The 57,671-nt window shown below is 41.0% G+C and carries 64 protein-coding genes and 2 pseudogenes (2 of these 66 cut by a window edge); 17 read left to right on the plus strand and 49 right to left on the minus strand.

What is annotated here, in order from left to right:
* The 13 genes from BN6465_RS18615 to BN6465_RS21750 form a co-directional block, all read right to left on the minus strand.
* On the minus strand, positions 1-496 hold the 5' portion of the coding sequence (locus BN6465_RS18615; RefSeq protein WP_066738018.1) for an ABC transporter ATP-binding protein. It extends 476 nt beyond the left edge of the window; only the first 496 of its 972 coding nucleotides appear in the window; its start codon is at positions 494-496; its stop codon lies beyond the left edge, outside the window.
* Positions 497-1,489 (minus strand): ABC transporter ATP-binding protein, encoded by a 993-nt coding sequence (locus BN6465_RS18620; RefSeq protein ID WP_066738021.1) that lies wholly within the window; start codon positions 1,487-1,489, stop codon positions 497-499.
* Between the two features lie 14 nt (positions 1,490-1,503).
* Positions 1,504-2,661, minus strand: coding sequence for an amidohydrolase family protein (locus BN6465_RS18625; RefSeq protein WP_066738023.1), 1,158 nt, complete (start codon positions 2,659-2,661; stop codon positions 1,504-1,506).
* Positions 2,661-3,758 (minus strand): amidohydrolase family protein, encoded by a 1,098-nt coding sequence (locus tag BN6465_RS18630; protein ID WP_227183820.1) that lies wholly within the window; start codon positions 3,756-3,758, stop codon positions 2,661-2,663. The genes BN6465_RS18625 and BN6465_RS18630 overlap by 1 nt, the downstream gene beginning before the upstream one ends.
* Before the next feature lie 104 nt (positions 3,759-3,862).
* Positions 3,863-5,395 (minus strand): ABC transporter substrate-binding protein, encoded by a 1,533-nt coding sequence (locus BN6465_RS18635; RefSeq protein ID WP_066738026.1) that lies wholly within the window; start codon positions 5,393-5,395, stop codon positions 3,863-3,865.
* A 69-nt stretch (positions 5,396-5,464) separates the two neighbouring features.
* Entirely contained in the window at positions 5,465-6,355 is an 891-nt protein-coding gene (locus tag BN6465_RS18640; RefSeq protein ID WP_066738028.1) for an ABC transporter permease, read from the minus strand.
* Between the two features lie 12 nt (positions 6,356-6,367).
* A complete protein-coding gene (locus BN6465_RS18645; protein ID WP_066738031.1) occupies positions 6,368-7,294 on the minus strand; it encodes an ABC transporter permease in 927 nt (308 codons plus the stop codon).
* Positions 7,287-9,284: a prolyl oligopeptidase family serine peptidase gene (locus tag BN6465_RS18650; protein WP_066738033.1), complete on the minus strand. Its 1,998-nt coding sequence runs from the start codon at positions 9,282-9,284 to the stop codon at positions 7,287-7,289. The genes BN6465_RS18645 and BN6465_RS18650 overlap by 8 nt, the downstream gene beginning before the upstream one ends.
* A complete protein-coding gene (locus tag BN6465_RS18655; RefSeq protein ID WP_066738035.1) occupies positions 9,277-9,948 on the minus strand; it encodes a GntR family transcriptional regulator in 672 nt (223 codons plus the stop codon). The genes BN6465_RS18650 and BN6465_RS18655 overlap by 8 nt, the downstream gene beginning before the upstream one ends.
* 263 nt (positions 9,949-10,211) lie before the next feature.
* Positions 10,212-11,018, minus strand: a complete 807-nt coding sequence (locus BN6465_RS18660; protein WP_066738037.1) for an NERD domain-containing protein — start codon at positions 11,016-11,018, stop codon at positions 10,212-10,214.
* A 139-nt stretch (positions 11,019-11,157) separates the two neighbouring features.
* Entirely contained in the window at positions 11,158-11,676 is a 519-nt protein-coding gene (locus BN6465_RS18665) for a hypothetical protein (RefSeq protein WP_066738039.1), read from the minus strand.
* A gap of 310 nt (positions 11,677-11,986) precedes the next feature.
* Complete coding sequence (locus tag BN6465_RS18670; protein ID WP_066738041.1) at positions 11,987-12,463, minus strand: MGMT family protein; 477 nt, start codon at positions 12,461-12,463, stop codon at positions 11,987-11,989.
* Between the two features lie 92 nt (positions 12,464-12,555).
* Positions 12,556-12,663: a cysteine-rich KTR domain-containing protein gene (locus tag BN6465_RS21750; protein WP_154670315.1), complete on the minus strand. Its 108-nt coding sequence runs from the start codon at positions 12,661-12,663 to the stop codon at positions 12,556-12,558.
* Positions 12,664-12,905: 242 nt separating this feature from the next.
* Between BN6465_RS21750 and BN6465_RS18675 the strand changes: the two genes are divergently transcribed.
* A complete protein-coding gene (locus BN6465_RS18675) occupies positions 12,906-13,418 on the plus strand; it encodes a hypothetical protein (RefSeq protein WP_066738043.1) in 513 nt (170 codons plus the stop codon).
* A 369-nt stretch (positions 13,419-13,787) separates the two neighbouring features.
* Here BN6465_RS18675 and BN6465_RS18680 read toward each other — a convergent pair whose 3' ends face one another.
* The 7 genes and pseudogenes from BN6465_RS18680 to BN6465_RS18705 all read right to left on the minus strand — a co-directional run bounded on the left by BN6465_RS18680 (position 13,788) and on the right by BN6465_RS18705 (position 17,770).
* Positions 13,788-15,155, minus strand: a complete 1,368-nt coding sequence (locus BN6465_RS18680; protein WP_154670293.1) for a hypothetical protein — start codon at positions 15,153-15,155, stop codon at positions 13,788-13,790.
* Between the two features lie 18 nt (positions 15,156-15,173).
* A complete protein-coding gene (locus BN6465_RS18685; RefSeq protein ID WP_066738050.1) occupies positions 15,174-15,404 on the minus strand; it encodes a helix-turn-helix domain-containing protein in 231 nt (76 codons plus the stop codon).
* Between the two features lie 102 nt (positions 15,405-15,506).
* Positions 15,507-16,004 (minus strand): annotated as a pseudogene (locus BN6465_RS18690) (AAA family ATPase); the annotation flags it as partial.
* Positions 16,005-16,175: 171 nt separating this feature from the next.
* Positions 16,176-16,487 carry a hypothetical protein gene (locus BN6465_RS18695; protein WP_066738052.1) on the minus strand — a complete coding sequence of 104 codons (312 nt, stop codon included), beginning with the start codon at positions 16,485-16,487 and terminating at the stop codon, positions 16,176-16,178.
* A 74-nt stretch (positions 16,488-16,561) separates the two neighbouring features.
* A complete protein-coding gene (locus BN6465_RS21755) occupies positions 16,562-16,930 on the minus strand; it encodes a tyrosine-type recombinase/integrase (protein WP_330384856.1) in 369 nt (122 codons plus the stop codon).
* Between the two features lie 313 nt (positions 16,931-17,243).
* The gene (locus BN6465_RS21760) at positions 17,244-17,336 is read right to left on the minus strand and encodes a tyrosine-type recombinase/integrase (RefSeq protein WP_330384842.1); all 93 of its coding nucleotides are present in this window, start codon (positions 17,334-17,336) and stop codon (positions 17,244-17,246) included.
* Between the two features lie 245 nt (positions 17,337-17,581).
* Positions 17,582-17,770 (minus strand): MarR family transcriptional regulator, encoded by a 189-nt coding sequence (locus BN6465_RS18705; protein ID WP_066738054.1) that lies wholly within the window; start codon positions 17,768-17,770, stop codon positions 17,582-17,584.
* A 345-nt stretch (positions 17,771-18,115) separates the two neighbouring features.
* On the opposite strand from BN6465_RS18705, the gene BN6465_RS18710 reads away from it, so the two are divergent.
* Complete coding sequence (locus BN6465_RS18710) at positions 18,116-18,658, plus strand: helix-turn-helix domain-containing protein (RefSeq protein WP_066738058.1); 543 nt, start codon at positions 18,116-18,118, stop codon at positions 18,656-18,658.
* A gap of 24 nt (positions 18,659-18,682) precedes the next feature.
* Positions 18,683-21,025, plus strand: a complete 2,343-nt coding sequence (locus tag BN6465_RS18715) for an SIR2 family protein (protein ID WP_066738060.1) — start codon at positions 18,683-18,685, stop codon at positions 21,023-21,025.
* 273 nt (positions 21,026-21,298) lie between these two features.
* Here BN6465_RS18715 and BN6465_RS18720 read toward each other — a convergent pair whose 3' ends face one another.
* The 4 genes from BN6465_RS18720 to BN6465_RS18735 form a co-directional block, all read right to left on the minus strand.
* The gene (locus BN6465_RS18720; RefSeq protein WP_154670294.1) at positions 21,299-21,958 is read right to left on the minus strand and encodes a hypothetical protein; all 660 of its coding nucleotides are present in this window, start codon (positions 21,956-21,958) and stop codon (positions 21,299-21,301) included.
* Positions 21,959-22,247: 289 nt separating this feature from the next.
* Positions 22,248-23,441, minus strand: coding sequence for a tyrosine-type recombinase/integrase (locus BN6465_RS18725; RefSeq protein ID WP_066734727.1), 1,194 nt, complete (start codon positions 23,439-23,441; stop codon positions 22,248-22,250).
* Positions 23,442-23,519: 78 nt separating this feature from the next.
* Positions 23,520-23,723, minus strand: a complete 204-nt coding sequence (locus BN6465_RS18730) for an excisionase (RefSeq protein ID WP_002610247.1) — start codon at positions 23,721-23,723, stop codon at positions 23,520-23,522.
* Entirely contained in the window at positions 23,723-24,784 is a 1,062-nt protein-coding gene (locus tag BN6465_RS18735) for a replication initiation factor domain-containing protein (protein ID WP_278276535.1), read from the minus strand. Before BN6465_RS18735 ends, BN6465_RS18730 begins: the two co-directional genes overlap by 1 nt.
* 496 nt (positions 24,785-25,280) lie before the next feature.
* Here BN6465_RS18735 and BN6465_RS18740 point away from each other — a divergent pair, with 496 nt between their 5' ends.
* The 4 genes and pseudogenes from BN6465_RS18740 to BN6465_RS18750 all read left to right on the plus strand — a co-directional run bounded on the left by BN6465_RS18740 (position 25,281) and on the right by BN6465_RS18750 (position 26,945).
* Positions 25,281-25,952 carry a helix-turn-helix domain-containing protein gene (locus tag BN6465_RS18740; protein WP_066734723.1) on the plus strand — a complete coding sequence of 224 codons (672 nt, stop codon included), beginning with the start codon at positions 25,281-25,283 and terminating at the stop codon, positions 25,950-25,952.
* A gap of 138 nt (positions 25,953-26,090) precedes the next feature.
* Positions 26,091-26,177, plus strand: a pseudogene (locus tag BN6465_RS20390) (conjugal transfer protein); the annotation flags it as partial.
* Positions 26,178-26,364: 187 nt separating this feature from the next.
* Positions 26,365-26,661, plus strand: coding sequence for a DUF2089 family protein (locus tag BN6465_RS18745; protein ID WP_066734721.1), 297 nt, complete (start codon positions 26,365-26,367; stop codon positions 26,659-26,661).
* 2 nt (positions 26,662-26,663) lie between these two features.
* Positions 26,664-26,945, plus strand: coding sequence for a hypothetical protein (locus BN6465_RS18750; protein WP_066734718.1), 282 nt, complete (start codon positions 26,664-26,666; stop codon positions 26,943-26,945).
* Positions 26,946-27,243: 298 nt separating this feature from the next.
* On the opposite strand, the gene BN6465_RS18755 is transcribed toward BN6465_RS18750, so the two are convergent.
* From BN6465_RS18755 to BN6465_RS21670, 3 genes are all read right to left on the minus strand, one after another.
* The gene (locus BN6465_RS18755) at positions 27,244-30,108 is read right to left on the minus strand and encodes an HsdM family class I SAM-dependent methyltransferase (protein ID WP_066738065.1); all 2,865 of its coding nucleotides are present in this window, start codon (positions 30,106-30,108) and stop codon (positions 27,244-27,246) included.
* Positions 30,109-30,413: 305 nt separating this feature from the next.
* Positions 30,414-30,782 carry a hypothetical protein gene (locus BN6465_RS18760; protein ID WP_227183776.1) on the minus strand — a complete coding sequence of 123 codons (369 nt, stop codon included), beginning with the start codon at positions 30,780-30,782 and terminating at the stop codon, positions 30,414-30,416.
* A 46-nt stretch (positions 30,783-30,828) separates the two neighbouring features.
* Complete coding sequence (locus BN6465_RS21670; RefSeq protein ID WP_082891791.1) at positions 30,829-31,062, minus strand: XRE family transcriptional regulator; 234 nt, start codon at positions 31,060-31,062, stop codon at positions 30,829-30,831.
* Between the two features lie 569 nt (positions 31,063-31,631).
* Here BN6465_RS21670 and BN6465_RS21675 point away from each other — a divergent pair.
* On the plus strand, positions 31,632-31,832 hold the full coding sequence (locus BN6465_RS21675; RefSeq protein WP_334292663.1) for a helix-turn-helix domain-containing protein: 201 nt from the start codon (positions 31,632-31,634) through the stop codon (positions 31,830-31,832).
* A gap of 414 nt (positions 31,833-32,246) precedes the next feature.
* Here BN6465_RS21675 and BN6465_RS18770 read toward each other — a convergent pair whose 3' ends face one another.
* The 11 genes from BN6465_RS18770 to BN6465_RS18820 form a co-directional block, all read right to left on the minus strand.
* The gene (locus tag BN6465_RS18770; protein WP_066738067.1) at positions 32,247-32,723 is read right to left on the minus strand and encodes an MGMT family protein; all 477 of its coding nucleotides are present in this window, start codon (positions 32,721-32,723) and stop codon (positions 32,247-32,249) included.
* A gap of 96 nt (positions 32,724-32,819) precedes the next feature.
* Positions 32,820-33,410: a hypothetical protein gene (locus BN6465_RS18775; RefSeq protein WP_066738068.1), complete on the minus strand. Its 591-nt coding sequence runs from the start codon at positions 33,408-33,410 to the stop codon at positions 32,820-32,822.
* Positions 33,403-33,642, minus strand: coding sequence for a cysteine-rich KTR domain-containing protein (locus BN6465_RS18780; protein WP_066738069.1), 240 nt, complete (start codon positions 33,640-33,642; stop codon positions 33,403-33,405). Before BN6465_RS18780 ends, BN6465_RS18775 begins: the two co-directional genes overlap by 8 nt.
* Positions 33,643-33,654: 12 nt before the next feature.
* On the minus strand, positions 33,655-34,371 hold the full coding sequence (locus BN6465_RS18785) for a flavodoxin family protein (RefSeq protein WP_066738070.1): 717 nt from the start codon (positions 34,369-34,371) through the stop codon (positions 33,655-33,657).
* A gap of 3 nt (positions 34,372-34,374) precedes the next feature.
* On the minus strand, positions 34,375-34,947 hold the full coding sequence (locus tag BN6465_RS18790; protein WP_066738072.1) for a TetR/AcrR family transcriptional regulator: 573 nt from the start codon (positions 34,945-34,947) through the stop codon (positions 34,375-34,377).
* Between the two features lie 202 nt (positions 34,948-35,149).
* Entirely contained in the window at positions 35,150-35,527 is a 378-nt protein-coding gene (locus BN6465_RS18795) for a TnpV protein (RefSeq protein ID WP_066738075.1), read from the minus strand.
* A 9-nt stretch (positions 35,528-35,536) separates the two neighbouring features.
* Positions 35,537-36,706, minus strand: coding sequence for a plasmid recombination protein (locus tag BN6465_RS18800; protein WP_242868073.1), 1,170 nt, complete (start codon positions 36,704-36,706; stop codon positions 35,537-35,539).
* A gap of 267 nt (positions 36,707-36,973) precedes the next feature.
* The gene (locus BN6465_RS18805) at positions 36,974-38,116 is read right to left on the minus strand and encodes an AAA family ATPase (protein WP_066738077.1); all 1,143 of its coding nucleotides are present in this window, start codon (positions 38,114-38,116) and stop codon (positions 36,974-36,976) included.
* A complete protein-coding gene (locus BN6465_RS18810; RefSeq protein ID WP_066738079.1) occupies positions 38,106-38,441 on the minus strand; it encodes a plasmid mobilization protein in 336 nt (111 codons plus the stop codon). Before BN6465_RS18810 ends, BN6465_RS18805 begins: the two co-directional genes overlap by 11 nt.
* A complete protein-coding gene (locus BN6465_RS18815) occupies positions 38,431-39,522 on the minus strand; it encodes a site-specific integrase (protein WP_066738081.1) in 1,092 nt (363 codons plus the stop codon). The genes BN6465_RS18810 and BN6465_RS18815 overlap by 11 nt, the downstream gene beginning before the upstream one ends.
* Entirely contained in the window at positions 39,522-39,710 is a 189-nt protein-coding gene (locus tag BN6465_RS18820) for a transcriptional regulator (protein ID WP_066738082.1), read from the minus strand. Before BN6465_RS18820 ends, BN6465_RS18815 begins: the two co-directional genes overlap by 1 nt.
* A gap of 308 nt (positions 39,711-40,018) precedes the next feature.
* Here BN6465_RS18820 and BN6465_RS18825 point away from each other — a divergent pair, with 308 nt between their 5' ends.
* Entirely contained in the window at positions 40,019-40,549 is a 531-nt protein-coding gene (locus tag BN6465_RS18825) for a helix-turn-helix domain-containing protein (protein WP_066738084.1), read from the plus strand.
* 21 nt (positions 40,550-40,570) lie between these two features.
* Positions 40,571-41,149 (plus strand): methyltransferase family protein, encoded by a 579-nt coding sequence (locus tag BN6465_RS18830; RefSeq protein ID WP_066738086.1) that lies wholly within the window; start codon positions 40,571-40,573, stop codon positions 41,147-41,149.
* Between the two features lie 225 nt (positions 41,150-41,374).
* On the opposite strand, the gene guaA is transcribed toward BN6465_RS18830, so the two are convergent.
* From guaA to spoIIID, 4 genes are all read right to left on the minus strand, one after another.
* On the minus strand, positions 41,375-42,916 hold the full coding sequence (gene guaA / locus BN6465_RS18835) for a glutamine-hydrolyzing GMP synthase (RefSeq protein ID WP_066738088.1): 1,542 nt from the start codon (positions 42,914-42,916) through the stop codon (positions 41,375-41,377).
* Between the two features lie 242 nt (positions 42,917-43,158).
* Positions 43,159-44,514, minus strand: coding sequence for an MATE family efflux transporter (locus BN6465_RS18840; RefSeq protein WP_066738089.1), 1,356 nt, complete (start codon positions 44,512-44,514; stop codon positions 43,159-43,161).
* 110 nt (positions 44,515-44,624) lie between these two features.
* A complete protein-coding gene (locus BN6465_RS18845) occupies positions 44,625-45,317 on the minus strand; it encodes an MIP family channel protein (protein ID WP_066738091.1) in 693 nt (230 codons plus the stop codon).
* 120 nt (positions 45,318-45,437) lie between these two features.
* A complete protein-coding gene (spoIIID, locus tag BN6465_RS18850) occupies positions 45,438-45,689 on the minus strand; it encodes a sporulation transcriptional regulator SpoIIID (protein WP_066738093.1) in 252 nt (83 codons plus the stop codon).
* A 161-nt stretch (positions 45,690-45,850) separates the two neighbouring features.
* Here spoIIID and BN6465_RS18855 point away from each other — a divergent pair, with 161 nt between their 5' ends.
* Together BN6465_RS18855 and BN6465_RS18860 are read left to right on the plus strand one after the other, a co-directional pair.
* The gene (locus BN6465_RS18855; protein ID WP_066738095.1) at positions 45,851-46,300 is read left to right on the plus strand and encodes a helix-turn-helix transcriptional regulator; all 450 of its coding nucleotides are present in this window, start codon (positions 45,851-45,853) and stop codon (positions 46,298-46,300) included.
* A gap of 10 nt (positions 46,301-46,310) precedes the next feature.
* Complete coding sequence (locus tag BN6465_RS18860; protein WP_066738097.1) at positions 46,311-47,567, plus strand: MvaI/BcnI family restriction endonuclease; 1,257 nt, start codon at positions 46,311-46,313, stop codon at positions 47,565-47,567.
* A gap of 33 nt (positions 47,568-47,600) precedes the next feature.
* Here BN6465_RS18860 and BN6465_RS18865 read toward each other — a convergent pair whose 3' ends face one another.
* Together BN6465_RS18865 and BN6465_RS18870 are read right to left on the minus strand one after the other, a co-directional pair.
* Complete coding sequence (locus BN6465_RS18865; RefSeq protein ID WP_066738099.1) at positions 47,601-49,172, minus strand: DNA cytosine methyltransferase; 1,572 nt, start codon at positions 49,170-49,172, stop codon at positions 47,601-47,603.
* 166 nt (positions 49,173-49,338) lie between these two features.
* Complete coding sequence (locus tag BN6465_RS18870) at positions 49,339-49,575, minus strand: HPr family phosphocarrier protein (protein WP_066738101.1); 237 nt, start codon at positions 49,573-49,575, stop codon at positions 49,339-49,341.
* Positions 49,576-49,863: 288 nt separating this feature from the next.
* On the opposite strand from BN6465_RS18870, the gene BN6465_RS18875 reads away from it, so the two are divergent.
* The 4 genes from BN6465_RS18875 to BN6465_RS18890 all read left to right on the plus strand — a co-directional run bounded on the left by BN6465_RS18875 (position 49,864) and on the right by BN6465_RS18890 (position 52,160).
* Complete coding sequence (locus BN6465_RS18875) at positions 49,864-50,847, plus strand: AraC family transcriptional regulator (protein ID WP_066738103.1); 984 nt, start codon at positions 49,864-49,866, stop codon at positions 50,845-50,847.
* Positions 50,848-50,926: 79 nt separating this feature from the next.
* Positions 50,927-51,643, plus strand: a complete 717-nt coding sequence (locus BN6465_RS18880) for a gamma-glutamyl-gamma-aminobutyrate hydrolase family protein (protein ID WP_066738106.1) — start codon at positions 50,927-50,929, stop codon at positions 51,641-51,643.
* Positions 51,644-51,706: 63 nt separating this feature from the next.
* On the plus strand, positions 51,707-51,889 hold the full coding sequence (locus tag BN6465_RS18885; RefSeq protein WP_066738108.1) for a hypothetical protein: 183 nt from the start codon (positions 51,707-51,709) through the stop codon (positions 51,887-51,889).
* Between the two features lie 13 nt (positions 51,890-51,902).
* A complete protein-coding gene (locus BN6465_RS18890; protein ID WP_066738110.1) occupies positions 51,903-52,160 on the plus strand; it encodes a spore coat protein in 258 nt (85 codons plus the stop codon).
* A gap of 235 nt (positions 52,161-52,395) precedes the next feature.
* On the opposite strand, the gene BN6465_RS18895 is transcribed toward BN6465_RS18890, so the two are convergent.
* Genes BN6465_RS18895 through BN6465_RS18910 form a run of 4 tightly spaced genes read right to left on the minus strand, consistent with a single transcriptional unit; the run spans position 52,396 to position 55,209 of the window.
* Positions 52,396-53,163: an HD domain-containing protein gene (locus BN6465_RS18895; protein ID WP_066738112.1), complete on the minus strand. Its 768-nt coding sequence runs from the start codon at positions 53,161-53,163 to the stop codon at positions 52,396-52,398.
* A 30-nt stretch (positions 53,164-53,193) separates the two neighbouring features.
* Entirely contained in the window at positions 53,194-53,724 is a 531-nt protein-coding gene (locus tag BN6465_RS18900; RefSeq protein ID WP_066738115.1) for a hypothetical protein, read from the minus strand.
* Positions 53,715-54,374, minus strand: coding sequence for a J domain-containing protein (locus BN6465_RS18905; RefSeq protein WP_066738117.1), 660 nt, complete (start codon positions 54,372-54,374; stop codon positions 53,715-53,717). Before BN6465_RS18905 ends, BN6465_RS18900 begins: the two co-directional genes overlap by 10 nt.
* A complete protein-coding gene (locus BN6465_RS18910; RefSeq protein WP_066738119.1) occupies positions 54,355-55,209 on the minus strand; it encodes a DUF5685 family protein in 855 nt (284 codons plus the stop codon). Before BN6465_RS18910 ends, BN6465_RS18905 begins: the two co-directional genes overlap by 20 nt.
* Before the next feature lie 170 nt (positions 55,210-55,379).
* Here BN6465_RS18910 and BN6465_RS18915 point away from each other — a divergent pair, with 170 nt between their 5' ends.
* Positions 55,380-57,404: a DUF5107 domain-containing protein gene (locus tag BN6465_RS18915; protein WP_066738121.1), complete on the plus strand. Its 2,025-nt coding sequence runs from the start codon at positions 55,380-55,382 to the stop codon at positions 57,402-57,404.
* A gap of 67 nt (positions 57,405-57,471) precedes the next feature.
* On the opposite strand, the gene tig is transcribed toward BN6465_RS18915, so the two are convergent.
* On the minus strand, positions 57,472-57,671 hold the final stretch of the coding sequence (gene tig / locus BN6465_RS18920) for a trigger factor (protein WP_066738123.1). It continues 910 nt past the right edge of the window; only the last 200 of its 1,110 coding nucleotides appear in the window; the start codon falls outside the window, past its right edge — the gene reads right to left on this strand; the stop codon is at positions 57,472-57,474.

Consider the following 57,671-nt stretch of genomic DNA (forward strand, 5'->3'; position numbering starts at 1 on the left):
ATGCCCTTGCGATTCCGATTCTCTGTCTTTGGCCGCCCGAAAACTGATGTGGATATTTCTCCAAATCCTCCTGATGGATTCCTACCTTTTCTACCAGCTCTTTGATATAGTCTTCCTGCTCTTTCTTCGTCTGAAACACTTTAAAAGCCTTGAGCGGTTCCCCGATAATTCTCTTCACAGAAAAACGTGGGTCAATCGAAGAATATGGATCCTGAAATACAATCTGCATTTCTTTGCGCATCTGCTGCATTCCCTTGCTGTTCAGCGCAGTAATATTCTTTCCGTCAAAGATCACTTCCCCCGATGTGGGCTCGATCAGACGCAGCAGCAGTCTTCCAAGCGTCGATTTGCCGCAGCCGGACTCTCCCACAAGAGCCAGCGTTTCCCCTTTATATATGTCGAGGTCTACGCCGCCGACTGCCTTTACATATCCATTTTTAACTTTAAATGTTTTTGTCAAATTCTTCGCGCTTACAAGTACCTGATTTTCTTCCATCTACTCCACCGCCTTTCCCTTTTCTTCCATACGAAAACAACGGACTGTATGGCCGTTTCCGATATCGTACAACGGCGGCATTTCATTTTTACATCTCTCCACCGCATATTTACAGCGGTCACATAATCTGCAGCCCTTTGGAAGCTTATCAAGCTTCGGCACGATTCCGGGAATGCTCTTCAGTCTTTCCTTGCTGTTCACAGTAGGCAGTGAGCCCATAAGCCCTTCTGTATAGGGGTGGCACGGATTTTTGAAAATTTCATATACATCTGTATGTTCGACCACCTGCCCGGCATACATGACATAAACGGTATCACAGATTTCAGCAACCACGCCTAAATTATGAGTAATCATCATAATGGATGTATTCTTTTCGTCACGAAGCTTACGCATAAGATGTAAAATCTGGGCTTCTACGGTAACGTCCAGCGCGGTAGTCGGTTCATCGGCAATCAAAAGTTCCGGCTCACAGACCATGGCCATCGCAATCATGACACGCTGCCTGAGACCGCCTGAAAGTTCATGCGGATAGGCGTTATAACGTCTTTCCGCCTCGGGAATCCCCACACTTTTGAACATTTCTATTACCATTTTTTTCGCTTCTTCTTTGGAGACGTTTCGATGGAGAATGATTGCTTCCCGCACCTGCTTTCCTACAGTAACTACCGGATTTAGGCTTGTCATCGGCTCCTGAAAAATAATGGACATTCTATCGCCCGTAATCTTACGCATTTCTTTTTGGGAAAGTTTTGTCAGCTCTGTTCCGTTTAATTGTATACTTCCCGAAGCAATTTTAACATTTTTAGGAAGTAAGCCCATAACCGACATTGCCGTCATACTTTTTCCGCAGCCAGATTCCCCCACAATTCCAACCGTAGAATGAGGAGGGACACAAATATCCACGCCGTCTACCGGAACCAATTCTCCATTCCTAACTTTAATAACTGTTTTAAGCTTACTTATTTTCAAGAGCTCGTTATTTGTATTTGACATAACATTCTCCTTGTCTATCCTCTATAAACTACATTGCCTTCTACAATCGTATATTTTACTCCTGCCGCCACATCCAGCGCGGGCATGCCATTAAACAAGACAATATCTCCGTCTTTCCCTACCTTGATAGAGCCTACACGGTCATCCACGTGCAACGTTTTTGCCGGGTTAATCGTAATCATTTTCAGCGCGCTCTCATGGGACAGGCCTCGGCGTACCGCTTCTCCCGCTTGAATATATATCAACTCAGGCATCGTAATCGGTGAATCTGTCATGATTGATACATGGACACCTGCATCCTCCAGCATTTTCACCTCTGCAATATTCGCGTGTGTGAGTTCTCCGTAACCGGTCGGTACTCCTACCGGGCCGTAATTGATGGCCCCGCCGCCTTCCTTTAACTCGGGAAGAAAGAATTCTGCCCCCCACGCATGCTCAATGGTGTATTCACAATCGAATTCCTTTGCCAGTTCAATCGCCGTCATCATGTCAAACTGCTCACAATGTATTTTCAGCGGTATCTGACGGCTCAGCGCGAGGGAAATCGCTTCCAGCTTCGCGTCATAGTCAGGCATTTTTGTGATATCTCCTTGAGCGGCCTCTTTCTTAGCCATATAGTCCTTTGCCTTATGAAAGGCGTCCCGCATAACTTTTATAACGCCCATCCGCGTCATCGGCATCTGGTTTTTCTTTCCATACACACCGATTGGGTTCATTCCGAAGGCCAGCTTTAACGCTGACGGATTTTTTATCACAAGCTCATGTATGTCATCTTTCCCGGCTGTTTTGGCGATAAAGGCAAGGCCGCAAATTGGGTTCCCGCTTCCCGGCGTAATGCACATGGTGGTCACACCGCCTTTGCACGCATCCATGAAGCATTTGTCATGAACATTACATCCATCGATAGCACGTACATCGGCCGTTACTGGGTCTGTCATCTCATTAAAATCACACTCATCATAATTTAACATATGGAATCCGCCCAAATGAGAATGCGCATCCACAAAACCCGGGAGTGCGACAAGGCCGTCCGCGTCAATCACTTCATCGGCGCAGATGTCCAGCCCGCTTCCTATCTGTGCGATTTTTCCCTCTTCCATATAAATGTCACCTTTAAAAGGTGCATTTCCTTCCATATCATAAATCAACGCATCTTTTATAAGCATACTCATTATTCCGCCCTCCAGATTTTCCCTGCAGTGATACATACTTGAATATGTGCATCATATGTTTTTAACGGATGCCCAACCCAAATGGAAATGTCTGCATATTTTCCAACTTCTATTGAGCCGATTTTGTCTGCCACACCTAAGATGTCCGCAGTATTTATTGTAATCATGTCCAGCGCCTGCTCCGCGTCCAGCCCATTTCTCACGGCCTTCTCCGCACTCCATAAAAGGCCTTCATAACCTGAGCTATTATTGGAAAAGGCGGTCGGTACTTTCTTGGACATCTCAACGAGCGCCGGAATATCGGAATCATAATAAGTCACAAAGCTTCCGTCGATTAAATCGCCTAATATCACAGACGCCCCTGCTTCCTGTATCTTATCCTGCACGGCATCCGCCTGATAAGCGCCCATTAAGATTAACTTGAATCCAAATTCCTTCTGAATCTCAAGTATCGTTTCTATATCAAATCGTTCTCTCACATTGCAAAGCAGGGCCAGTTCTCCGCTCAGCACCCTGCACAAGACGTCTCTTCCCGGCTCATACGCAGTATCGTCCGCTTTTTTCAATGCTGCTTTTTTCAGCTCGCTTCTTAACATCGAAGCCATTCCCATCCTCGTCATGGGCCTTATGTCCCGCGCCATGAACGTTCTTTTCACACTGGGAACAAAGTTCACTTTCAATGCCACATCTTCTGAGACAGCCATCTCCTCTGCTGTTCTTCCGCTCGTATGATAGACCCCTGTTTGTCCTGCTATGAGCGCTGATTCATTTGGCACCGCGCCAAATGCCGTAATCCCGTGTCTTTCGTATCCTTGTATTTTTACCTCCACCGGATCCAGCGAATACCGTACATGTAGATCGGGATTGACTGGGGTAGATTTTTCGTCCGAATCGGTATGTGCCAAATCCGCATAATTATAAATTCCTACACTTGTTGTAGGGAGAATAAATCCGGGAAAGACTTCACATCCCGACGCGTCAATAAGCTCCCCGTCAGCCGTGAGGTTCTCTCCAACTTCAACAATTTTATCTCCATCAATCAAAATATCAACTTGTTTTGTCTCTCCTTTTGGAAAATGAACCGTCCCATGTTTCACTAAAATCAAAGCTCTTCCTCCTAACTCATACTTTTGTATAACATAGGAGGCAAAGTTTCCTATGCTATAAGTAAACAAGGGGACTGAATCCCCTTGTTTCAATATTATTTAAGTTTCACCTTATATAAATAGAGATTAAATGTAGCTGACCAAATATCCTCAATGCCATCCAGATCAGCATTGTAAACATTCGTCATTGTATCTTCATAAATCGGAACCATATTCGCAAAATCATAGGTAAGTTTCAAAGCCTCTTCACAGAGCACTCCACGTTTCTCATCATCCCATTCATTCGCCGCGTCAGCCAAGAGTGCGTCGAATTCTGGAGTGTTGTATAAAATCTTTCCGTAATAGCCATTTCCTGCATGGAATCCCATCTGTTCTTCCAAGGAAGCGTAATCGCATCCCCAGCTTGCAATGGTGATGTCACAACTTCCATCTGCGAACGCTGCCCAAAACGCGTTGGAATCCAGCTGGTTGATTTCTGTCTTCACTCCAATTGCTTTCAAATCCTCCTGAACGGACTGGGCAATATTAGCCAAATCTGAAGTAATAGTCAGTTTCAATGTTTTTCCATCGTAATCTGATTTTGCCAAATACTCTTTCGCAAGTTCCACGTCATAGCCGCCAATATCCATGAAGTTTGCATGTTCGCCCATCATACGTTCAGAGTACATATTCTTTGCCGGCTTTGAACCTTCCGGTGCGTTGTCAAATGTAATGGCGTTTTCACGGTTCACAGCATGGAAGATTGCCTTTCTAAGGTTCTGGTCATTCATAAGATTGGGCCCCTCTAAGAATACCGATTTCACACCCCAGCCTGAAGAACTGATCACATTGAACTTAGGATTGTCTTTTATAATTTCCACCTGATCCTGCGGCATCGTCAGTACCATATCGATTTCACCGTTCTGAAGCGCTACAACTGCAGTTGAAGGGTCTAACGGTGTTCTAAACACAAGGTTCTTAAAGTATGGTTCCCCACGGAAATAATCTTCATTTGCTTCCATATAGATATATCCGTCAGCGCCGATTTCTTTGAATTTATAACATCCAGAGCCGACCGGATTTTTTGCAAATCCTTCCGGATCCTTCTCGTAAGCTGTAGGTGAAACGATATACAAATATTCTGATAAGAATTCAAGAAGCTTTGTATGAGAAGCTACTTTATCAATTCTGACTGTATACTCATCGATTACTTCTGCTTCACCGATATAAGCCTGTACCCATGAAGACAATTCAAAGCTTCTGATTTTGTCTACACAAAATTTAACTGCTTCCGCATTAAAATGTGTTCCATCTGTAAAATCAACATCGTCACGTAAGTGGAAAATGTATCCTTTTCCATCATCTGTAGGTTCAAAGCTTTCCGCAAGTCCCGGTCCCATACTTCCATCTTCTTGGAATTCAATCAGAACATCAAAAAGCTGATGCCACTCAAGCTTGTAGTTTAGCGCAGTATTTAAAGGGTCAAATGCCTCTACAACCTGTGTATCCAAAATAACAAGTGTATCCTTCTCCTTTTTCCCGCCTCCATCACCTGATGATTTGTCAGAATTGTTTTTGGAACATCCCGCAAATGCGCTTACTGCCATGGCCAACACTAACATTAACGCCAACATTCTTTTCTTTCTCATTTTTCTCCTCCTTTATGGAATATAAAATTTAATATATGAAAACGCTTCTTCTGCGTCCATAATCCTCTGTTACCCACGCCTTTTTGGGTCAAACGCATCTGCCAGCCCGTCTCCTAAAAGATTAAAGCAAAGCGCTGTAATAATGATTGCCAACCCCGGAAATACTACCAGATGTGGCGCAAGCCGCATATATGGCATTGCTTCCGACAACATATATCCCCATTCCGGATTCGGAGGCTGGATTCCCATACCAATAAAGCTGAGTCCTGCCGCCGATAGAATAAGTCCTGCCACGTTCATGGTCGCATTTACAATAATCGGCCCCATCGCATTTGGCAGCACGTGCCTAAATATAATTGACACATGGCTGGTCCCGCAGCTTCTCGCCGCTTCAATATAGTCCTGCCTCACTACTGTGAGTACGATGGAGCGTATCATTCTTGTAAAACTCGGGACACTCGCAATTACCATCGCAATCGTCATACTTCTCAATCCTGAGCCAAACGCCGATACAAGTGACAGCGCAAGCAGCATAAATGGAATACACATGAACGTATCCATGATACGGCAAATGACAGAGTCTATCTTCCCGCCAAAATACGCTGCCGTAGCGCCAAATACACAGCCGCCGAACAGCGCCAAGGCTGTACACACGATACCGAATATCATAGAATATCTGGCGCCGTGTACTACCCTTGCAAAAAGGTCTCTGCCCAAATTATCGGTTCCAAACCAATGTGCCGCTGATGGCATCTCCATTCTGGCCATTACGTTCTGGGCAATCGCCTTCGATTCAAAATCCACGATCACGTCTGCAAATATAGCGACAAATATAATAATCGACAGCATAATCAACGCAAACATCGACATCTTATTTTTACAAAATCTTTCCCAAATCAACTGCCCCTGCGATGGGTTTGTATTTTTTACAAGCTTCTTATTTCTGAACAAATTAAACATAGTCGCACCCTCTTACTCATACATGTCTTTTACACGAGGATCAATGAACGCATATATCAAATCAACCGCAAGCATAATTAAAATAAATATCGTCGATAAGAATATAATGCCTCCCATTACAATCGGAATGTCTTTCGTCTTAATTGCATTTACAATTGCTGATCCAAACCCCGGGAGTCCAAATACCATTTCTGTAATCAATGCGCCTCCCAAAAGAGATGCAAAACTCATTCCCAGCTGCGTAACAACCGGCATCATCGCATTTTTTAAAGCATGCAGAAACATGACACGAGAGGTTGTCGCTCCCTTTGACTTTGCTGTCCTGATATAATCCTGATTAATCGCGTCTATCATTGTAGATCTTGTCAGCCTCGAAAGGTAGGCAGCCGACGGCAGCACTAGTGTGATGACCGGCATAATATAATGTTTCCACGTACCGATGCCACTGGAAGGCAGCCAGCCCAGTACCAGCGAAAATGCCAGCATAAACATAAGGCCCAGCCAGAAGGACGGGACACTTGCGAAAAACAATGCCACCGTTGTCAATGTACTGTCCAAAAATGAATTGGGCTTAAGGGCCGAAATAATTCCCATAGGGATTCCCAGCAATGCGGAAATCGCGACAGCCAGCAGAGCAAGCTTTAACGTCGTCGGGAATTTAGGGGCGAGGATGTCAACCACCGGCTGCTGGCTCACGTATGAAGTGCCAAAATCCCCCTGCACCGCATGTACAACATAATCAACGTATCTTACAACGACCGGCCTGTTGTATCCCAGCGCCTCGTCCAGATTATTTACCTGCTCTTCAGTCGCCGTTACGCCCAGAATAACTCGTCCCGGTGTTCCCGGTGTAAAATCCAGAATAAAAAATATCGCAAAGATAATAATTAAAACCGTCGGAATGATTGATAATACTCTTTTTAGTATGTATTTACTCATTATCTTCATCTCCTAACCCAAGTTCTATATCGATAAACGTTCTCATCTCTGCTATCGTCCGGTGGAAATACTCTCCCATTCCCCGGTCATGGCTTCCATAGGGAAGTACCCGCAGAAGCACCGGCCGTTTGCCTTGAAGTTCCTGCATTTTTGCCGTAAACTTCTTAGCGTGGTAAGCCGGAACATTATTATCCATTGCGCCAGCCTGAATATAAATTCCCGGATAGGACATGTTTTCTTTTATATTATGGTAGGGTGAATATGATTTCATATATTCAAACATATCGTCCTCCCGTGGATCTCCATACTCGGTAATATACATAGAACCACGGTCGTCATATACAAATCCCAGCAGGTCCGTCTGAGGTACAGACGCGATTACGCATCCAAACAAATCTGGTCTTCTCGTAATGAGTGCAGTCATCAACAGCCCTCCATTCGACAGACCACATACTGCAATTTTCGACACATTAGTCCAGCCGTCATTTATCACTCCTTCTACAATACTGCAGAAATCGTCAAATACATTCTTTTTGTTTTCTTTCCACCCGCTTCTGTGCCAGTCTTCCCCAAATTCTCCGCCGCCGCGTATAATACAATGCACATAGATTCCACCCGATTCAATCCAATTGGCGATGGTCATCCCACACGCTTGGGCACTCACATAATTTGTGGCATTATATCCGCCATATCCATAAAACAGCGTCTTATTATTTCCATCTTTTTGCACATTGTTCTTGCGAATAATATATGCCGGCAGGCGCGTTCCATCGTAAGAAGTATAATACACAAGTTCCTCTATTACATCTTCACAGGCCGCGCTGCTTTCGTAAACCGTACTTGCTGTATAACTTTCCAGATTCAATTCCATTACATTCGCCGGAACGGAAAAGCTTTCATAAGAGAACAGTGGCCGCTCAGAGTGAAACTCCTGCTCCGCAATCTCAATTTTGCCATATACACATGGTAACGTAATCTCGTGTCTTTCACCTTTCTGGTCGTACACACAAAGGCTCTGGGAACCGGCCTTTTCATAAATGCAAATCACTTTTCCATGATTTATGCCCGCCTGCGATATTTTTTCATCCGTTTCCTCTATATATGTTGTCTTTGTGTGAAATTCCTTCCCCTTCTCGACCGCCACAATTTTTCCAAGCACCGCGTCTTCATCCGTCATGAAAAAATGGCGCGTCTCATCGGAGCCTATGTATATACGGGCATTGCCGTCATATGGAACCTCGATGATCTGTTGCCCTTCTTCGTAAATGACCATGTCACCCGCATGATAGTCCACCGCAAAATTGACAGCCACACCACCCTCGTCCATCGGGTAGACCATGCCGTAAGCCGCATGCCCTTGGTGCGTATACAATACGGCCTCTTCTTTTGCAGCCACACAATATCTGCGCAGCGTATTCTCGATCGTACCGTCTTCGCGGTGCTCCGCCTTAGAATAATAGACATATTCACCGGATGAAGACCAGCCCACCGAAAATGTATCTTTTAGCTCAGCCAAGACTTCCCTGCTGCAAATATCGTAGACCAATCCACTGGTTCTTTCCGCTTTATCTCTAAGAACGTGTAAAATACACAAATTATTGTGCGCCGGATTCGGAGAAATACCGTGAACATGAACCCCTTCCATGAAGTCGGAATCTGTGATTACTTCTTTTACAGTAAAGTCCTCATTCAGCAAAACACTCTTCGATATCCCGTCATCGTATACTCCTAATGCCGTTATTCCGCCAGCTGTTCTGACAGTCTCATGATACATCAAATTCCGGGCCATCTCTTGCTGTTCGCTCAAATATTTTTCGAAACGAGTCTTGTAATTCTTAAAATACTCATCGGTAAACTCATTCTGCCGCTCCGTGAATGAGATGGTATCTTGAGCCGAAGCATCACGCATCCATTCATATTCATCCAGCACACTGTGTTTGCCATATTTCACTTCCTGCGTCTTACGCTCTGCAGCGGGATAATTATACATGGTCATCCTCTCCTTCTATGAATTTTTTTACAAATTCTGAAACACTAATATAATGGAGTTTTAAATTATTTGTGATAATATCTATATCTCTGGTCTTCACACATTCTAGCAGTTCCTTATGATTTCTCCCAATCCTTCCCCAGCAGAGCAGGCCTATCGAATCCAATGTGGAATACACCGCGATATTAGTGCCATCCAGTATGTGCCACAATTTCATCAGATACGGAAGATTAGGTTCCTGTACAAGTAATGCATGAATAGCTTGGTCCTCCTCGATTACCTTACCCAGATTTTTCTGCCTATCATATTCATCGATTCTTGCAACGTGTTTCTCCATCTCTTCAATCGTATCGTCCGAATACTTACCTTCACACACATTCACAGCCAAAATTTCCAAGTCAGCCCTTAACAGACTCATTTCATACATTTCTTTCACCGTGAGCTTAGTGACTGTGCAGCCCTTATTAGGCTCATATAATACAAGACCTTCCTGCTCAATCTGTCTGAGCGCTTCTCTCACCGGCCCCCTGCTGATTCCCAATTCTTCTGCCAATTCAAATTCATTGATTTTTTGCCCGGGTTTAATTTCTCCATTCACAATTCGAGACTTGATAAAGCCGTTTACTTGTTCTCGCAAAGTTACAATACGATACTTTGATTTCATTTTATCTCAGCTCTCCTTTTTATAAGCACTATTTTACTTTAACGTGTCAAAACTGTCAACAGTTAAATGTCGAATAATGCTATTTTAAGAAATTATATGTCAGAATTAGTCTTACACCAAAAAATCATGAAACATCATTTTATTAATTGAAAACAAAAAGCCAGACCATTTCCCGTTTGTTTGGGAATATAGTCTGGCAAATATTCGAAAATTTTATATGAAATAATTAATGTGGCGGTCTAGCGCAGGATTATTTTTCTCACCTACGAATTCTCTTCATCACTAAACTCTATCGTATATCTACATTTTGGATAATTAGAACATCCATAGAATTGTTTGCCGGCATTCTTGCCCTTCTTCGCTGTCCGAAGAACCAAAACCGCTCCGCACTTAGGACAAATCTTTTGTACCTCTGTCCCTTCATCCGCCGGTACTTCTTTTTTCTCCTTTTTCTTGTATTTTTCCTGTATTTTACTCACATGGGCCAGCTTCACAGCCTCATCAATTTTGGTCAAAGCCTCTAACTTTCCATATACCTCATTTAACTTCTGCTCATCCAAGCAATCTTCATTGGATTCCCACACAGCTCTTACCGTGGCATAAATCCGGTCCCGCTTTATCACATGCACATCCGGATTATCTACCTGTATCTTTTTCAGCTCACAGCGCTCCGAAAACACAATTACAGAGAACAACGGTATTTCTCCACCCAAGAACTTATCCAGCCATTTTATATGAGTTTTATTTTGCAAAATCGGATTATAGAACTTATTCTTCATTTTATTCGGCAGGGATGCCGTCCAATACGGAGACTTCTCATCTCCAAATATCCATCCCGAATAATTCTTGCTCTCAATCACAAAAATGCCCTTCTGGGTTATGAATACAACATCTATCTCCGAGGTTTCTCCATTTTCCTTTGGCACATAGAGATTACGAAGAACTTTCCCTTTTCTTCCAAACAGCTTGACCAAATTCAACTCCCGTTCCGTCAGCTTTTCCCCTCTGCGCCCCACCCAGTTACTGTCAAATATATTATCTAATATAATGTCAATAAGTCCTTTTGACATGTTTGTCCCCCTGCTTCTCCTGCCTTCTAGTTCATCATTATTTCTGACTACGTGAATTGAATTTTAACTCTTTAAGTAATTGATTGTGGTATGTTGTTGGCTGTATCACAGGCCTTCAGAATATCACTATCTCAAAAATTCACATCCTATTATACCTATATGCGTCATCATAATTACATTCTCTGGCTTTTTTATCAATTGACAGGCGCATTTGGCACTTTATGAAAATGGGCAGCATTTTATTTATATATCCTTTAAAGTACAAATATTTGTGAATGACACACTGACTCACACTATATAAATAGGCAATACTACATATACTGACACAATCGTCATATAGATACTGGTTTTTGAAAATATGGAATTTCCCCAATAATCTGTTCATTCTTTTTATAACACAACTTTCAAAAGGATAGCTCTTATATCCGGCCTCCATTTCTTCTGGAAATTCTTTGCGTGCCTTTAAAATAATACCTTCACAATATTCATATAAAAATATACGATTAAGTTCAACTGCATTAGCTAGATATCTGGCTCTGCTACGCTCCCTTGCCCTTTGTTTCCTTGCTTCACATCTTCTTTCTACTAACTTTATTCCAAACATAAGAATTGCAAAATCGCCCCGCTTTATTTCATTTAAATCCTTTGCCTTCTCCACATAGCTTTATTTTAATCTGCTCACTGGATTCATTGATGAAAAATTGGATTCTAGAGTTTCCTATTTTATCCCGCAGTTTTCTATTTATAGTAATTACCCCATCTTTCAATATATTGACACCGTACTCTCCATAACGTAATTCTAATTTTATACAACAAATGAATATCTGCTAAATATTTCGACATGAATTCAACTTCTTTTACAAATTACAGCACTACTATAGTATATCATACACTACAAAATAAGCACAGGTAATTCACCGATTAGTCCTAAGTGTAAATCAAGATATGGAAACCTCTTTCCAAAAAACCTATAACGTAAACAGAGCATTTTCATAATCTTTAACATAGTATCTGATATTCTTCCTGCCTTTTTGAATAATTGTATGTCCTTCTGCTTCCAGCTTCTCTTTCTGTGCCTCAATGCCGCCGGGATATTTTTCGTTTAATTCCCCATTTGCCTTTAATGTGCGCCAATAAGGAGTTTCATCTTCAGAACGCTGATAACTCGCCCACGCAGCAATCGAAACAAAGATTCCTGCCGTAATCGGCTCTGTAAAATCGGCCCCGTTTACATTTGCAAAATATTCTCTTATAGCACCTACAGTAAGTAGTTTCCCATATGGTACAAGCCGCATAACCTTATCGTAAGCAATCGGCGGTGCAAAATACATTTTGTCTCCACCATACTTTTCTATACTTTTTTCATCCGTAATCGTCTGAAATTTCGGCATATCCTTACTATCGTGCAGCATTGCATTAAAATCTTTTTTATCTTCATTTGCCATTGTCAGCACCTCCTGTACTCAAGTATAAGTCAAAGGAAAAACCTATGCAATGAGACGGTTTGAAAAACTTTTTTAAATTTCAACTTTATGATTTATAACAGAAAATTTATCACTTCTGTATCTTTTCGTATCATCGTCCGAGTCTTGTTGCCACAGATAAGGCAACGTACCGTACCTTTTTCATCAAAGCACCAGTAAATGTCCTAATTTTAGGAATTCCCCAAAGATAAACTGTTCTTTATATCTTTCACTACATTTTTGCTTCATTTCATCTTGGCAGTTTCTAAACATATCTGCTATACTATTTGCAGATACCTAGACAATAAGTTATCCCAAGTTCGATACCACACAAATTGGGGCGAAAGTCCCTCAAAGAAATTAAACGGCGAACTGATTGAATCCTTTCAAAACAAATAAAAAAATATGCGAAATAGGTGATTGTATGTGGCAAATCATTTCAAATATATCTTCGATCGTTACTTGCATACTGTTTCTTCTTTATGTTATTGGACACATTTGGAAAGTATTTGTAACTAAAAACACAAGGTATGAAAAATTCAAAATAATACCTTATAACTCGGATTTCAATATAGACGACAATGATAATGTAGTCATTATTGATGAGATTGGTGAAGAATTTTCCATATCCTCAACTTATGGAATCAGAAATATCAAAATATATAAAGTGAATTATGAGCTTGGTGATAACGGTTCAACTTCTTTAATTTCCAAGGAACTCAAATCCACTTATAAAGACTTAAATATCAATGATACCTTTTATGTTAGGTGCGATTTAGGTGAATGTTTTCCAACAACGCAAATAGCAATCGAAAGAATGGATTACACCAAAGTGACTTTTGAATTATCCTCCAGTGGGAAAACTGGAAACATACTTGTCAGCAATTACACATTCAAAATGACAATACGCAGCTTAATTTACTATCTATGTGTTTAATAAAACCATTTCAAAACCAATAAAACGTCCTTAGCCGTGTTTCCCACAGTTAAGGACGTTCTAATATGGATTGGTATATCTAAATGCAATTTCTTATCATTCTGTTGTCCACAGGTTACTGGATTTCTTTAATATTTCAAATTATTCAAACTCCCTGATTCATTAACTTATTTGCTAATTATACGGTGTTTTTTCAAGACTTTTCGTGCCTGTTTTATCCAAATTATAGCTTATATATCGCTTCGGGAGAAACAGGTATCATACGGGTATCTCAGAGTATCATGCCTTGAATGCTTAATTTAACATGGCTCTAGCGCCATGTGTGACAATTACCAATAATCGATTGCCTTTATTAATCATAGTAAAGAATCATAATCTTTTATATTTATCTTCCAATTTAAACAAAAAGTAAAAGTTATTATTTTTTACACATCCTTTTGAATTTCCTTTTCCGATATTAGACATTATATTAGATAAAGTAGGAATCCCTCCCATAACTCCTAAAACCGTAGCATAATCAAACGGTAATATTCCAGAAAACAAGCCAATCCCCACGCCTAGACCCGTTAGTATGACATCTCTACCAGCTGCTTTCAATAAGCTACTTCTGTTCGAACTAATTGTTCTTTCTATCGAATGCAAGTCTGGTTCAATTATATCTCTTTGAATTTCAGTAATTGCTTTCCTATCTAACTTTTTGTAATCTTTCAATATTCTATTCAAACTGTCACGATAATTTACAAATGATTGCCCATCTTTTAAACGTAATTCTACAATGTCTTCAACTCTAACATCACTTATTAAAGGAACTCTATGAAACAAATCATCCGAAATCAAATTCGCTCTATCAATCAAATCCCCGCTAATGTTTTTATTCTTAATAAATTCAATAATTTCAGCATCAAATACTCTATTGGTTATGTAAGAACTATCCAAGAATATGGTGTTTATTTGTGCTTGAAATAGGTCGTTCATCGCCGGATTAATTAAGTCTTCTATAATACCAAATTTCTTCATCATTTTAGAAGTTAACTTCACACTTGCTTTATCTAACAATAATTCACTAATACGTTGTGGTTCTTTAACAAAAAGAATATCTGTTTGTTTATGGTAACCATATTTTTCAGCACCTTGGATTGCTAAATAGGCAACACCATCTTCATCTCTTTGTAAAGTACATTGGATATTCTTATAGCAATCATCATAAATGAAAGATTGTATTTCTTCTAAACTATTTTTAATATCATCTTCTTTTTTTACTATTTTCTTCAAACACTCTTGACACAAACAAATATAAGATGAAAAAAAGCCAACAATACCATTTAGTACAAGAGGCTTTATATATAACAATATAATAATATCAGTGGCTAAACTAACCCTGTCTATATCCTTATCACTTTCTAATCTCTCATAATGAGCATCTATTGGAGATTGTATAAGTACTTTATCTGCATATAAAGAAGAAAATCTCAATAGGTTGTCTAAGTTATTAAGACGACATTCTAAGGCACTACATGGATATGCCGCACCTCCAAGTGTTGAATTTGCATAAAAATTAAAGTAAGAAGGGTTTTCAAAATAATCCATTTTGATTTCCAGAAATAACTTTTCCACAAAGGCTTCCACTTGTTCATTAGTCCACTCATTAATTATTTGATTAAAAATATCATCAATATCTAATGCTGTGAATCCGTCAAGATATTCATATAACTGTGAATATAACATAGTTTTCTCCATAATTTATTCCTTTTTCAGTTAGTCTTTAAAAAATTCGCTGTACTCCACGTCAAACAATACTTGTAATGCTTTCAAGTCACTGGCCTTGATATTCCTTCTCCCAGCTTCAATATTTGCTAATGTACTTCGTGACATCATGCTGCCAATCAGTTGTAATTGCTCCACCACTTCTATTTGTGTCATATTCTTTGACATTCGCACGGTCTGAATGTTTCTTCCTAGTGGAATGTCCTGTAATATCCACTGCATACTATACCTCCAACCTTGTGACTAATTAGTAACTTGGTTTGAGTATAGTCAATAAATTTCATAATCATGCCACCAAATAGAAACAATCATATGCCCCGTATGCTCTGCAAGCTGGCTTAATTTCTTTGTTATATCTCTTGCTTCATTCGCCCGGTTCATGTCTACACCGCCTAAGTAGGCTTGAATTGGGTCTAAAATAAGCAGCCTTGCTCCAGTAGCATTGATAGCTTTATCCAGCCGGTCATCATCCATAGTTAAAGACTTTTCCCGGGTCATCAATGACAAGAACCCGGCTGCAATCTGCCTTTGCTTCCTCAAGCCGTGGCTTAAGTGTATCAGATAAGCCATCCTCTACTGTTTGATAAATGATAGATAATGGAACGCCTGTTGTGTTCTCCTGTCCGAACCGTTCTCCTTCACAGATTCGTGCTGCCAGATTTAAAGCGAATGTAGTTTTCCCTTCACCCGGATTCCCCTGCACTATTGTTATTTTTCCAAAAGGAATGTAATGTATGGATACCAGAGCCACTCTATCTGCTGACTCTGTATCATATTCATACTGATAAGTTTTACTTCCTGTTGCTCCTGCAACTGTTCCATTTCCTGCTCCTTCCTGTGCGATTCTCGTTGAAATTCGCTGGTGCCTTTGGTACACTATATTTGCGAGATATGGTACAAAGTCTTCAGCTTTTGTTATCACAAAAATGCTCCGGTTTAATCTTTCTGGGTATTTTCTTTGCCCTGCCAAAGATATTTCGCCCCGTCTAGCATTCATATAACTGCTTTTAATAAATCAAGATAACTTTCTTTCGTTTCCTCTAATTCCTGTGCAGTAAATTCCGCCTTATTATTCGTAAAAACTTCTGCTAATTCAGTCAAATGCTTTTCCATATCCTGTAGCTTCTCAACTATTTGATATACTGTTTCTTTTTTACCTGCCACACAAACCCTGTTGCAAATGCAGGAGCAGATAAAATAGTCTTTCTTTTTCATACCGCTGGTAAATATCTCGTCTTCTATTTCCTGTCGCTCTCTAGGCGAAATATGGAAACTGATAGTAGGATATTTATGTGTTCCACTCATTTTTCTGTTCTCTCCTTAAATTCTTTCGTTAAGTTTCATAGCCATTTGACTTTGCTCGATTGGAAACATATGTGCTATCGGTAAGTTATATCAACACTTTCATGGCCTACCCGGTTCCCGATTAATACCGCTGAAAAGCCCATACTGATAAGTAATGATACATAGGAATGACGTAAATCATGTACTCTTATCCTTTTTACTCCTGTCAGACTGGCTCCACGGCTCATTTCATGGTGTAGAAAACTTTTGGTAATATGAAATATTCTGTCTGTGGGGAAGACACCGTATAATTTGCTGATATAATCTTGTAATTCCTCACATAAAAAATCCGGCATACTAATCATCCGTTTACTTTTAGGTGTATTGAAATCGCTTATAATGTTCTTACCTTGTAAGCGCTGATAGGATTTTGTAATTTCGAAAGCGTCGTTTTGAAAATCAATATCTTACGGCGTCAGGACCAGCAATTCTCCTAATCTTAAACCTAACCAGTACATTATCTGAAACGCATAATAAGAATAAGTTTTCTCTTTGACAGCTTCAGCAAACTTTAAATATTCTTCTTTCGTCTAGAATAGCATTTCTTCTGCCTTATCTTTACCCAGCGACCGGCTCTGATCACCGCATTACTTTTTAGTTCATAAAACCGTACCCTATGTTGAATAGTACGCTTGACTCTGATTGCCGCATTTTTAAATATGTTGGTGCATAGGGCTTCTCCTTTTCATCACAATAAGAAATCTTCTTATTCTGTCACTAAATAATGTCTTTCGGCTTAATATCCCGCATTTTCTTATCTTTAAAACAGGGAAGTAATTTAGAACGAACGATAGTTCCTTCATGATCCATGTATTGTATTTTAACTTCGGCTACATATCTCTGGTATAAGCAGTCACAAATTCAGAAAATGTCATATCTAAATCGAAACCTTCTTTCATCAGAAAATGCTGCTCCCACGCCCCGCCTCACGCCTTGTTTTAAAGCCCCTCTTAACCTTCCTGCAATTCTTACCAGTCTAGTCATTATAATGGAACGACACGAATCACGTTCCCCGCTTCTCGCATTAATAGACTGCCATGTTGCCACTTCCTTTCTTAATTCTCTTTTGTTATTCCATAAAACTTTTCTTCGTAATACTTCCGACTTACCCTTCCTGCGATAGTAAGAAAACCTTTTGCTTCTAGTTCTTCATTCATCGGTCGTACCAGTTTGTAGGCAAATGGTTTTGAAATGCCTAATTCTTCTGCAATTTCTCTGGCTGTTACAAATAAAGTGTTGTTCAATAATGAATCTCCTTCCTTTTTGATTTGCGGCTTCCGTTTGTATCGCCTGTTGCCAGTATTTCAACTGACCTCAACAGCTCATGCGGCTATGGGATTGCCCCTTTTCGATATTCCCACCATTTACAGAAGTGTCTTTCTTCACTCGCCCTTACGAGGCCCTGATGGAAGTTTGTTGACAGATAATACAGCTCATTCACTTTTATTAACATTGTTGTTAATGTTGTATTTATATTATGCATTCGCTTATAAATTAATTCCAAGAATTTGTTTCGCAAAAATGTTAATATTTCTATTTACTATTTTCAGATTATCCATTATAATAGAGGAAAAGGTGGTGAATAGTAGATGACAGTAGGCGAAAAAATCAAATTTATCCGTAACTTCCGGGGCATAACACAAAAAGAGTTAGGTGTTGGAATAGGCTTTGATGAAAAAGGAGCTGATAACCGAATAGCCCAATATGAAACGAATTATCGAGTACCTAAGAAAAATACTTTGTTGCAGATAGCAAAAGTTTTAGACGTGAATCCGTTGAATTTGATTAGTGAGGTTTCTGGTTCAGCGGAAGATATTATGCAGACCTTCTTCTGGCTGGATGAAGATAATCCGGCTGCAATCAACCTTTTCCAGCTTGTAAGGAATCCGGGGAAGTGTAATGCTTCGGATGATACCGCTGTGTGTTATAATGACAGTGATGATTGGCCTGCTCATCCGCCTGTGGGATTGTGGTTCAAATATGGCATTGTAGATGATTTTATGCGGGAATGGTTGGTTAGGAAAAATGAGTTGAAAGCTGGGGAGATTACTAGAGAGGAATATTTGGAATGGAAATTGAACTGGCCGGAAACTTGTAACAAAAATATCACACCTCATAAACAGCAAAAATAGTCTAATATAAATAAGGAGATACTTATGATTAATTATATAAGCCACGATGATGGTATTAAAATATTAACTCAATTAATGTTAGAAGAACGTTTAATTCCTATTTTCGGAGCTGGATATACTAAAGACTCGCCGTCTTATAGTAAAACTGTGCCGGATGGCAAATTATGTACTGATTTGATGAAAAATTTAATTAAACAATATGTACCTGGCATGAATGAAGAACATCTTTCACTATACGATTTTAATGAAACAGCCAAACGGTTAAGGAAATCTGTTCCTCATTTTGTACCAGAAAAAGAGTATACAAATTTTTTTAGAAATTACTTTACGAATGTATCTTTATCAGAAACAAAAATAAATTTTTTGAAATTACCTTGGGCATACGCTTTTACAATTAATGTAGATGATGGTATAGAAAATACTAATCTTTTTAATCCAATATTACCATACCAAAATGCTAGAAAGAATTTATTTAACACGCGTTTTTTATATAAACTACATGGAGATGCTTCCTATGAAATAAAATATAGTCAGAGTGATAATATAGTATTTGATTCAGATCAGTATACACAATCTTTAAATGCTGATAATAATCAATCTATGCGCGAAAATTTTTCTACTGCATATAAAGAATTTAACCTTCTTTTTATTGGATGTAGTCTAAAAAATGAACCTGATATAAAATTTATCTATAATGGAATTGCTAAAGAGCGACACAATACAATGGGTATAGTCTTAAGAACCGAGAAGTTATCACAATTTGATGCAGACGATCTTGAAGATTATGGAATAACTGATGTTATTTTGGTTAAGGATTATGATGTCTTTTATATGGATTTTATTAATTCTGTTTCAGAACAACAAATTCAAGAAAAAATTGCCAAATATCCTTTCTATAATCCATCAGTAACTTGTGTCGCAGATGAAAAATTAAAATATTTCTCTGGATTCAGAAATTTTGACGAAAAAGAAAATATGTTTTACAAATCGAATTTAATAATTAACCGTTCATGTTTAGCAGAAATAGACGAATCACTTAAAACATACAATTTGCTTTTTATAGAAGGACGTCGTTTTGCCGGAAAGACTTCATTACTATGTACAGTTTGTGAACGTGAAAAGCGTCGTTCAATTTACTTTTTCCCTTCAACGACGCTTGAAAGTACAGATGTTATTCTTAATATAATTGAGACCACACAAAACAGTTTGCTTATTTTTGATAGCAATTCCTTATCCGTTGAAAGTTATTATATGCTGCAAGATGTCAATGATATATTAAAAAAGAATAATAACAGCATAATTGTTGCATTAAATCAAAGTGATAACTTTGTGTCGGAAAAAACTGATTCTGATTATATAATTTTAAAGAATATTTTTGATAATAATGAATTAACCCAACTAGAACCAAAAATTAACGAACATGCACTAACAATTAGAAAAGATAAAGATACCAATTTAGATTATTTAAACATTATAAAAAATGAACAAGGTATATCTTTGACATTTCCTTTAAAATTGCCCTCTAAATATACGTTTAATGAACAAATTTTATTGTTACTATTATGTGTTAAAGATAAGGTATACAGTAGAGAAACTAATGTATTAAAAATAAAATATTCTGAAATACAATCTTTTATAAATAGAATGTCAATTCTAGTTGAATGGATTAAGACATCTAAAGGTGAAAAAAACACGTATTCAGCATATAAATTAGTTCATAATAGTAAAAATATCATCATGGACGAAATTCAAAAATTAAGCCACGAGGATATAATTCATGTAATATTAACAATTGTTAACGCTTTTAAAAATGGGGATTTAAATCAAAAACGTACATATCGAGAAGTTATGCAATTTGATACATTAAATCAACTATTCGGTAGAAAAAAAGGTGCTGGTAAACTTATTTTTATGGTTTATGAGAATTTGGAAACTTTATTAAAAAACGACTTACATTTTTGGTTACAGAGATCAAAAAGTATTTATAGATTAGTTCCTACAAATTATTGGAAGTTAAAAACTGCATACTCCTATGCCAAAAAAGTATATTTAGATAGTGATAATGAAACATTAACAACAAAGGCCGCTTTAACCGTCTCTCTTATATGTAGCTTACTGTATTCTTTAGAAAAAAATAATACTATTAGACAAGACTTTCAGAAAGAAGCTATTGAATTAGGATTTCAAGCTATTTTTTCTGAGTATTACAAACAAGAAAAGCGTCTAAAAAATGATTTAAACATTGAAAACTCCAGAAAAAACTATGTAGACCTAATACAAAATATTTGTTCTTCATATGTCTTGTCTCCAATTAGTAATGCAAGCACAATTCGTAAGTCGCGAGCTATTATAGAAAAATTGCAGTAGTATGGGTATCAAACAGGTATCACGTTCCACATAAAAAGCCGGAAAGTCCGCTATCTAAGCGGCTTCCCGGCTCCCTGTCTACTATTCAAACTCCTAAATTTCAAGTTGTTGTTTAGTATTTTCGTTGATTTTTCGTGTTATATTATTTCAATCTCGAACGCTTTTCTATGCAAAATATACATTATAGGAATTTTATATTACTAAAATATTACCATTTTCCTTTCAAATACTTAGTCAACTTAAATAATCTCCAACTGTGATACAAATAATATACTAAGCTACAAAGTCAAAAAATAAATGATATAAAGTAATTACTTGATTATCAAGATCTCTAATATGTCTTGAACGATACTGAGGGCTTTTTTCTAGTATCATACGCAACAAATTCTCTTCTAAATTAGCTGTAGACATTATTGGTTTAAGTAACTCAACAATATCAACTATTTTTCCTTGTTGCACATAGCCAATCATTGCAGATGCACTTGACTTCGAACTATATTTTCCACTAGTATATCTCTTTACACCATTTTCAACATACTCCTCTATTAGAGGTATTTGGTCAGAACGCAATCGCTTACATTCTGCACCAAAATATCCCTCATTTTTATCCCATGCTCTAAAACAAAAATCAATAGTTGGTGCTTTTCCCTTCTTTTTTTTCAAGGTGTTATCAGGATATTGATTATATGGTATTAATCTGGTATTTATCTGTGCCGCTCGATTTTCTTCCGTCCAACGATTATATATTTTGGCATACCATTCAACAGTTATAGAGTCCTCATCGGTATCCACCATTACAATTTTATCTTTTTTTAAATCATAATAACTTAGCCACATTGTTACAAGTATTATTCCTACCCCTTTTTCACCTATTCTTTTTGCCAAATCTATTGGAACTGAATTCGATGCTGTTATATTCTTTATACTACTCATTTTCTTCACCCCACTTTCGCATAATATCACTATATATTTCATCTGCATCTCTACATGCTGATGAGTAAGACCAATATCTGCTTTGGCTAGGTTTAACTAAATATATACTATCTTTTGCTTAAATTATATATGTCTTTTTGACTATCTTTTTATATCTTCTCAAATGTCCGCAAAGCCTTATTTTATCGGCTCTACGGGCATTTTTTCTTTTGTGGTAAACCTCACATATCTAGGTCTATCTTCTTATATTTTCGCTATCAAGCGTGGTTAAAATCGTGGTAAATACTTCTTATGCGATTAGACGCTGAACCTCTGATTTTGCGGTATCTATCGACGCATGAGCGTACCAGTTCATTGTGATACTGATATTTGAATGCCCCATGATATACTGTAAATCTTTCGGGTTCATGTTCTTGCTTGCCAGTCTTGTGCAGAACGTATGGCGTAGCGTATGCGGTGTGATATGTGGCAAGGGATTGTCCTTATGGTGCTTGTTGTATTTCTTTATCATACGGACAAATAAGGCGTTATAATCAATGGCAACTTTGGGCTTGCCTTTCTGATTGACAAATAGGAAATTGCTCCGTCCGTCTATCACAAATGGTTCTGCCTTTGGGCGTTTCTTCATAACCCGTTGAAATGCCTGTATTGTTTCTCTACTTAATGGCACTTGCCTTATTCCGCTCTTTGTTTTAGGCGTTTCAATGTAATAGCCTTGTTCCTTGCTCTTTAATAACTGGTGGTCGATAATCACAACTTCATTCTTGAAATCAATATCGGCTACTGTCAGTCCGCACAGTTCCGAGATACGAAGTCCAGTCTTTAACAGTATCAGCACATCATCATAATACTTGTGATACACATTGTCCGTCTTGATGAATGACAGTAGGGATTGTTCTTGTTCCTCTGTCAATGCTACTTTCTCTTTGGTATCATTTTCTAGGACTTCACTTAACTTGAAATCAAAGGGGTTCTTCCTTACACAATCGTCTTGTATGGCAATATAGAATGACGCTTTTAACGAGCGTTTATGGTTGTTAATGGTATTGTAGGAAAAGCCTTTTTCTTTCATGCGTAACGCCCATTCTTTAGCGTCAGAGGGTTTGATTGTATCAATGCTCCTAGCACCTAACTTGTCCTCTTTCAATAACCGCATGAGCTGTTCCCGTTGTTTCTGTGTGCTTTTCTTCACGTTTGCCCTCTGTGCGTTCTGTTTGGCGTAGAGTTGGCAAAGCGTCATTTTCTTGCCTGTGCTGTCGATACCGTCCTCAATATCCCGTCTTATCTGCTGTTCCAGTTCACGAAGTGAGGGTTTTTCCCGTTTTCCCTTTGGTGTCGGGTCTGTGGGTGTCAATCTCCAAGCATACACATATTTTGTGTTTCCAAATGCGTCCACATATTTATATAAGTATTTTCCGTCTGTTCGTTGGCTCTCTCCAGTATGCAGGATACGTCCTTTGCTATCCCGTCTTTTTTCTTTCATGGTATCTGCTCCTTTCCTTGTTGGAAAGAGCCTTGATATGACTTGTGTTCATCATAACACATACAAGGCTCATTTGCATTAGATTGCGTCCAATTTATCAATGACCTTTTCAAACTGTCGGCGTTTAATCTGTATGCGGTTGCCATTCATAATGAGCCAGCCAGCGTCCTTGTTTTCCTCTGCCAAGCGTCTTAACTTGTTTTCTCCGATACGGAAATACTTTGACGCTTCTTCAATGGTAAGGGTGTATTTTTCCCATACAGGAATATCGTTGTTATTCATCAGATACCCCCTTTCCCATGTTTCGTGTCATACTGGATATAGGGGATAAGGTCGGTGCGGTCTATCCTCTGTAAGTGGGCGGTTAGTTTACTGGAAAGGGAATTGCTGTATCTTGCCTTATCAAGCATAGTTCCCACTTTTTCCAGTCCACCTAATGCGTCATGTTCTTCCAAGAAGTAAAAACTTTTGACAGCGGAAATCACGCCACCCTCTGTGAGCCATTGTTGTGTTTCTTCAAGGGAATTTTGCTGTTTTGGTACTTGCAGTTTTAAGACTTCCACAGCCCCTAAAAAGCGTTCCCAAAACCGACACGTTTTCCATCTGCTTTTATTACTTTCGTTTCTGTTTGGTACGACAAAGCGTAGGTTGTTTGCCAATAGCCCGAAAGCCAGTTCTCCCAGTTCCAGCGGTCTGTCCTTGAATGTCATGGCAAAAGCATGAGCCTTATCATCACGCAGTTGCATTTCTGTCCGTTTCCAACTGCCGACTTCCTCAAGTGTCTTATTATGTTTTGAACAGACTTCCTTATCCTTGTCATAAAAGCGGTAGGACAATCCCGATTTCCCAGCACCGATATAAACGGTCTTTGCGGTGTCGAAATCGTCAAACTTGCTTTCGTCAAAGTGGTAGCCCTCACTATTGGAGATAAATTCCTCTTTTTCGCATTTCTTCTTTATCTGCTCTATGGTAAAAAATGGCTTTTCGTTTTTATCATCAATGGCAATATCCAGTCTAGTGAAATGGAAGTTATCCAGTCCATATCTTCGTTCACAGCGTCGGAACATATCCCCAAAGGTATAATTCCTACTGTCGAGAATACGGAAAATATCATCACAGCCTCTGCCGGTCATAACAAGATAACAGCCTAACCCTTGTGGGTTATCCTCTGTTTTTCTTGCGTCCCCCGATACATAAATATCTCCAATCTGCCAGCGTGCTTGATAGGTTTTGTATTTAACGCTTGCCGGATAGATATTGAAAATATCAGTCGGTAAACCTAAAATGTGCATGATGACATCTTCAGCGGTTGCCGTATCAAATACAATACTGATGTAATCAATCTTAACGGATAAATTTTTGTGTGTAGTTATAGTGCATTACTCCTTTCGTACTTCCCGTTTTTTTGCGGGGTAAAAATCGTGTTTTGTCCTTTATTTATCACAGTTTCTAGGTACTATGACATGTATGCGCAGGGCGGTGTTACATATACGCCCTATGCGTTCGCCTAAAGGCGTTCCTTTTCTTCCTGTGTCTGATCCGTTCTTAACGCTCACGAGCCTTGTAAGGCTCGTGGCTAAACGGAACAGCCCCAGTCAGAAACCTTATTTTCGGTCTGATAGTCCATGCTTATTCATGCTATCAAAATGAAAATACATCTTTTCTATGCTTACTCAAGCGTGTGATTGACCCTAGCGTGCTTAATCACTTTATCTGATACGATAATAACGCCATTAGAATTACTTGTCAAGAAGTTTTTGTTGACTTTCAGATATATATTAAGTATGATATGCTTATAAACACCAAGAAAAGCAACGAAAGGAGCGATTATACTAAGTTATGGAGCATTATGAAAAGAAAATCAGTTTCTTAGGAGAGAACATACAAACCATAAGAAAACACAGAGGAATGAAACAACAGGAACTGGCGGACAAAATCGGTATCAATATGCAGAGCCTTTCCAAGATTGAACGAGGTGTGAATTATCCTACCTTTGATACATTAGAAAAGATAATGGACGTGCTGGACGTAACGCCTAATGAATTATTATCGGGAGAATGGAAGTATATTGACCACACAGAACCTTACATCATGGATATTATCAAACGGGAACAAGACTTTAATGTTTCCTTAGATTATCTGTCTGAAAATGAGTTTTTCAATGATGAAAAAGAATACAAATTTTACATGGAAACCATATTGATTAGATACATCAGCAATTATCTTTCTAATGAGGTTGTGGAAATTGAAGAACTTATGGAAATCAAACAGTTGATACAGCGTCAAAAAATAGAACGTATGATGAAAGTACATAAGGAAATGCGAGGGTTAGACCGATACAGAGAACAACCGAAAGAATACAAATATCACAACCCTTATGATGATTGGATATTCCGTCAACTTGCAGATATTGACAACAGAAAAAACATTCCTAATACTTCTCCACAAGTAGACTTTAATGAGGGAGATTATGAAGATTATCTAAAGGCGAAATGGAACAGAGGTCTTTAATTTCCTCTTGCATGGAAGATACAGCAAATAAAAAGCCCAGTAAAGAGTGCAAAGCACCACCAATGGTGGCAAGGCTCTTGACAGGGCTTTTTCTTTTCTGTGCTGGGTAATCAAGAGGAAGAAAGGGATAAAATCTGATTTGTGGTAAATCAGACAAAGGCAACGCAGGTGTCGCAGTATGAGCTTGTATTACATAAGGATAGTAACTGGAAGATTATAGGGTAAATGAGAATAAACCGTACATTTTTTATCGGATTTGTATGCTTGCTCATTTTAATTTTCAAAATACAAAATTCATTCTTTGTTTCATATCTCTTATAAAATAAAAATAAATATAAAATTTATATTGACTTTAATTTTATTTATGTTATATTTAATATAGTTAAAGTACAAGTGAAAGGAGGATGTAAAAATGGAGATTGATAAAATACCTCAATGGATACTGTCTTTAGAACAAGAAGATGTTACCTTTTTAAAAAATTTTGTTTTAAAGTCTGGGTCATTAAAAGAAATCGCAAAAACGTATGGTGTTACTTATCCAACGGTACGATTAAGATTAGATAAGCTAATACAAAAAATCGAAATGTCTGACCAAAAAGAAGAAGAACCATTTACGACTTTTGTGAAAGGTCTTGCGGTTGATTCACGAATAGATTTAGAAACCGCAAAAATTATTATCGAAAAATATAAAAAAGAAAAGGAGAGATGATTATGTCTATTTTATTAAATTTTTTCAGTACGCTTATCATTACTATTATTATTGTTTGTATGCAAAAATATCTTAGTACAAAAAAAGCATGGCAATTAGGTGCGATTGTCCCTTTGATTTCAATTATCGTTTTTGCATACATATACTTTGTAAGTTCTATACAAATTGCTGAATTTCTTGTTCCATGCACAATTATTCTTGTTTTGGAACTTGTTATATGGATAGACGGAAGACATCAGTATCGTAAAGAGGAACTTAATAAAATGAAGGTCAAAGATTTATAAAGTATTTTGCTTTTATAAAGGAAGAATTATATGGTTGGACTAAAAAAACGTGATATTAAAAAGGCATTAAAAGCTGGTGCTATAAATGATGAAAACAATCTTAAAATTTGAAATAAGAGCGAATAATCATATTGCGTGAATGAAACATGGGAGATACACAGATGCTTTGTGTTATCTCCCATGTTTATTTTAGTGTCATATCAAGGCTCATTCAATCGTGGTATATTCGTGGTAAAATGAGTGTTTTTCTATACTTCAAAATGCTTAGAAATATAGTATTTATACGGATAATCAAAAATTAGATATAAAATTTATTATAAATTCTTACATTCCTTTTAACTGCAACACAGCCAGAATTTTCACTTATAAGCAAATTATCTAACTCATTTAGTAAATCATTAATATCTACATTCGGAGTAAAGCCCACTGTATCATTTCCAAATACCACTTGGACTACAATCAATGGTGCATTACCACTATATACATCGCAATGTATATGATCTAATGTTCCTAAAGACTTTCGTAAAATATCTACTAATACATTTTGATATTGCTTAAGTGTTTTTTCTTCAGGATAGGATAATGACTTTGATTTACCTTTCGCATAAAAATAATCATATACATAAGATACTGCATTATCAACAAACTCTATTTCATATTCTTTTAGATCGAATAATTCATATGAAAAACCATCAATTTCTTTTACACAATCTATCGCTAACGAACTACTTCTATCATATATTTCACATGCACGTTTAAGCTCCTCGCTATTTGGAATAGGTAGCGGGAATGAAAGAAGTTCTCCCACGTTTAACTCATCACGTTCAACTAACCAACGTCGACTTGTCATTAATGAATAATAGACAAAAACTTTTGAATATAGGATAACACTTATATATTTTAAGAACATTATATCTCCATGTATACCTATAAAGCTATTTCCAAATAAAGCATTATAGTCAAGTACAGCCGATAGAAATCGTCCCTTTTTCGGACTTTGTTTAAACACAAGATGAGGTGCGTAAAATATCTTCTTACTTTTTTGAGCACAACGATAATAATTGGCGAAATCCACTACCTCATTACTTTTATTGTCACAAAATCCTTGAAATTTTTTTGTAGTTATTAAAGGCAATCCAACAAACTCTGGACATCTAATTTTAGGTTTCGTTCCCCTAATATATCCTTCTGCATAAATCATATCATTATTGTTCATAAATTTTTCTAATGGCTCAAATTTTGTTTGAATTTTATTAATCAATTCCATATCTCTTGGAGTTCCCCACATTGCTATCTTCCAAATCAATTGATTATCAATAATATCCCAAGGTATTTTATTTATATCAGACGGTTCAATTAAAAAACGTCTTCTATCCTCGATTGTAAAGGTGGGCTTAGGGGTACAGTAAAAAATAGGCATATCCCTTTCTTGTTTATTATTAGAATAAATCACTGCAGTTGCAGGTCCAGTAGCGTGCTCAAATAACACCTTTCGGAATATAGAATAATTTATTATTACCGATATAGAAAATTTATTAAAAAATGCAGACCTATAGGCAACATTTTTCTCTGAACGATTAAATAAAAATCCTTTGCTAGGCATCAATAAACATATTATTCCCTTTATATCACAAATATCCCCCGCTTTCCAGCTAAACGCCTGAGCAATCTGCTTATCACCAATTGGAACTTTTTTTTCTTTAATATATTTTTCTGCCTCATCAGATAATTTACTTTCCCAAGGTGGATTCCCTATAATTATATCATATTCTATTTCTCCAAATTTCCCCTCGCTGAAGAAATCACTAACAAATAAATTATATCCCAATAATCTCGGAAAGTTAAGCGTCTCCCAAATACTTCGTGGTTCTAAATAATCACACATTACTAAACTTAAACTAAATGAAGCAATCCTAATTGCTTCTTCGTTTAAATCAACTCCGTAAATGCATTTTTGCATGATATAAACTAATTGCTCATTTGTTATATTGAAGCAATTATTAGTAAACATCCATTTTCCAATCAACCTCCTATATGCCTCAACAAGGAATACACCAGATCCACACGACGGATCTAATACTTTTTTTTCAGAATATTCCCCCTCCCACGGCAAAACTTCGTCCATAAGCATACTTACTAAATGAAAGGGAGTATAGTAAGTTCCATCTTTCCCTATTTTATCATCAATTTTTAAGTGGAAAAACAATTCGTATATACTGCTTATAAGTTGTATTGGAATTACATTAAAAGAGTATAAGGGCCATAGTGCCATTTGGCGATCCTCAAACCTCGTTGTTCCTAAAATAAAATCCTTTAATTCAATTAAGTTATCCTTCGTAATAATTTCATATTCTTTATTAACTAGAGGAAACATATCGCCATTAAAACGGTCAGCCAATTCTCTAAACAATTTATATGTTGCTTCTTTATCATCTAACAAATCGCTATATTGAATAGCGCCTTGCTTAAATTTGGAAAAAAAATCTTTAGGAAATACTGTATTACCTTCTTTGTCCTTACGCTCCTCTAAATATTTAGTTAATATTGAACGCCCTAATAATGCATGAACAATTGACACCAATTCTTTGTTACTTAATTTCGACTCATCTACCCGTTTTCGTATATTTATGATTAAGGAACGTCTCATAATACGTAAATTACCCATCAAGGTTACATCAACCCTGTTTTTCATATCAAAGCGAAATTCATTTTCTCGCCAATATTCTCCAGTTTCTAGACGTATTCTGTGATATTGTCGTAACTGGCGTTCTGCTTCTAACATATTCACTAATTTAATGGCATCAATTAATCCCGCCTCACTATCTAGCTTTCCATCTTTCTTTCTTGGTGCCACATAATTATTATAAACAAGCAATAAGTCTGGAGTTACGATAAAAAATAAAGGAGCTTCTCCCAAATTCCACGCTAGACGATGTAATTCAGCAATTTTATCTTCATCGTAGCTCTCCATCGACGCAAAATATATTAATGGGACTTTAGGCGTACCGTCAGCATCCCGCAAAAAATATACGGCATCAACTCCCAACTTTTCTTGCACCATATGAAAAAATTGTTGTTGATAAACAGAAGCATTTTCAATAAGATTCTCTGCCAGACCATTATTACGATTTAAGTCTAAAACTTTAAAGATACTCCCCAACATTTGCATTTCTCCTTATTTCTATCAGTATTATTCCGCCTATTTAACTTATATCAAAGAAGGAGCATCTTATTAATGCTCCTAACTCAAGTATTATTCCTAGTATTACTTAATTATCTCAAAATAAAAATCTACAAATTTTACTGGAATATTCACTCACAAAATTTGTTACTTTTACACTATTGATTTATTAGCAAAAAATATCTGTCTTTATTATATAACACTCTATACAATATTTCTATCCTAATATTTTACTATCTTGATGTTTAATTGCCTTTTCCCATACTATATATTAGGTCCAACAAAGTCTATTTTAAATCAAACCTATTCCCATCCGTCCTTCCAATTCCAATTATATCCCCATACATACTGCAAGTAAACGTATACGACACTTCATCTACCAAAACCTCTACTGTCATACCATCCTCTTCCAGCATACAAAACATATCAAACTCCAGTGCATCCCTATCCCGATTCAAAAATCTACAAATTGCTTCTTCCGTCTGCTCTTCCAGTGCTTTCCTCTCGTCTGTCACATTCTCTCCATCACGATAAGCTGATACAGCTTCGCCATCCGATGTAATAATCATAGACGAATATCCCTCTTCCTTTTCTTCTGCCGGGGCACATCCTGAAAGTATCAACACCATAACTAAAAATATTATCTTCTTCATCATTTGCCTTTCCGGCAAATACGCAAAAAGCAGCCCAAATCAGACTGCTTTACTTCAATTTCATACCCCTCACATAGATTTCAACCGCTTCTTTCTCTTTATCCGTCAATGATTCCCAGACTTCAAGCACTTTCTTTTGTCCTGAAGATAATTCCAACTTTCCTATATCATCAAAGAAAAATTGTGGTAGTGTAATCCCCAATACGTCACAAATTCTACCTAATGTATAAAAGGTAGGTGTGCTTCCCCTTTTCTTCAGGTTCGATAAAGATGACTGGCTGATGCCCGTCTTTTTAGATAGTGCATATGGTCATCTGCTTTTTGTCACAGAGTTCCTTTATTCGATTCACAATATACTTCTCATCTAACAAGCAACCTACACCTCACTTCCGATATATGCTACTTTCATTTTACCCTGTATGAATCGTTATTATTAAATTTTAAATGGAAGAGGTATATTACTTTATAGTTGAGTAGTATTAAATTAAAAAAATAAGCGTATTGACTAATACTCTTTTATTGGTTCTTCTTCATTTCCTTGCACAGATACTCAATTACTTCCTGTGGCGTCGGATGTTCCCCCTTAAAAGGTACTTTCGCCCACTCTGCTCTTATCGTCGCATCAGGATTATCAACTCCCGAATCAATGGCACTTTAAATTTCTTTTTCTACTTATTTTGAACTTATCCCCTCCCCCTTTCCGATAGTGTTCATCACTTTATTAAATTTTCTTTTGCTCATAGCTTTGTATTCTTCCTCCTTTTGAAATCTATTAATTGCAGTTGTACAGACATTTTATACTATAATCAATATAAACATAAGATATGTCGAGTGAAAGGCTGGTAGCTAATTATGCCACAAAAATTAAAGCAAACACAGTATGTTTCTTTGGAAAATAACCTTAGGGAACTGAAAAATCGTGCAAATTTAACACAGGAACAGGCCATTGCACAATTGCAGCTTCGCAACTTCTCCATATCCAGAAGTGCCTACTCTCAAATAGAAGCCGGTACATACAACATTCACATAAGTGCGTTAAATTGCATTGGCTGAAATTTTTCACACAGACTACAACACTATATTTGATGGACTACCCCACAAAAAATGACCCTTATTAGAGGATTTCTGCAGTCTAGGGTCATTTTTGTCTACATCTCTGTATCAGTTCAAAGCAGAAGAAAACCCCGCAAGCCTTGTAATTACTGGCTTGCGGGGTTTTAACCCTCTACTCGAACTCGACAAGTACTAATCAATTTTGTTTAGAGATTATTTTCTGCCGTATTCGTAGTTCTTTTGATTATTTGATATATCCATATTATCCTGCCTATATGAGCTAATGTTATCATTTTGTTATCGGCGTTGATAACACTCGCCCTGTAACTGCGGATAATAGCAATATGTTCCGACTCAAATTATAAGCGATTTTGCTTAGAAAATCAAGATATTAAAATTGCTTTCCGAAAACACCTATAACACAAATAGGGCATTTTCATAGTCTTTAACATAGTATCTGATATTCTTCCTTCCTTTTTGGACAATCGTATGTCCTTCCATTTCCAACTTCTCTTTCTGCGCCTCAATGCCGCCGGGATATTTTGCGTTTAATTCCCCATTCGCCTTTAATGTACGCCAATAAGGTGTTTCATCTTCAGAACGCTGATAACTCGCCCACGCAACAATCGAAACAAAAATTCCTGCTGTAATCGGCTCTGTAAAATCAGCTCCATTTGCATTTGCAAAATATTCCCTTATCGCACCAACAGTAAGTAGTTTTCCGTATGGTACAAGCCGCATAACCTTATCATAATCAATCGGCGGTGCAAAATACATTTTGTCTCCGCCATACTTCTCTATGCTTTTTTCATCTGTAATCGTCTGAAATTTTGGCATATCCTTACTATCATGTAGCATTGCATTAAAATCTTTTTTATCTTCATTTGCCATTGTCAGCACCTCCTGTACACAAGTATAAGTCAAAGAAAAAACCTATGCAATGAGACGGTTTTAAAATTTCAAATCAAATTTAAACTTTATGATTTGCTATCTCAAAGCCCGATTATTTCTCCTTTTATGCACAAATCTATTCAGAGCAAAAAGGCTCATACTCAACAGATACACAAAAGCGTAAGTGACAATAGCTGCTACGATTACCCAAGCAAGTGTAAATTCTTCATTTTCAATAAATCCATAGACAAATTCGCCCGTAAGCCGATAGCGCACATAATCAAATAGTAAGTACACCATCGTCATTGTCGGTGCTATCAAAACACAGCGCATTTTACGACCTTGCTCATTGACAAAAATCATATAGAAACACACAAAAATTATTGGATTGATAATATGTAAAAAGAAAAACGCACCGCTAAAATTAAAATTATATGAGCCAAAAAGACTTCCTGCACAAATAAGAAATACTATAAATATGCTTACTGTGACATTCAAATAAAGAGAGTTAGGACAAATCTTCTCTTTTGTCATGCTAAGTATTCCATCTGCAAACAAAAGCAATCCGCCAAGCGTATTTGATATACAAGTCAGCTCAATTAAATACTCCGGCTGAGGCATATAGCCGATTAAAACAGACACAATCATCAGTAATCCTGCCACAACCTTAATTATATTTTTAATCATCCATTTTCCTTTCTTTAACTCCAAATCTGTCGCTCTGTTCATCAACTCGACGTTTTAGGTTCAAATTTTTAATAACTGTTACCTGTAAATTCTTTACGCTAATCAAACTTTCCTGCTTGCATTTCGGACAGTAAAGAGGAAAATTTATCAATTCGGTATCTTTTCGTATCATTGTCCGAGTCTTGTTACCGCAAATAGGGCAGCGTACCCATTCAGAATATAATTTTTCCATTTTACTCTCCCATTATTTCCACGGTCTGCCGCTGTCGAGCCACCCCTGTTCCGCCCAATACTTCCCGTCAAGGTATTCGGGGTCTGATTTATGTATGGATTTCTGCATCATACGGCAGAAGAAAACCTTGAATTTCGTAATCAGATTTGTGTGTGCAGGTTTTGTATAATCTATATGGGCAAGCTTTTTAGATAGCTTTTGGATTTTTCCCATAAGCTCGTCTTGTTTCTTTTGAGGGAGTTCCTCCCAAAAGATAGTGCTCATCAAAGCACCAGTAAACATCTCGATTTTTGAAATTCCCCACCAAGATAAACTGTGCTTCATATCTTTCGCCGCAGATTTTGCTCCGCTGCCTAAACATTGTGTTATGATGACTGCACGCTTTCCAAACATCTCAGGAGCAGGGCGGTGCGGTATCCAACGATAAGCAAAATGGTCAAGTAATGCTTTCATTGCTCCCGTAGCGTGAAACACATAGGCAGGAGAGGTCATTACAATCAAGTCTGCTTCTAAAAGAGATTTATCAATTCTCTCGATATATTCAGCGTCCTTGCAAGTCTTTTCACCCTTTAATGTGCAGTTTAAGCAACCAACGCAGAAGTTCGGACAATCCTTTGGAAGATAATATTCTGTAATATTTGCTTTATCCTGAAACTCTGCTAAAAACATTTCTTTCAAGCGGTAGGTAACACCGTGTTTTTCTGTTCCATTTATCACTGTAATATTCACTCTTTATACCTCCAAAATGTCGTGCAAAACTTGTGTATGAAAATTCCTGCGGTTTTCTTTATGTCTAAGGTCAATCCCCAATGTTTGCGATATAATTTCGTATCGCAGGAACATTTGCTGCATAACAGTAATCAAATACAGCGTCTTTCGCTTTATCGCCGCTTCATCAAGGTCAGGACGGCAGGCTGCAACAAGCGGAAGATATGCCGCATAAGTTCTGTAAGTGTTGTCATTTTCTTTCGGTGACCGCATATCGGTAAGAACAGAAATTTTGGAAATGGCATAATGTTCAAACAGAAAATCAAGCGTCATATTACCGAGATACGTGAGCTTCTCAAAAGGAGTAAAACCATCTGTTTTCTCTCGTATATTCTGAAAATGCTCGACTGTTCCGTTTATCATACGCTCAATACATTGCTCGATGAGTTTATCCTTATTTCCAAAATGATAATTTACAAGTCCTAATCCAACACCTGCTCTTTTGCATATCTCACGGACTGTTACTTCTTCTAAATGTTCCCCTTTTTCCTCAATGAGTTTAATCGTTGCCTGTATGATTGCTTCTTTATTATCCACACTATACCTCCCATTGAACATCGTTCAGTTGCATTATACTGAACGATGTTCAAAAAGTCAAGAGATTGCGACTAACAAGTGGAGTATGTAACGCTTTTTGGTGTCAAAACGCCTTGTTTAAGCAGATAAGAGAGCAAAAAATATCGGGTAAGGAGTTTATCCCTACCCACCACAATTTTACGGTTATATGCGTTACAATTCTTTAATTGTAGATGATTTCCTCATTGACAAGCTCCATAGCACACGCTCGAATGTTATTCATTCGCCTCGTCCACTCTAAGCCATTTCCCGCTTTTAACTGTTCCGTCACACCCTCACACTCTGCCATCTGTTCTACCAACCGAAAAAACATTTCCTCTGCCTGCTCGTTAATATCGGCAAGATAGCTGTTCAGCTTGCCGCTTGTGAACAGGGTAGTATAGGTTGCTCTTTTATGCTCTCGCAGATAGCGTTTGTGTCGCTGTCCCCATACGCCGATAGGCTTGTTTTCTTTTTCGGCTGGCAGAATAAGGCAGGGAATAAAATAATCCCCTTGCCGTACATAAGTGCCGCCCATTTCTACAAAAATTGTCTTTGCCATTGTCTGTTCCTACCTTTCGTTTTCTTTATTTCTAAAGCGTGTACCACGCTGTTTAGACTGCCTTGCCTGCTCCAACAGACTGTTAATCTGCTTGCTGCCGAACACCTTTCGCAGCAGCTTGTAATCCTTTATTTCTTCCCTCAATCTGTTGTTGTCGGAAGTCAACTGCCTGTTTTGACTTTTAAGCCGTTCATTGCTACGGTACAGACTGGCGTTTGTCTGATTGAGCCTTTGGTAATCATCAATTACTTGAAAGCACCGCACCATAAGCGTTTTAATGAGAGATTTCAGTCGCTTAATTAACGGCTCGACCACTTTGCTCTTATAACTTTTTGCGGTCATAAAGCCTTGTGGTTCGGGCAACTGATATTCGGGAGCGTTCTCCAGTGCGCTCTGCATTTGCGAAAGTGAATCTGTACCCTTATCAAAATTTTGAATACGCTTGGAAAGCGTTTCAAACTCTGTCTGCTTGTCTATGATTTTGCTTTCCAGTTGTTCAATTTCTTCTGCCCGCTCCTGCTTTTTATAATCCAAAACAGAGAGATGTTTTTCGTGTGTGCCTTTCTTCTCCCACTCAATTCCGTACCGTTCCATAACGGCGGCAAGCTGTTCTTTTTCGGAAAGTACCCATTGTGACCATTCCGTATCGCCACGAGAACCACCCTTAAATCCCTGTGCGGCAAGAGCCTGTTTGAGTGATACACGGGTGTCCAGTCCACGCTTGCTGCCTGTGGTAAACGGTACAAAATCAATGTGCAAATGCGGCGTTGCTTCGTCTAAATGCAGATGAGCCGAGAACACTCTAAGCTGTGGATTTCTCTCTTGAAAGCTACGATAATACTCATCTAAGACCTGCCTTGCAAGCTGTCCGTTCTCACTTTCCGCACTCATATTTTCCTTATCGCCAATCTGCAAAATCAATTCGTGGAACGGCTTTTCCTGCTTGGAACTGCGGATTTTTTCATAATAGTTTGCTATCTTTCGGTCTGCTCTTGTCTGTTTAGCGTTGTATCTTTCGAGTGCTTCATCAAACAATTCGTGATAAACTTTTTTAATGCTCTCATTGCAGTAATCTATATTGAGGTAGGAACGGTCAGCGTCAACATTCTCCGCTTTGAATTTACGGCTGTTGTGATTGACCGAGCCTTTCCCGACCATTGCGCTTATCGTTCTTTGCATAAATCGTTTCCTCTCCTTTCTGCGCCGTCAGGCGCAAGCCTTTGTTACTTTCTGCGAAAGTAACGCAAAAGCACTTTTGTCAGCTCCGCCAACAAAAATGCAACCTGCAAGCAGGTTTTGCGCTCTCCGAGGGGCAAAGAGCCGCCTTTGAAAAGGCACTCTCTGCACTCTCCGCCAAACTTTAATCGGTGTCAATGTGTGACGATAGTGACAATGTTTGAGATACCAGTACCACTCCCAAAACATTGTCACCTTTGACACCGTTTGTCACGCCGCCCCATTGGTTTCTTTCCAAAGTGAAACCTTTCTGCCATCGTGCGTACGGCTGTTCTGATAGCGGATACCGTAATCACGGAATAGCCTGTTTGCGTTGATACTAAGCCTAAGTGAAAGCACATTCGGTTTTATATCCACGCCGAGCCTTTCGCAAAGTTCTGAAGCTGTTCCCTCCCATCTGTTACTTTCCGAAAAAAGAGTAGCTGCAATTTTTTCAAGCAAAGGCTCAGGCGGCTCTTTCCACAGCTCCGTTTCTGATTTTTCAAAGTTCCATACCAAACGCTCGGCATCCCTCACAAGATGAATTTTCATATCCTGCTGATCCCTGCCCGCCACATCAAGCGTGGCGTTATTGGAAGTTCTCTTTTCCTTGCTGAGAACAAATGCTCCATCTGCCGCACCCATCAATCCGTTTGTTCCCGAAATCATGTCGAAAATATCTTCCGCTTTCTGCTTTCGGGTGTGATGAACGATGAGCATTGTAACTTTATAACTGTCTGCCAACGCTTTGAGCCTTGCTACAATGTCATAGTCGCTTGCGTAGCTGTAATCTGCTCCGCCAGCTTCACGGACACGCTTTAAGGTGTCTATGATTATCAAACCCGTGTCGGGGTGTTCCTGCATAAATCCTCTGATTTGTTCTTCCAAACCGCCATTGACCGTTTTACACTCCGTTGCAAAATATAGATTACTTGTTTCTTCTGCACCAAACATCTGAAATAATCGTTTCTGCAAGCGTGGATAATCATCTTCAAGAGCAAAGTAAAGCACCGTTGCTTTTCGCACTTTATAATCCCACAATGGTATTCCTGTGCTGATATGGTAAGCAAGCTGTGCCATCATAAAACTTTTCCCCACCTTCGGGGAGCCTACAAAAAGGTAAGTTCCCCTTTGGAGCAGACCGTCAATCAACGGTGTCTGTATATCAAATACGGTGTCATACAAAACCGCCATTGATACCGTTTTGAGATACGAGGGGGATAACTGCCGCAGCATTTCCCTCTGCATTTCTTCAAAGCTCTTGATATTTTCGTCATAGTCGGATATACTATGGTCAGTACATTTTTGAATTGGCTGTTCCGTATCTGTTGCCGCAGATATATTGGGAGCAGTCATTTCTTTTTTATTCTCCATTCCCATCTTCTCCTTTCAGACCGCCAAGGATAACGGTAATCAGTTCAATCACATTCAGAAGTTCATCGTTTACACCGTTTCCCGCTTCAATCCTTTGCAATTCTGTAAGAACGGCGGCAAGTTCCTTGTGAAGTGCCTTAAATACTCTCGGATTGCCCTGCACCACCACATCCTGATTCAGACAGCGGCGGTAACAGTATTCCTGTTTTGGCAATCCCGATAAAGCAACCGCCTTGTTAATGAGTTCATTTTCTTCGGGCGATACCCGAAAACCTACTGTGATATTCCTCCACCGGTTTTTGTTATCTCTGTTCTTAGCCGACATTTTCAAAATCTCCTTTCCCTAAATCATCTAATCTATCTGCCATTTCCGTCTGCTTGGACGGAAACAGGTGTGCGTATTGATAAGTGATGTCAATGCTTTCGTGTCCTACACGGTCTGCAATCGCTACCGCTGAAAATCCCATATCAATCAGCAAACTTATATGGCTGTGACGCAAATCGTGAATCCGTATGCGCTTCACGCCTGCGGCTTCCGCCCCTCTGTCCATCTCGTGATGAAGATAGCTTTTCGTTACCGTAAAAATACGGTCTTTCTTTTTCAAGCCGTAGAGCATACCGATATACTCTTTCATTTCTTCACAAAGAAAATGCGGCATTTTAATCGTGCGGTTGCTTTTCTTTGTTTTCGGTGTGGTAATCACATCTTCGCCGTGTAAACGCTGATAGGATTTGTTAATCGTTACCGTTTCCTTATCAAAGTTGAAATCAGCGGCGGTTAAGGCTAATAATTCGCCCTCACGGATACCGCACCAATAGAGCATTTCAAAGGCATAAAAGGAAACAGGTTTGTCCATCATTTCATAGGAAAATTTCTTGTATTCTTCCTTTGTCCAAAACAGCATTTCCTTGTGTTCCTCACTTCCCATATTTCCCACCTTTGCGGCAGGATTGGAACGCAGTTCATAATAGCGTACAGCGTGATTAAAGATAGCCGACAACTGATTGTGCAGCGTTTTCAGATAGGTCTGTGAGTACGGCTTTTTCTTTTCATCACGGTAGGCAAGCATTTCATTCTGCCAAGTGATAATCTCCTTTGTAGAAATCTCGCTGATTTTCAGCTTGCCAAAATAAGGAAGTATCTTCGTGCGAATAATATGCTCCTTTGTCAGCCAAGTGTTTTCTTTCAGACGGTTTTTCACATCGTTGATATACAGTTCCGTAAAGGCTTCAAAACTCATATCAAGGTCAGACGAGTTTTGCAACTGAAACATTCGCTCCCATTCCTGTGCTTCTTTCTTGGTTGCAAAGCCACGCTTGCATTTCTGCTTGCGTTCACCTTTCCAATTCACATACCTCGCCATTACATACCAAGTGCCGTTGTCCTCATTTTTGAATACTGGCATTATTTTCTCTCCTTTCCTGCTCCGTAGAGTCTTTCATAAAAATACTGGCGGTTTACACGCCCCGCAATCGTAATAAATCCCTGTGCTTTCAGTTCCTCGTTCAGTTTTCTGATGAGTTTATAGGCATAGGGCTTTGATACGCTTAGTTCCTGTGCCACATCATCGGCACGAATAAATCTGTTTTCCATATTGTCAGTCCTTTCATAAGATTTTTAAGCTGCCGTTCTCCCCGAATATTGTTCCTGCCCCCATTTCAGCAGCGTTATCTCGCTCACTCTTGAATAAATCAAAAGGTCTTGGCGAAGTATCCTACTCGGACGGTCATTTAGTTTTCATTAAGCATATACGCTTAGTGTTTTCTATTATGCTAAGCAAATACGCTTGTGTCAAGAGGTTTTAGAGAAAATATTAAACTTTTTTGTTTCGTTTCCTCTTGACAATTCCTAAACATATCTGCTATACTGATTGCAGTACATAAGCAAGGAGTGTAAACACTATGGCTATTGGCGAAAGAATACATTTTTTCAGGCTTTTGCGTGGTATGACGCAAAAATATCTTGGTACGGCTGTCGGTTTTCCCGAACGGAGCGCAGATGTGCGTCTGGCACAGTACGAAACTGGCTCTCGTAAACCAAAAGCAGACTTAACAGCTGCATTGGCACAGGTGCTTGAGGTTTCCCCGCAGGCTCTCGATGTTCCCGACATTGACAGCTATATCGGTCTTATGCACACCCTATTTACCCTTGAAGATATTTACGGTCTTATCGTCAGTGAAGCAGACGGGGAAGTCTGTCTGAAAGTCAGCAAGGACAAAGGTAAAGACGCTGCCGAGCTTTCAAAAATGCTCTATGCTTGGAAAGAACAGGCGGACAAGCTATCTTCCGAGGAAATCAGCAGGGAAGAATACGACAAGTGGCGTTATTACTATCCGAAGTTCGATACTACACAAATCTGGGCGAAAGTGCCCTCACAGGAATTAAGCGACGCATTAACCGAGCAATTCAAGGACAAGCCAAAAGATATGTAAAAACAGCGAGGAACAAATACTATGACTATTTTTCAAATATTGACTGCTATCATTTTGCTTGTTTTCTATGCTTGCTACTATGCAAAGAAAATAGAGCAAAAGAAAAAAGGAATCCGTACCACGCAAATCGGAAAGGGAAAGCAAGGTGTTCCTCTATATATTGAAATTACCATGGGTGTTGCAACATTCTGCGTTGTGGTCGTAGAGGTCATAAGCATTGTGTTAGACTGGTCTATTTCTCCTGTATGGGTTAGAATTGCAGGACTAATTATATCTGCGTTTGGAGTCGCACTTTTTATAACAGCTATGCTTACAATGCGTGATAGTTGGCGTGCAGGCGTATCGAAAGATAAAACAGAGCTTGTCACATCAGGAGTATTCAAGATAAGCCGTAACCCAGCCTTTCTCGGCTTTGATCTTATGTATTTAGGTGTTTTAATGGTATTTTTAAATTGGGTGCTTCTCATATTTTCAGCCTTTGCAATTCTCACGCTCCATTTGCAGATTGTAAACAACGAAGAGGACGCAATGTTATTGGCGTTCGGTGATGAATATCTGAATTACAAGAAAAAGGTAAACAGATATTTAGGAAGGAAATAAATAGGCAAACGACAAAACGCCCTTAGCTATGAGTTACTACCCACAGCTAAGGGCGTTTTAATATGGATTGTTATATCAGAAAACCATTTTCTTTCATTCTCTAACCCTAAAACCACTGGATTACAAGAATAATGGCTCTTATACAACCGTTATCAAATTGTTATCAAAAGACCTATTGAAACGCCGCAAACCCGCATAAACACTGGGTTTACTAAGCATTTTTGTTTATTCAAACTCTATCGTCCCCGGTGGTTTAGAGGTCAAATCATACACTACTCTATTAACCCCTTTCACCTCATTAATTATCCGGTTCATACACCGATTCAGCACTTCCCACGGAATCTCCGCCGCCTCAGCAGTCATAAAGTCACTTGTCGTGACCGCCCTGAGCGCCACGGCATAGTCATAAGTCCTGAAGTCACCCATGACCCCAACAGACCGCATATTCGTAAGTGCCGCAAAATACTGTCCCAGTCCTTTATCCACACCGGCCTTCGCAATCTCTTCCCGGTAAATCGCGTCCGCGTCCTGCACAATCTTCACTTTATCCGCGGTCACTTCCCCGATAATACGAATACCAAGTCCCGGCCCCGGGAATGGCTGGCGGCTCACAAGATACTCCGGAATGCCAAGTTCTCTTCCGGCCCTGCGGACCTCATCCTTAAACAACAGCCTAAGCGGCTCCACAATCTCCTTAAACTCAACATGCTCCGGCAGGCCGCCCACATTATGGTGGCTCTTAATCACAGCAGATTTTCCAAGTCCGGACTCAATCACATCCGGATAAATCGTCCCCTGCACAAGGAAATCTACAGCACCGATTTTCTTAGCCTCTTCCTCGAACACACGGATAAATTCCTCACCGATAATCTTACGCTTTGCCTCCGGCTCCGTCACCCCCGCAAGCTTTTCATAGAAGCGCTCCTGTGCGTTCACACGGATAAAGTTAAGGTCATAAGGTCCCTCCGGCCCAAACACAGACTCAACCTCATCCCCCTCGTCTTTACGAAGAAGGCCATGATCCACAAAAACACAGGTCAGCTGCTTGCCCACAGCTTTAGACAAGAGAACTGCTGCCACGGAAGAATCCACACCGCCGGACAGAGCGCAGAGCACTTTTCCGTCTCCCACCTTCTCGCGGATTTCACTGACAGTCTTCTCCACGAAAGAATCCATTTTCCAATCACCCTTACAGCCACACACATTGTATACGAAATTAGAAAGCATCTTCGTCCCTTCCTGTGTGTGCATAACCTCCGGGTGGAACTGTGTCGCATATAACTTTCTATCCGGGCACTCCATAGCCGCAACAGGGCACACTGGAGTGGTTGCAGATACCTTGAACCCCTCTGGAGCTTCTGCGATATAATCAGTATGACTCATCCAGCAGATTGTAGACTCGGATACTCCGTCAAACAAGACAGAACTACTGTCCACCTTCACCTCAGTCTTACCGTATTCGCTGACCGGCGCAGTCTCCACCTTTCCTTCCAGCAGATAGGCCATCAGCTGGGAGCCATAGCAGATTCCGAGCACCGGTATTCCAAGTTCCAGAACCGCCTTCTCATACCGTGGAGATTCCTCACCGTACACGCTGTTAGGACCGCCCGTGAAAATAATTCCCTTCGGGTTCAGCTCTCTGATCTTATCTAAACTAATCGTGTAGGGATGTACCTCACAATAAACATTGCATTCCCTGACACGTCTTGCAATCAACTGGTTATACTGTCCGCCGAAATCGAGGACAATGACTAATTCGTTCTTCACAAGAGTTCCTCCTATTTTTTATAGTAATTTCATGTAACTATTCGGCGCAGGATTTTCTGTGTACTGCACCGTTTGTGTTAAAGTGTAAATCATTGTAACGCAAGCCCAGCGCCAACGTTGGTTTCCATGGGTCTGCGGTGTAACTATTCCGTCGTCTGAGCAGTTACGTTTTTATTATAAATGAGGTTGTCTCATTTAGCAACCTCATTGTAAACTTTCCCGCTATTTTCCGCAAATACGGACTATACAAGGGCTCCCCGTTTCCATTTTCCACTGAAATACCGGAGCAAAAAGCAGACGACACGGAAGCACCAGTCGATGACCATGGCCACCCAGACGCCAAATACGCCCAGACCAAAGTGCTGTCCCAGCAGATAACTGAAACCAATACGGAAAATCCACATCGATGCGATAGAGATGTACATACACATCTTTGCGTCCCCTGCCGCCCTAAACGCAGAAGGCAGGCAAAATGCCGCCACCCAAATCAGTACTGCGCTGATACCGTGGAACATCAATATCTGTTCTGTAGCCTTGGCCGTGACATCTGACAGATGATAAGCTTTCAGCACAAAAGGCAGTACGGCAAAGATAATGGCCACAGTGACCGCCATGGCAACATAGGCTATCACCATCAGTTTCTTCAAATAATAATGCACCTGCTCATAATCTCCGGCGCCCACACATCTAGAAATGACCGTAGTAATCGCAAGGGAGATAGCCATGCCGGGAAGAATCTGGAACTGTGCTACTGCGTTGGAGACTGCGTTTGCCGCAATGGCGTATGTGCCGAAGGTAGACACAAGACTCAGAACAAGGATTTTTCCGAGCTGGAACATACTGTTTTCCAGCCCGTTAGGAACGCCTACAAGCAGGATTGCCTTAATCATCTTTTTATTAGGCTTAAACCGCCAGCTTCTCTCTATATGAAGAACTCTCTTTTCGCTGCACAAAAGTACAGTGATAATTATGGCTGCCGCCATACGTGACACTAACGTGGGAATCGCAACGCCCTCAGTGCCCCGGTGAAGTCCATATATAAGTATTGCGTTGCCGCTTACATTAATGACATTCATAATAATGGAAACCTGCATGGATATCCGCGAGTTGCCCATTGCCCGGAATATGGCCGCCCCGCCGTTATAGAGTGCAATGAATGGAATAGATGCTGATACAATCAGCAGATAAGTATTGGCATGCCCCCGCACCTCCGAGGTGATATGCCCGAACACATTATGTAAAATAAAGCCCTTGCCTAGATACACGACCACTGTTATTACAACTGCGCACAGGGTGACAAACCAGATGAGCTGTGTAGAGGCATGACACCCCTCCTTGCGCTTGTCCTGACCGAGATACTGGCCGGCGACTACCGCGCCTCCGGTGGCTAAAGCCGCGAATATATTGATAATAAGAATCATAATATTATCTACCAGCGATACACCGGACACGGCTGCTTCTCCAACACTTGCAATCATAATTGAATCTGCCATTCCCACAAGCACCGCAAGCAGCTGCTCCACGATCAACGGCCCAATCAATGCCGCCAGAGCTTTGTTGTCAAAAAGGTAATGGCTCCTGTCATTCTTTTGTTTCATAATCCACTCAACTCCCATACAAACACGTTATAAAAAAGGACTTTGACACACTGCCAAAATCCCTTTTTTCTATGATACGATTAAATTGTACTCCTTTTTTCCGCGTTTGTCTACTCCTCTGTTGTCAATACATAGCGGTGCACCAGTGCGGCGATTCCTCCACCCACAAGCGGAGCCACGATAAAGAGCCATACCTGTGCGAGGGCTGTTCCCCCCACAAGAAGAGCCGGGCCAAAACTTCTCGCCGGGTTGACACTTGTTCCGGTGAATGGAATTCCAAGGATATGAATCAATGTCAGAGTAAGGCCAATGACCAGCCCTGCCACACTTGCGTTCTCTGTCTTGGATGTCACGCCAAGAATCAGCAGCACGAATACAAATGTAAGTACTACCTCTATCAGAAAAGCGACTGGCATGGAAGTTCCCAGCGCACTTGCCTCTGCATATCCGTTCTGTCCCAGTGATTCATTGCTTCCAAAAAACGCCACAAGAAGGCCTGCTCCTGCAATGCCTCCTAAAAACTGTGCAGCGACATATCCTGCGAAATCCTTTACTGTCATTTTCCCAGCCACAAGCATACCGAAAGACACGGCCGGATTGATATGACAACCAGACACATTTCCGATAGAATAGGCCATAGCCACGATGGACAGGCCAAATGCAAATGCTATCAAAAGCGTAGACAATGCAAGCGGAATCTCTGCCCCGTTATTAGCCACTAACGTATTGGCCGCGACCGCGCTTCCACAGCCAAACACGACGAGTACTGCCGTTCCGATAAACTCTGCGATGTATTTTTTCATCGTAATTCCTCCTCTGTATTCCTCTATGAATTTGTGAAATTTATCACTAACAGTACATTAGCACGCACACTTTTCACTTACAAGAAACTTACTTTTCTTGCCTATTATTTACCTTTTTTGTTACTGGTGGTGCAAATACTTCTCTCTCGTGGCAAGCCCTCCCCTGATATGGCGCTCAGACTTGTTCACGTCCAGCACCCTGCGGGCCTCCGTCGCCAGAGCGGGATTAATCTGCAGGAGACGTTCCGTTACGTCTTTATGTATCGTGCTCTTACTAACACCGAACGCCTTCGCCGTCTGTCTTACCGTCGCTTTATGTTCAATAATATAATATGCGATTTCTACTGCCCGCTCCTCAATGTAATCTTTCATAAAAAACCCCTGCATAACTTGTTTTTACAATCTATGCAGCGCAATTATAGAGTATGACATTATGCAGTCAAATCTGCTCCTTAATATTCGCCCTTAACTTTGATATTTTTAAACCTATTTTAAAACGGCATTATATGTTATTCTAATTACAGGAGGTGGATATGGACACTAATACAATCTTCCAACAAAATCTGAAAGCGGCAAGAGAATTTCGTGGCCTTTCCCTCGTGAGGCTGCAGGAGCTTACCGGCTACAACCGACAGGCCATTTCCACGCTGGAACACGCCACACATGATATCAGTCTGGGAAATGCCGTCAAATTGGCCAAGGCTTTGAATTATGATTTTCCTTCTTTATTCAGCCGCAGTTTTAGATTAGACAAAACAGAAGCTTATCAAGAGCAGGATTATCTTGCACTTTTTTCTCAAAATGTCCAAAGGCTCTTGGTAAAAAGAGGATGGCACCAGTACAGCATCGCTGTCAAAGCCGAGCTTGACACGACTGCCGTAAATAAAATACTCAATCAAAAAGTGAACCCTAAGTTAAGCACACTGACAAGGATAGCCGCAGTGTTTGGAAAGGAACTACCGGAATTGTTAAAAAGGACATAGGAGGTGCGCCATGATTTTTACCCCATACGAAGATGAACAAACTACAATAAATTCAATACATAAGTACAACACCTATGAGTATTCTCTGCTCAGGCTGACGGATACCATGATAGACAAAAACAATATCGACGCCAATATGCTGTTCCGGGAACAGCTACGCAGCGCGGGAATCGTAGATTACGACTTTTTGCCCAACGGCGGCAAAAATGGTGTAAAGACTAAAGCAAAATTTATCCATGGAAATGAAGTGGATTCCGTCATCCTGAATCTCTACCGGGTCACCGGCAAACGAGGGGATCCGAGGTTCTCTATTGCAGGAATTAAATCTCTTGTCCGGGAACGAAAGCTGAACACAGCCGACCTGCTCTATTTCACTGTAGTACAGAAAAACGCGGCGGGGCAGCCGGAGGTCATCTTCATTAACCTGACCTCCCATGCTCCCTCGGAAGATGTTCTTACAAAAGTGTTCGGCGCCGACCAAATCTCCTTAATCCTGTCAGAACTCCTTCCCAAGATTAAGGCCATAGCCCACGCCGGATATCACCCCAACTCCAAAGGACCGGGGAAGGTATGTCCTAAGGATATCGGCGACACGCTGGAATATCTGCTGGGCATCTCTGCCAACAACAGCCAGTGCGCAGACTATCAGAAGCAAATAGAGCTTAAGACAAAATTCAAAGATATCCACACACTGGATACCCTCTTTACACTTCGCCCCCATTTTGAGGAAACTGCGATTGAACGTCTGGAACCCAAGGATAGGCAGCGTGTCTCTGCATTTACCAGATATTATGGCTATCATTCGGAACGGCACGCTGACTCTCAAAGTCTTTACATTACCATCGGCTCTAAAGAAGCCCCTCAAAATAAGCACGGCTTCTATCTTGATGTGAATGAAGAACAAAAACGAGTAAACTTGTACGGAATTGACCCACACACTAAGAAAAATGAAATCGTAGCCTTTTGGCATTTTGATGAACTGAAAAATGAACTTTATCAGAAGCATCCCGCCACATTGTGGATAAAAGCGGAAATAAAAATGGAGGAGGATTTGGCCTTATTCAGATACGTTGAAGTGGAGCTGTCCAGATCTCCTCAATTCTCCACCTTTCTTTCCCTGATCAAGTCAGGAGGCATCACTTACGACTGGCGCGGCTACACATCTATATCCGGGCCCTACAAGGGAAAAAACCACGGAAACGCTTGGCGGATACGCCCCCAGCTGCGTTCCCAATTGTTTGGTGAAATCATCTCTATCCCTCTATAAGATAAGACGGCTGCCCATGCAGCCGTCTTCCATTTAGTCCGTCCTGTCTTTATCCTTCTGGCAAGCTTCGTAAGCCGCTTTTGCAATCGCTCTTGCCAGAAGCGGCGGCACTGCATTCCCAACCTGAGTAAATTGAGGCGTTTCACTTGCCCTCTTGTCCCCGCCGGTAGTTCTTTTTCCCAAAAAGGTAAAACTATCATCGAAGGACTGCAGCCGCGCCATCTCCCTGACCGTCAGAATGCGGTCAAAGTATGGGTGGATAAAATCGTCCGGTAATGTTACCATCGTTGGCGAAACGCCCTGAGAATTCAATCTTGCCCGAATATCTTTTTTCGTAAAGAGTGCTTCCGCCAAATCAGGGGTAATGTCCCCTTGTATCAGCATATTGTTAAGCCTGTTGCTGTCAATCGAAGAATTTAGCCTTGTCTTTATGCCGTTCCAGAATTCCTCTGCCTCTTCCTTTTTAACTCCCAGCCTTTTTCTCAGCGCCCCTACCGCTCTTTCCCGTTCTCGGACACCTCCGCCTTCGGCCTCCAGTGTATAGATTACCGCAAGCTGCTTGTTCGTATAACTGTACCATTTATCATTCAACTTCTTGTCTTTACAAAACTGGAACCGCTCAAGAAATTGTTTTATCAGCCTCACATTCTCCTTCACATTCATTTGAAACAGGCATTCATAAAACAGTTCCGGGTACAGGCCTCGAAGGTCGATTCCCTCCTCCCGCAGTCTGGCCAGCACATTTCTCGTATTCTCGCCTTCATGGTACAATTGGAACCTCTGTACGACGGGCGCATTGTGCTTCGATTGCTCGCTGTTCGTAGTCACCGTCCTTGCTATTGGCTTTCCTGTTAACCGGCTTGGCGTCCTTCCTTCCACAGCCTCCTTCGAAAACGTTGTGGAATACTTTAGTTCGTCATACAAGTCGCCGAAGGCATCCCGCACATTGACCGTGCTCTTTTCCTCCTTCGGATAACTGATAGGATGTACGTCTCTTCTGTAAGCTAAAAATATGGCCCGGTTTCTCTGCTGGGGCACTCCAAAATCAGCGGCGTTCAGACGCTTGAAGTCGAGCACGATATACCCCAGACCTTCCAGCTCGCATTTTAATATCTCGGGAGTCAGAATCTGGCCGCGGTATACTTTCCCGTCCTCCAGTACGCTGGGAAAGTCCAGCATCTGCATGTCCATGATTCCCGTCACATTTTCCATCACCACATACTTGGGCTTGATATCCTTGATGAGCCTTAAGTATTCATGAAAAAGCATATTCCGGGGGTCGCTTGCGTTTCGTTTCCCCAACCGGCTGAAGCCCTGACAGGGCGGCCCCCCGAACATAACGTCCACCTTCTCTGGTTCAAATACCGCCCCATATTTCAATGAATTAATTTTTTCGAAAATATACTCCGCCGTCAGCTCCTTGATGTCTGCCAGCTCGAACCACGTATCCACACCCTGCACCAGACCAAGCTGCTCATGCCTGTTCATATAAGTCTCCTGCACCATCGGGCTGCGGTCGCTGGAAAAAATGATATCAAATCCTGCCTGTAATATTCCCTCACTGAATCCACCCGCTCCGCAAAACAAATCTATTGCATATGGCATGTCGTACCTCCCCAATACCGAATGTATTCATTATAACAGAGATTTATTTCCCCGTCCAGGCTGAATTTAACATTTCTAGTGTAAGGATATGCAAAGAGGGGGCGCAAAATCATAGATGATTACTCATCTTTTTGCAACGCCCCCTACATTATAGTAAATTTATTCACTACACAACTGCGTCAATCAGGCCGGATACGCGATTTAAGAAATCCGGGCTTTCGTCTGAATGTACAACCATCTCCAGCTTATCGGATTCGCTGAGAGCCATAACTCCCATCACAGACTTTGCGTCAACAATAATTCTGCCGCTGACCAGATCCACATCTCCTTCAAACTGGTTCGCAGCGTTTACAAATGAAGTGATATCTTCCGGCCGGCGAAAGCATACTGAATATTTAAGCATCCTCTTACCTCCTAACTTATCGTCATTCTTTACGGAATGAGTTCCATAATTTTCCAAATCCCTCATATTTTCATAGTATAACGTCATTTTTCGTCGTTGAAAACATCGGCTCTTGCAAAAAAACTGTCTTTTCTTGCACTACTATAATGTTTATGTTATAATAGCCCAAACTTATTTCGCACAATTCCCGTTCTCCGTCCAACAGAAAAAATTGCCTAGGGACATAACTGGATTGTTGACAGAATCATGGCACTCTATACATTTTTCACGGCAATTAAGGAGATTGTTATGAACGAGATATTATTGTCATATTTTAAAAATATTAACCCAGAGGAGCAGAAGCTTCTTGAGTATCCCGAAAATGTACTGTCTTTTTATGCAGGAAAACCCCATTACACCAATAAAAAAGCGTCCCGCAAGAACTTAGATTCACCACTTACGAACGCAAAACCAATCACCGTATACAAGCATCCCCGATTTGTAGAATTCCCCAATCACACACATGAGTTTATGGAAATGATATATATATACAGTGGTTCCATAGAACAAGTCATCAACCAAACGACCCATATTCATCTGGAAACAGACGACCTTCTGTTTTTAAGCCCCGGCACTTCACATGCCGCCGCGGCGGCAGGATATGACGATATCGCCATCCATATTCAGATTAATCCGGAATATTTATCCTACCCTCTGCAGATGTTGAAAGACGATACCTATCTGCGCCGTTTCCTGCGTGACTGCATGATGGGCAGCCTCACCGGTCCTAAATATCTTCATTTTCACTTGAAGGATATTTTAGAGGCAAAAAATCTTGTGGAAAATATCATGCTGACCGCTCTCAGGAATCTCAATAACTCGGATACTATCGTGCAGGCCACCCTCGGTGTCCTTTTAATGGAGCTTCTGAACCGCACTTACCGGATTACCGTAGGCTCCCCGTCCTCCTATGAACAGGAAATCGTGCTGAACGCGTTGTCTTATATAGAGGATAACTACCAGTCCGCCTCTCTGGAAGAATATGCCTCCTCTATCAAGCAGCCGCCCTATTTTGTCAGCCGGCTTATGAAAAAATATTCCCCTTACACGTTTACCACCTATCTTCAACGCAAACGCCTCGTTCAAGCCTGTTACCTGCTTACCGCCACTACACTTCCGATAGAAGAAATCAGCCAGCAGATCGGCTATGAAAATTCCAGCTATTTTCATAAGCTGTTCAAAAAAGAATACAATATGACTCCGAGACAGTTCCGCACAAACCGCAGCACGTAGCATATTTTCCCGTTTCCTATCATAAGCTGTAGCAATCCCCGGACAAGTTCCGGGCATCTTAAGGAAACGAGGTATAATTATGAGACCTGTCATTGGAATTTTAACCTGCGGCTACATGGAAAAGCGGCAGTTTGTCACAGACGCCTATGTGCGCTCGATCCGGATATCGGGCGGCCTCCCCCTGCTGATTCCCGCCCAGCCTCCGGAAACCGATGTGACTCCTTATCTTTTCTTGTGCGATGGTTTTCTGCTCCCGGGCGGGGGAGATATCACCCCTCTTTTACAGGACGAAGACCCGGTAAACGGTATTGGTGTTACGAATCTTATGCTGGATGTCTACCAGATACGATTCGCCGAGGAGGCGCTGGCTACCGGGAAACCTGTGCTGGGAATCTGCCGTGGAATGCAGGTGATGAATGCCGCATGCGGCGGAACCCTCTTTCAAGACATCTCACTCCAGCCCGGCTCCCCCCTTCTGCACATGCAGACCTCCGAGTCCCGGAGCGATGCGAGCCATAAAGTCATCGTGGACGAAGGCAGCCTCCTCCACTCAGTAACCGGCAGCTCACTCTACACAAACAGTTTTCACCACCAGACTATCCGGCAGCCGGGAAAGCGCATGATTCCCACCGCCCACGCGCTGGATGATACGATTGAAGCCATAGAGATGGAAGGGCATCCTTTCGCCGTTGGCGTCCAGTGGCACCCCGAAGCCATGTTCTTCTCCTCTTTGCGCATGCGTAATTTATTTTCATTTTTTATAAAAACATGTGAAAAAAATAAAAGCAACGTATAACTTCTTTCCCTCGTGACATACTAATCCAGAACCTTAAAAGGAACCAAAAAGGAGGAAATTGATATGTCAGATATTTCTATTCTGGATTTGCAAAATCTTCGTCACTTAATCGGCGGTTACGAAAACAGCCATTGTAAAATGACAGATTATGCCTCTCAGGCTCAGGACCCTGAGGTAAAAAAATTGTTTCAGGATGCTGCAGATTCTGCAATGAAAAACAAACAGGAACTGATGAAATTCTTATAGGAGGCGTATACACATGAATGAAAAGACAATGGTAGCCGACACTTTAGTCGGTGTAAACGGGGAATTAAAGATGTTCGCGGAATATATTACCCAGTCAGAAAACAAAGAGCTTAAGCAATGTTTAAAGCAGATGCGTAATCAGTGCGAGATGTCACAGGAAAAACTCTATGAGCTTGCAAGAGAAAAAAGCTACTATGTGCCTGCCGCCAAAGCGACACAAGAAGAAGTGGATCATGTCAAAAATATTTTGACACAGCCTGCAATGAAGTAGGTTCTGTTAAGGCAAGACAAAAGCCGTTGTACCGGGAGCGCAGTCCCGGCACAGCGACTTTTGCAGTTAAAATTATGAACAAATATTTACCGTTTATTCATAATTCTTTCAAAATATCATCACAGTTCTCTCACATTTATTTTCTATACTAATAATTGTACAAAGGAAACACCCTTTAACATAAATTTTCTTTTTCATAAATGCCGATATTCGGGGAACCGGATATCGGCACTCCTCATTTTATCATATTTTTTCCATAATCGAGCAGCATCCCTTCCAGAATCTCCATCTTCTCAGCCGTATCTTTATTCGAGTATGGTACACGCCGTATAATTCTGGATATATAATCGTTTTCCAGAATTATCTCCATCGTTTCTTTAAAATAAATATCATAAAAATACGCCAAGTAAGAGATCCAGTAGTCCATAGGCGTCCTTCTTGCGGACGCAAGAACAGACTTTCTATCCAGACAGTACTGCCACACTTCCGGGCTGACAGACTCAGCCCCGGCCACCTCCGGGGAGATACCCAGCAGGGTCTCCAGATTCTCCTCCAGCTTTACCCGGCAGTTATCCAGCTTATCCGCGTCACGGATAAGCCGAGCGTGGAGGAGACTCCGGGAATCGGTGACGCCTTCTATTGCAAAATCGCTGTGTTTGTCAATTGCCGTGCAGATAATGTCATCCCATGTATCCACTTCCACGAACTCTCGAATCATCCCTTCTTTAAACAAAAGCTCCGCACCGTACTTGGCGTGATCCATTGTTCCCGGCTCGAAGCTGTCGAACCTCTTCAGCTGTTCGAAACGCCCGATATCGTGCAGCAGCCCAATCAATTTACAAAGCATGGTGTCTTCCGCGGAAAGCTTCATCCTGCGTGCGATCTCCTCACAGCAGGACACAACTCCATAGGTGTGCACGATTTTCAGATTAATCTTGTCGTCCGCCCTGTCATATTCATCCAGATATTTCTCAAAGGCTCTTTTTGCCTGTTCAAAATCCATCCCTGCGCTCCCTTCTTAAAAAGGGAAGGCCTATAAAAACCTTCCCCGCATCTTGCTCCATATATGTCCCTGTACATATTCATACGCCTTATCATAGAGTATAAGGGCAATCTGCCCTGCCCCGATAATCCCGAAAAGCATTTGTACCGGCAGCGTTCTTGCAATCAGCAGCTTTGGGAAGAAAATTACCATAGGGATAAACATAATGTTAAATATCACATACTTTATCACCCAGAACCAAACTCTTCTGTTTGTCTTTTCGGATGTTCTTCCCAGCAGTCTCCACGACCATTCGATACCTAAAATGTAAAGTCCCATTGCCCCATAAGAAGCCACATACAGCTTATTGGGCGCCACGAGCAGCCCGAGCAGTATCCCTGCCAAGTAAAAAGCCACGCCGCCTGGCAGACCATTCTCCCGTACGACAATACCTACAAAATAGGACGCTGCCGCCAATAGGAACAACGTATTCGTCTCTATCACACTGCCCAGCACCATGCAGATAACCGTCAGTGCCAGAAGCAGCCCTCCAAAGGCCATCCGCTTTGCTTTTACATGCATGAACAAAGATCCCCTCCCATACATTCGCAGAGCGTATCGGCACACCACAGGTCACAGCACAGATTTCCTGTCCCGCAGCTTGTGTTGTTGTTGCCATATCCGCCCCCGTAAGGGTTATTTTGATAGCGCTGGCTGTTCCAGCTCAGTTGATTCAAAAACTGGGTGTATCTGGGATTGTTGGGCTCCATATTGACCGCTGCCGCCGCATGGTCGCGGGCCAGCACATTATTGCCCACCCCCGCGTTAGCCACGCCGCTCAGGTAATGCCACTCTGCTGTTCTGTTGGACATTCTTCCCAGAACGTTCAGTGCATCCTGAAACCGTCTGTTATTAATAAAATTATAGGCCGCCTGCAGCTCTACATCCTGCTGGCCGCTGCTGTAGGAGCTGCTCTGCTGTCCGGAGTAAGAGCCACTCTGTCCATAGCCGCTGTAGCCGTAGCCATAGCTGCCTCTGCCCTCCCGCTCCTTCATGATTGTATCATATGCTTCCTGCACTTCCTCGAATTTCTCCTCCGCTAAATCCGCCAGCGGGTTATTTACATTGGCATCGGGATGATATTTGCGTATCAGTTCTCGATATACTCTCTTTATCTCATCATCCGACGCATTGGGCGATACGCCCAGTACATCATATGGATTCTTCACCATTGTGTCCGTTCCTCACTTTTCTTTGTACTTGCAGTTTGTTATAACGATTCCAAACTCCATCATATAATATGTTGCGCAAAATGTCTATATCCAACAGGCAGGGAAGCCGTTCAAATTCGGCGCTGCACTCTCCCATCATCATGCAGAGCATTTCTTTTACCCGCTCCTCATAGTCCGCCCGCTCCGACAGCCGCTGCATCGGATTATAATTTCCTTCTTTTCTATCCTTCTCCAAATCTTCGTAGGCATCCATAATGTAGATATATTTCCCCAAAAAGAAGCCAAGCCTTCGAAGGCGCCCCTCCCAGTGGTCCTTTTTATATAGAAACAGTTCTTCCATCACCCTTCCAAAACACCCGGCGGGCTTGTCGATGTTCTCCTCCCGGCTCTTCTCATATTCCGCCAGCGCTTTCAGCTCCTTCTGTATCGCACGGCATTGTCTGGGATACTTGTGAATGACTTTCTTCACCTTCCGCCTGAGGGCACAGGTACCGAGAAATCCTCCCACTTTCTTTTCATCCACCCAATCGTCTTTCAGATGGTAATAGGCGAGAATCAAGTTCATATCCGCCGCATATTCTGTGATTTCATTGACCAGCATCCTCTGCTTCTTTACCGGATGCACCTTACACCGGTGAAGCTCTGTCTTTGTCTCACTCTCATACAGTGATGTAAGAAGAATGACCGCAAACGTCATATCGTATGTGAGCGTCATCTGCCCCATGGTCCCGTACCGCTTTTTCAAACTTCTGCACAACCCGCAGTAGTAGGACTTATATTTTCGAAAATCCTTCATTTTTAATTCCGGCTCGCAAACCGTTACATATCCAAACATCCATCCCTTCCTTTCTATGCATAAACATTTAGTAGTTCAATTCTAACAATTTTCTCCGGCTTTATCAACAAATCCCCGCAAAGAATTTGTCCTCTGTCCCACCTCTCTTGTAAACCAACCGAAAACATGCTACCATACCAAAGTACGAAACGAAAAGGAGAGGGTTTACCATGAATATCAAGACAGAATTTATTACTATACAGGGGGCCCCTCTGGAGGGCGCCAACCCACTTCCCCACTTCCGGGAGCGGAACCATGACACACATCCTGTGGACAACGGAACACTGCGGCCGGAAGACAACGAGCGGTTCGGAACCGAGACGGCCTTCCGTGTCCTTCCTTACCGTATGCAGGACCGCTACAGCCGCAAAAAACGAACCATGGAGATAACCGGAGTTGTAATGGAAAATGAATTCCTCCGCGCAGAATTTCTCCCTGACTATGGCGGACGCCTCTATTCTTTGAAAGAAAAGACAGGCGGGAAGGAACTCCTATACCGCAATCCGGTCTTCCAGCCGGCCAACCTTGCCATCCGCAATGCTTGGTTCTCGGGAGGAATCGAGTGGAACATCGCTCAGCTCGGGCACTCCTGCTCTACCTGTGATAAAGTCTTTTTCGCAAAAGTTCGAGGCGAGGATGGCTATGAATTTCTGAGAATGTATGATTACGAGCGGACCCGGGGGCTTTTATGGCAGATTGACTTCCATCTGCCCGACGGCAGCCGCCAGCTCTATGCCCATACAGTAATTATCAACGATACGGACAAAGCGGTTCCCATGTACTGGTGGACCAACATCGCCGCAAGAGAAGAGGAGGGCTGCCGGATTTTTTCAGGAACCAGAGAGGTGCTGTACATAGAACCCCAGTCACTCTCCAAAGGAGATGCTCATTCCTTCGGGCGGGGTGAGCTGCCGTCACTCCCCGTCCTTCCTGAAAAGGATGCCTCCTATCCAGAAAACTTCCACTACACAAGTGAGTATTTTTTCCAGAACCCAAAAACGATGGACTCGCCTTGGGAAGCCATCACCTATACGGACGGCTCCGCCTTTTTTGAGCGTTCCACACAGCCCCTCTACGTGCGCAAGATGTTCTGCTGGGGCAGCCACAACGGAGGGCGGACTTGGCGTGATTACCTTTCCGTACCGGGAAAGGGTAATTATGTGGAGATACAGGCCGGCCTTGCGCCCACGCAGCTTCACACCATACAGCTGGATGCCCACGAGGTTATTTCCTTCACCCAGTGCTACGGCAGCTTATCCTTAGAGTCCGGAGACGCCAACCTGCCGGACTACGAGTCTGCCCGCATGTTGGTGAAGACTGCCGTAAACGCGGCCGTCTCCGCTGACAAGGTAAAAGAGATGGACGGCTTTTTCTCCGCCCACGCCACCTTGCCCTGCTCCAAACTCATACACAGCGGCCACGGCTGGGGTGCTCTTGAGCAGGCCCGCCGCCTCAAAGAAGGGCAGCCCCTTTTCCCGCGCCAATTCACCTTTCCGGCTGAGACGCTTACCACCACACAGGAAAATTGGCTTGCGCTTTTATGGGACGGCCCCATGGAGGAACTAACCAGCGCGCAAGTCCCTCTCTCCTTCCAGACCGATCCCGCATGGCTTCCTTACCTAAAGCATCGGGTGAATGCCGAACCGGACAATGTGACCGCTCTTTTGCTCATGGGAATCTTGCTCTACGAGAACGGAGCGTGGGACTACGGAACCGCCTGTTGGAAAAAAGCCTTGCAGCACCAGAATCTACCGATTCTTTGGAGGAATCTCGCTTGTGCCGCCGCTCAGGAGGGGAACAATGCTCAGGCTGTCGCCTATATGGAACAAGCTCATCTGGAGTCTTATCCCGACATCGACCGTGCCTTCTACGCCGAATACTTCCGCTATCTTCTGATAGACGGTCAGGCAGAAAAAATATTCGCCCTATATCAGAATCTTCCTGAGAGCCTGCAGAACACCGAAGTTCTATTGCTGGAGGCCTGTGAAGCCGCAGAGCAATTGCTGTCCGCTGACGATGGCGCACACAACGAGACCACTGTCTTTGGCTTTCTGGAAGACGCCTTCACAAGAGACTATGCTTTAATAAGGGAAGGCGAGACCCGCATGAGCGATATCTGGTTCGCCTATGCACGTAAAAAAGGAATCCGCAGTGACCGGATTCCCAGACATCTCGATATGCGCCTTACGGACTAACATATCCACAATGTAAATATACCCCGTCAAGCTGCATGCGCAGCGATTGGCGGGGTATGATTAAGCGTTATTTTGTTGAACTTGTTTCATTTGTTTTATTATTTCCCGCATTGCCGGTGGAATCGTCTGATTCCTTAGGCTCCACCTGCTTGCAGTTATCAGCCACCCACTTCTGTACGACTTCTTTATTCGCCATCTTCATCAGTTCTTCTTCGGATGCGTCTTCCAGCATAGCCTCTACACTTTCATAGCCGTAAGTCTCTGCGT

Origin of the sequence: Bariatricus massiliensis, from assembly GCF_900086725.1 — a bacterium.
Classification (GTDB): Bacteria; Bacillota; Clostridia; order Lachnospirales; family Lachnospiraceae; genus Allocoprococcus; species Allocoprococcus massiliensis.

Bases quoted from the DNA above. Each gene is read 5' to 3' on its own strand.
- BN6465_RS18805 (WP_066738077.1), bottom strand. From the start codon at position 38,116: ATGGAGAATAAAAAAGAAATGACTGCTCCCAATATATCTGCGGCAACA.
- BN6465_RS18775 (WP_066738068.1), bottom strand. From the start codon at position 33,410: ATGATTAAAAATATAATTAAGGTTGTGGCAGGATTACTGATGATTGTG.
- BN6465_RS18650 (WP_066738033.1), bottom strand. From the start codon at position 9,284: ATGTATAATTATCCCGCTGCAGAGCGTAAGACGCAGGAAGTGAAATAT.
- BN6465_RS18795 (WP_066738075.1), bottom strand. From the start codon at position 35,527: ATGGCAAAGACAATTTTTGTAGAAATGGGCGGCACTTATGTACGGCAA.
- BN6465_RS18625 (WP_066738023.1), bottom strand. From the start codon at position 2,661: ATGAGTATGCTTATAAAAGATGCGTTGATTTATGATATGGAAGGAAAT.
- BN6465_RS18840 (WP_066738089.1), bottom strand. From the start codon at position 44,514: ATGAAACAAAAGAATGACAGGAGCCATTACCTTTTTGACAACAAAGCT.
- BN6465_RS18820 (WP_066738082.1), bottom strand. From the start codon at position 39,710: ATGGAAAACAGATTTATTCGTGCCGATGATGTGGCACAGGAACTAAGC.
- BN6465_RS18865 (WP_066738099.1), bottom strand. From the start codon at position 49,172: ATGCCATATGCAATAGATTTGTTTTGCGGAGCGGGTGGATTCAGTGAG.
- BN6465_RS18740 (WP_066734723.1), top strand. From the start codon at position 25,281: ATGGAGCATTATGAAAAGAAAATCAGTTTCTTAGGAGAGAACATACAA.
- BN6465_RS18885 (WP_066738108.1), top strand. From the start codon at position 51,707: ATGTCAGATATTTCTATTCTGGATTTGCAAAATCTTCGTCACTTAATC.
- BN6465_RS18830 (WP_066738086.1), top strand. From the start codon at position 40,571: ATGACTATTTTTCAAATATTGACTGCTATCATTTTGCTTGTTTTCTAT.
- BN6465_RS18900 (WP_066738115.1), bottom strand. From the start codon at position 53,724: ATGCATGTAAAAGCAAAGCGGATGGCCTTTGGAGGGCTGCTTCTGGCA.
- BN6465_RS18660 (WP_066738037.1), bottom strand. From the start codon at position 11,018: ATGTCAAAAGGACTTATTGACATTATATTAGATAATATATTTGACAGT.
- BN6465_RS18825 (WP_066738084.1), top strand. From the start codon at position 40,019: ATGGCTATTGGCGAAAGAATACATTTTTTCAGGCTTTTGCGTGGTATG.
- BN6465_RS18675 (WP_066738043.1), top strand. From the start codon at position 12,906: ATGTGGCAAATCATTTCAAATATATCTTCGATCGTTACTTGCATACTG.
- BN6465_RS18620 (WP_066738021.1), bottom strand. From the start codon at position 1,489: ATGTCAAATACAAATAACGAGCTCTTGAAAATAAGTAAGCTTAAAACA.
- BN6465_RS18770 (WP_066738067.1), bottom strand. From the start codon at position 32,723: ATGGCAAATGAAGATAAAAAAGATTTTAATGCAATGCTACATGATAGT.
- BN6465_RS18915 (WP_066738121.1), top strand. From the start codon at position 55,380: ATGAATATCAAGACAGAATTTATTACTATACAGGGGGCCCCTCTGGAG.
- BN6465_RS18810 (WP_066738079.1), bottom strand. From the start codon at position 38,441: ATGTCGGCTAAGAACAGAGATAACAAAAACCGGTGGAGGAATATCACA.
- BN6465_RS18895 (WP_066738112.1), bottom strand. From the start codon at position 53,163: ATGGATTTTGAACAGGCAAAAAGAGCCTTTGAGAAATATCTGGATGAA.
- BN6465_RS18725 (WP_066734727.1), bottom strand. From the start codon at position 23,441: ATGAAAGAAAAAAGACGGGATAGCAAAGGACGTATCCTGCATACTGGA.
- BN6465_RS18645 (WP_066738031.1), bottom strand. From the start codon at position 7,294: ATGAGTAAATACATACTAAAAAGAGTATTATCAATCATTCCGACGGTT.
- BN6465_RS18750 (WP_066734718.1), top strand. From the start codon at position 26,664: ATGTCTATTTTATTAAATTTTTTCAGTACGCTTATCATTACTATTATT.
- BN6465_RS18635 (WP_066738026.1), bottom strand. From the start codon at position 5,395: ATGAGAAAGAAAAGAATGTTGGCGTTAATGTTAGTGTTGGCCATGGCA.
- BN6465_RS21675 (WP_334292663.1), top strand. From the start codon at position 31,632: ATGCCACAAAAATTAAAGCAAACACAGTATGTTTCTTTGGAAAATAAC.
- BN6465_RS18655 (WP_066738035.1), bottom strand. From the start codon at position 9,948: ATGAAATCAAAGTATCGTATTGTAACTTTGCGAGAACAAGTAAACGGC.
- BN6465_RS18855 (WP_066738095.1), top strand. From the start codon at position 45,851: ATGGACACTAATACAATCTTCCAACAAAATCTGAAAGCGGCAAGAGAA.
- BN6465_RS18800 (WP_242868073.1), bottom strand. From the start codon at position 36,706: ATGCAAAGAACGATAAGCGCAATGGTCGGGAAAGGCTCGGTCAATCAC.
- BN6465_RS18720 (WP_154670294.1), bottom strand. From the start codon at position 21,958: ATGAGTAGTATAAAGAATATAACAGCATCGAATTCAGTTCCAATAGAT.
- BN6465_RS21760 (WP_330384842.1), bottom strand. From the start codon at position 17,336: ATGGATCATGAAGGAACTATCGTTCGTTCTAAATTACTTCCCTGTTTT.
- BN6465_RS18910 (WP_066738119.1), bottom strand. From the start codon at position 55,209: ATGTTTGGATATGTAACGGTTTGCGAGCCGGAATTAAAAATGAAGGAT.
- BN6465_RS18680 (WP_154670293.1), bottom strand. From the start codon at position 15,155: ATGGAGAAAACTATGTTATATTCACAGTTATATGAATATCTTGACGGA.
- BN6465_RS18745 (WP_066734721.1), top strand. From the start codon at position 26,365: ATGGAGATTGATAAAATACCTCAATGGATACTGTCTTTAGAACAAGAA.
- BN6465_RS18670 (WP_066738041.1), bottom strand. From the start codon at position 12,463: ATGGCAAATGAAGATAAAAAAGATTTTAATGCAATGCTGCACGATAGT.
- BN6465_RS18715 (WP_066738060.1), top strand. From the start codon at position 18,683: ATGATTAATTATATAAGCCACGATGATGGTATTAAAATATTAACTCAA.
- BN6465_RS18860 (WP_066738097.1), top strand. From the start codon at position 46,311: ATGATTTTTACCCCATACGAAGATGAACAAACTACAATAAATTCAATA.
- BN6465_RS18780 (WP_066738069.1), bottom strand. From the start codon at position 33,642: ATGGAAAAATTATATTCTGAATGGGTACGCTGCCCTATTTGCGGTAAC.
- spoIIID (WP_066738093.1), bottom strand. From the start codon at position 45,689: ATGAAAGATTACATTGAGGAGCGGGCAGTAGAAATCGCATATTATATT.
- BN6465_RS18845 (WP_066738091.1), bottom strand. From the start codon at position 45,317: ATGAAAAAATACATCGCAGAGTTTATCGGAACGGCAGTACTCGTCGTG.
- BN6465_RS18640 (WP_066738028.1), bottom strand. From the start codon at position 6,355: ATGTTTAATTTGTTCAGAAATAAGAAGCTTGTAAAAAATACAAACCCA.
- BN6465_RS18905 (WP_066738117.1), bottom strand. From the start codon at position 54,374: ATGGTGAAGAATCCATATGATGTACTGGGCGTATCGCCCAATGCGTCG.
- BN6465_RS18710 (WP_066738058.1), top strand. From the start codon at position 18,116: ATGACAGTAGGCGAAAAAATCAAATTTATCCGTAACTTCCGGGGCATA.
- BN6465_RS18815 (WP_066738081.1), bottom strand. From the start codon at position 39,522: ATGCCAGTATTCAAAAATGAGGACAACGGCACTTGGTATGTAATGGCG.
- BN6465_RS18880 (WP_066738106.1), top strand. From the start codon at position 50,927: ATGAGACCTGTCATTGGAATTTTAACCTGCGGCTACATGGAAAAGCGG.
- BN6465_RS18755 (WP_066738065.1), bottom strand. From the start codon at position 30,108: ATGTTGGGGAGTATCTTTAAAGTTTTAGACTTAAATCGTAATAATGGT.
- BN6465_RS18685 (WP_066738050.1), bottom strand. From the start codon at position 15,404: ATGCAGTGGATATTACAGGACATTCCACTAGGAAGAAACATTCAGACC.
- BN6465_RS18890 (WP_066738110.1), top strand. From the start codon at position 51,903: ATGAATGAAAAGACAATGGTAGCCGACACTTTAGTCGGTGTAAACGGG.
- BN6465_RS18875 (WP_066738103.1), top strand. From the start codon at position 49,864: ATGAACGAGATATTATTGTCATATTTTAAAAATATTAACCCAGAGGAG.
- BN6465_RS18870 (WP_066738101.1), bottom strand. From the start codon at position 49,575: ATGCTTAAATATTCAGTATGCTTTCGCCGGCCGGAAGATATCACTTCA.
- BN6465_RS18730 (WP_002610247.1), bottom strand. From the start codon at position 23,723: ATGAATAACAACGATATTCCTGTATGGGAAAAATACACCCTTACCATT.
- BN6465_RS18695 (WP_066738052.1), bottom strand. From the start codon at position 16,487: ATGAGTGGAACACATAAATATCCTACTATCAGTTTCCATATTTCGCCT.
- BN6465_RS18760 (WP_227183776.1), bottom strand. From the start codon at position 30,782: ATGATGAAGAAGATAATATTTTTAGTTATGGTGTTGATACTTTCAGGA.